Annotated in this window: 50 protein-coding genes and 2 pseudogenes (2 of these 52 cut by a window edge); 10 read left to right on the top strand and 42 right to left on the bottom strand. The window is 49.6% G+C overall.

The genetic code is table 11. From position 1 onward, the window contains the following. From ETC05_RS18290 to ETC05_RS08110, 17 genes and pseudogenes are all read right to left on the bottom strand, one after another. On the bottom strand, positions 1 to 107 hold the 5' portion of the coding sequence (locus ETC05_RS18290) for an O-antigen ligase family protein (protein ID WP_256371113.1). It extends 637 nt beyond the left edge of the window; 107 of the gene's 744 nt are visible here — the first part of the coding sequence; the start codon lies at positions 105 to 107; its stop codon lies off the left edge, out of view. A gap of 598 nt (positions 108 to 705) precedes the next feature. Beyond that, positions 706 to 1662 (bottom strand): glycosyltransferase family 2 protein, encoded by a 957-nt coding sequence (locus ETC05_RS08185; protein ID WP_171660804.1) that lies wholly within the window; start codon positions 1660 to 1662, stop codon positions 706 to 708. Between the two features lie 22 nt (positions 1663 to 1684). Beyond that, on the bottom strand, positions 1685 to 2524 hold the full coding sequence (gene rfbD / locus ETC05_RS08180; protein WP_171660803.1) for a dTDP-4-dehydrorhamnose reductase: 840 nt from the start codon (positions 2522 to 2524) through the stop codon (positions 1685 to 1687). After that, positions 2521 to 3534, bottom strand: a complete 1014-nt coding sequence (rfbB, locus tag ETC05_RS08175) for a dTDP-glucose 4,6-dehydratase (RefSeq protein ID WP_171660802.1) — start codon at positions 3532 to 3534, stop codon at positions 2521 to 2523. The genes rfbD and rfbB overlap by 4 nt, the downstream gene beginning before the upstream one ends. After that, positions 3531 to 4094, bottom strand: coding sequence for a dTDP-4-dehydrorhamnose 3,5-epimerase (gene rfbC / locus ETC05_RS08170; RefSeq protein WP_171660801.1), 564 nt, complete (start codon positions 4092 to 4094; stop codon positions 3531 to 3533). Before rfbC ends, rfbB begins: the two co-directional genes overlap by 4 nt. Before the next feature lie 14 nt (positions 4095 to 4108). After that, the gene (gene rfbA, locus ETC05_RS08165) at positions 4109 to 4996 is read right to left on the bottom strand and encodes a glucose-1-phosphate thymidylyltransferase RfbA (RefSeq protein WP_171660800.1); all 888 of its coding nucleotides are present in this window, start codon (positions 4994 to 4996) and stop codon (positions 4109 to 4111) included. A 373-nt stretch (positions 4997 to 5369) separates the two neighbouring features. Beyond that, positions 5370 to 6248, bottom strand: a pseudogene (locus tag ETC05_RS08160) (IS982 family transposase). A gap of 115 nt (positions 6249 to 6363) precedes the next feature. Further along, positions 6364 to 7644, bottom strand: coding sequence for an oligosaccharide flippase family protein (locus ETC05_RS08155; RefSeq protein ID WP_171660799.1), 1281 nt, complete (start codon positions 7642 to 7644; stop codon positions 6364 to 6366). Continuing rightward, positions 7622 to 8503 carry a glycosyltransferase family 2 protein gene (locus ETC05_RS08150; protein ID WP_171660798.1) on the bottom strand — a complete coding sequence of 294 codons (882 nt, stop codon included), beginning with the start codon at positions 8501 to 8503 and terminating at the stop codon, positions 7622 to 7624. Before ETC05_RS08150 ends, ETC05_RS08155 begins: the two co-directional genes overlap by 23 nt. Before the next feature lie 85 nt (positions 8504 to 8588). After that, complete coding sequence (galU, locus tag ETC05_RS08145; protein ID WP_171660797.1) at positions 8589 to 9470, bottom strand: UTP--glucose-1-phosphate uridylyltransferase GalU; 882 nt, start codon at positions 9468 to 9470, stop codon at positions 8589 to 8591. 865 nt (positions 9471 to 10335) lie between these two features. Further along, on the bottom strand, positions 10336 to 11295 hold the full coding sequence (locus ETC05_RS08140; protein ID WP_162176095.1) for a Wzz/FepE/Etk N-terminal domain-containing protein: 960 nt from the start codon (positions 11293 to 11295) through the stop codon (positions 10336 to 10338). After that, positions 11295 to 12896, bottom strand: a complete 1602-nt coding sequence (locus ETC05_RS08135) for an O-antigen ligase family protein (protein WP_171660796.1) — start codon at positions 12894 to 12896, stop codon at positions 11295 to 11297. The genes ETC05_RS08140 and ETC05_RS08135 overlap by 1 nt, the downstream gene beginning before the upstream one ends. A 14-nt stretch (positions 12897 to 12910) precedes the next feature. Further along, positions 12911 to 13396: a tetratricopeptide repeat protein gene (locus ETC05_RS08130; RefSeq protein ID WP_171660795.1), complete on the bottom strand. Its 486-nt coding sequence runs from the start codon at positions 13394 to 13396 to the stop codon at positions 12911 to 12913. A gap of 380 nt (positions 13397 to 13776) precedes the next feature. Beyond that, positions 13777 to 16482 (bottom strand): S-layer protein, encoded by a 2706-nt coding sequence (locus ETC05_RS08125; protein WP_171660794.1) that lies wholly within the window; start codon positions 16480 to 16482, stop codon positions 13777 to 13779. A gap of 371 nt (positions 16483 to 16853) precedes the next feature. Next, positions 16854 to 17633: a hypothetical protein gene (locus ETC05_RS08120; RefSeq protein WP_171660793.1), complete on the bottom strand. Its 780-nt coding sequence runs from the start codon at positions 17631 to 17633 to the stop codon at positions 16854 to 16856. Between the two features lie 45 nt (positions 17634 to 17678). Further along, the gene (locus tag ETC05_RS08115) at positions 17679 to 19037 is read right to left on the bottom strand and encodes a C40 family peptidase (RefSeq protein WP_171660792.1); all 1359 of its coding nucleotides are present in this window, start codon (positions 19035 to 19037) and stop codon (positions 17679 to 17681) included. 174 nt (positions 19038 to 19211) lie between these two features. Further along, complete coding sequence (locus tag ETC05_RS08110; protein WP_031406888.1) at positions 19212 to 19721, bottom strand: hypothetical protein; 510 nt, start codon at positions 19719 to 19721, stop codon at positions 19212 to 19214. 208 nt (positions 19722 to 19929) lie between these two features. On the opposite strand from ETC05_RS08110, the gene ETC05_RS08105 reads away from it, so the two are divergent. Further along, positions 19930 to 20337, top strand: a complete 408-nt coding sequence (locus ETC05_RS08105) for a helix-turn-helix domain-containing protein (protein WP_031406886.1) — start codon at positions 19930 to 19932, stop codon at positions 20335 to 20337. A 118-nt stretch (positions 20338 to 20455) separates the two neighbouring features. On the opposite strand, the gene ssb is transcribed toward ETC05_RS08105, so the two are convergent. Next, positions 20456 to 20815, bottom strand: a complete 360-nt coding sequence (gene ssb, locus ETC05_RS08100; RefSeq protein ID WP_171660791.1) for a single-stranded DNA-binding protein — start codon at positions 20813 to 20815, stop codon at positions 20456 to 20458. A gap of 242 nt (positions 20816 to 21057) precedes the next feature. On the opposite strand from ssb, the gene ETC05_RS08095 reads away from it, so the two are divergent. Further along, positions 21058 to 21498, top strand: coding sequence for a YwpF-like family protein (locus ETC05_RS08095; RefSeq protein ID WP_031406882.1), 441 nt, complete (start codon positions 21058 to 21060; stop codon positions 21496 to 21498). Between the two features lie 52 nt (positions 21499 to 21550). On the opposite strand, the gene ETC05_RS08090 is transcribed toward ETC05_RS08095, so the two are convergent. The 4 genes from ETC05_RS08090 to ETC05_RS08075 form a co-directional block, all read right to left on the bottom strand. Next, a complete protein-coding gene (locus ETC05_RS08090) occupies positions 21551 to 22180 on the bottom strand; it encodes a class D sortase (RefSeq protein WP_171660790.1) in 630 nt (209 codons plus the stop codon). 6 nt (positions 22181 to 22186) lie between these two features. Next, positions 22187 to 23086: a processed acidic surface protein gene (locus tag ETC05_RS08085; RefSeq protein WP_171660789.1), complete on the bottom strand. Its 900-nt coding sequence runs from the start codon at positions 23084 to 23086 to the stop codon at positions 22187 to 22189. A 688-nt stretch (positions 23087 to 23774) separates the two neighbouring features. After that, the gene (locus ETC05_RS08080; RefSeq protein ID WP_031406875.1) at positions 23775 to 25151 is read right to left on the bottom strand and encodes an aspartate kinase; all 1377 of its coding nucleotides are present in this window, start codon (positions 25149 to 25151) and stop codon (positions 23775 to 23777) included. Between the two features lie 263 nt (positions 25152 to 25414). Continuing rightward, the gene (locus ETC05_RS08075; protein WP_031406873.1) at positions 25415 to 25849 is read right to left on the bottom strand and encodes a DUF1284 domain-containing protein; all 435 of its coding nucleotides are present in this window, start codon (positions 25847 to 25849) and stop codon (positions 25415 to 25417) included. Positions 25850 to 26298: 449 nt separating this feature from the next. Here ETC05_RS08075 and ETC05_RS08070 point away from each other — a divergent pair, with 449 nt between their 5' ends. The 4 genes from ETC05_RS08070 (at position 26299) to ETC05_RS08055 (ending at position 29711) form a co-directional block, all read left to right on the top strand. After that, positions 26299 to 26865, top strand: a complete 567-nt coding sequence (locus ETC05_RS08070) for a hypothetical protein (protein ID WP_171660788.1) — start codon at positions 26299 to 26301, stop codon at positions 26863 to 26865. Positions 26866 to 26944: 79 nt separating this feature from the next. Next, positions 26945 to 27160 carry a hypothetical protein gene (locus tag ETC05_RS08065; RefSeq protein WP_171660787.1) on the top strand — a complete coding sequence of 72 codons (216 nt, stop codon included), beginning with the start codon at positions 26945 to 26947 and terminating at the stop codon, positions 27158 to 27160. Between the two features lie 162 nt (positions 27161 to 27322). After that, complete coding sequence (gene adh / locus ETC05_RS08060; RefSeq protein ID WP_031406865.1) at positions 27323 to 28843, top strand: aldehyde dehydrogenase; 1521 nt, start codon at positions 27323 to 27325, stop codon at positions 28841 to 28843. Between the two features lie 508 nt (positions 28844 to 29351). Next, entirely contained in the window at positions 29352 to 29711 is a 360-nt protein-coding gene (locus ETC05_RS08055; protein ID WP_031406862.1) for a DUF779 domain-containing protein, read from the top strand. A gap of 202 nt (positions 29712 to 29913) precedes the next feature. Here ETC05_RS08055 and ETC05_RS08050 read toward each other — a convergent pair whose 3' ends face one another. The 11 genes from ETC05_RS08050 to ETC05_RS08000 form a co-directional block, all read right to left on the bottom strand. Next, positions 29914 to 31521, bottom strand: coding sequence for an MDR family MFS transporter (locus ETC05_RS08050; protein ID WP_031406860.1), 1608 nt, complete (start codon positions 31519 to 31521; stop codon positions 29914 to 29916). Next, positions 31506 to 32429, bottom strand: a complete 924-nt coding sequence (locus ETC05_RS08045; protein ID WP_171660786.1) for a TetR/AcrR family transcriptional regulator — start codon at positions 32427 to 32429, stop codon at positions 31506 to 31508. Before ETC05_RS08045 ends, ETC05_RS08050 begins: the two co-directional genes overlap by 16 nt. Before the next feature lie 336 nt (positions 32430 to 32765). Next, positions 32766 to 33641 (bottom strand): ROK family protein, encoded by an 876-nt coding sequence (locus ETC05_RS08040; protein WP_031406856.1) that lies wholly within the window; start codon positions 33639 to 33641, stop codon positions 32766 to 32768. Positions 33642 to 34052: 411 nt separating this feature from the next. Next, the gene (locus tag ETC05_RS08035; protein WP_031406840.1) at positions 34053 to 34874 is read right to left on the bottom strand and encodes a carbohydrate ABC transporter permease; all 822 of its coding nucleotides are present in this window, start codon (positions 34872 to 34874) and stop codon (positions 34053 to 34055) included. After that, the gene (locus ETC05_RS08030; protein WP_171660785.1) at positions 34874 to 35845 is read right to left on the bottom strand and encodes a carbohydrate ABC transporter permease; all 972 of its coding nucleotides are present in this window, start codon (positions 35843 to 35845) and stop codon (positions 34874 to 34876) included. The genes ETC05_RS08035 and ETC05_RS08030 overlap by 1 nt, the downstream gene beginning before the upstream one ends. A 61-nt stretch (positions 35846 to 35906) precedes the next feature. Continuing rightward, positions 35907 to 37202 (bottom strand): ABC transporter substrate-binding protein, encoded by a 1296-nt coding sequence (locus ETC05_RS08025; protein ID WP_171660784.1) that lies wholly within the window; start codon positions 37200 to 37202, stop codon positions 35907 to 35909. 332 nt (positions 37203 to 37534) lie between these two features. Then, the gene (locus ETC05_RS08020; protein ID WP_171660783.1) at positions 37535 to 39076 is read right to left on the bottom strand and encodes a helix-turn-helix domain-containing protein; all 1542 of its coding nucleotides are present in this window, start codon (positions 39074 to 39076) and stop codon (positions 37535 to 37537) included. Continuing rightward, positions 39054 to 40523: a sensor histidine kinase gene (locus ETC05_RS08015; RefSeq protein WP_171660782.1), complete on the bottom strand. Its 1470-nt coding sequence runs from the start codon at positions 40521 to 40523 to the stop codon at positions 39054 to 39056. The genes ETC05_RS08020 and ETC05_RS08015 overlap by 23 nt, the downstream gene beginning before the upstream one ends. Before the next feature lie 165 nt (positions 40524 to 40688). Beyond that, positions 40689 to 41702: a sugar-binding protein gene (locus ETC05_RS08010; RefSeq protein ID WP_171660781.1), complete on the bottom strand. Its 1014-nt coding sequence runs from the start codon at positions 41700 to 41702 to the stop codon at positions 40689 to 40691. Between the two features lie 629 nt (positions 41703 to 42331). Further along, complete coding sequence (locus ETC05_RS08005) at positions 42332 to 43222, bottom strand: Rpn family recombination-promoting nuclease/putative transposase (RefSeq protein WP_171660780.1); 891 nt, start codon at positions 43220 to 43222, stop codon at positions 42332 to 42334. Between the two features lie 215 nt (positions 43223 to 43437). Beyond that, positions 43438 to 44781, bottom strand: coding sequence for a 6-phospho-beta-glucosidase (locus tag ETC05_RS08000; RefSeq protein ID WP_171660779.1), 1344 nt, complete (start codon positions 44779 to 44781; stop codon positions 43438 to 43440). A 124-nt stretch (positions 44782 to 44905) separates the two neighbouring features. Between ETC05_RS08000 and ETC05_RS07995 the strand changes: the two genes are divergently transcribed. Next, a complete protein-coding gene (locus ETC05_RS07995) occupies positions 44906 to 45673 on the top strand; it encodes a MurR/RpiR family transcriptional regulator (protein ID WP_031406825.1) in 768 nt (255 codons plus the stop codon). Between the two features lie 329 nt (positions 45674 to 46002). Here ETC05_RS07995 and ETC05_RS07990 read toward each other — a convergent pair whose 3' ends face one another. The 4 genes from ETC05_RS07990 to ETC05_RS07975 form a co-directional block, all read right to left on the bottom strand. Next, complete coding sequence (locus ETC05_RS07990; RefSeq protein ID WP_171660778.1) at positions 46003 to 47370, bottom strand: FAD-binding oxidoreductase; 1368 nt, start codon at positions 47368 to 47370, stop codon at positions 46003 to 46005. A gap of 78 nt (positions 47371 to 47448) precedes the next feature. Beyond that, positions 47449 to 48426: an alpha-ketoacid dehydrogenase subunit beta gene (locus ETC05_RS07985; protein ID WP_171660777.1), complete on the bottom strand. Its 978-nt coding sequence runs from the start codon at positions 48424 to 48426 to the stop codon at positions 47449 to 47451. Next, positions 48427 to 49506 carry a pyruvate dehydrogenase (acetyl-transferring) E1 component subunit alpha gene (gene pdhA, locus ETC05_RS07980; protein WP_171660776.1) on the bottom strand — a complete coding sequence of 360 codons (1080 nt, stop codon included), beginning with the start codon at positions 49504 to 49506 and terminating at the stop codon, positions 48427 to 48429. A 66-nt stretch (positions 49507 to 49572) separates the two neighbouring features. Further along, positions 49573 to 50865, bottom strand: coding sequence for a dihydrolipoamide acetyltransferase family protein (locus ETC05_RS07975; protein ID WP_171660775.1), 1293 nt, complete (start codon positions 50863 to 50865; stop codon positions 49573 to 49575). A gap of 686 nt (positions 50866 to 51551) precedes the next feature. Here ETC05_RS07975 and ETC05_RS07970 point away from each other — a divergent pair. The 3 genes from ETC05_RS07970 (at position 51552) to ETC05_RS07960 (ending at position 54394) form a co-directional block, all read left to right on the top strand. Beyond that, positions 51552 to 52736, top strand: a complete 1185-nt coding sequence (locus ETC05_RS07970; RefSeq protein ID WP_171660774.1) for an RNA-guided endonuclease InsQ/TnpB family protein — start codon at positions 51552 to 51554, stop codon at positions 52734 to 52736. 185 nt (positions 52737 to 52921) lie between these two features. After that, positions 52922 to 53308, top strand: coding sequence for an SMU1112c/YaeR family gloxylase I-like metalloprotein (gene gloA2, locus ETC05_RS07965; protein ID WP_031406816.1), 387 nt, complete (start codon positions 52922 to 52924; stop codon positions 53306 to 53308). A 99-nt stretch (positions 53309 to 53407) separates the two neighbouring features. Beyond that, complete coding sequence (locus tag ETC05_RS07960; RefSeq protein ID WP_171660773.1) at positions 53408 to 54394, top strand: Gfo/Idh/MocA family protein; 987 nt, start codon at positions 53408 to 53410, stop codon at positions 54392 to 54394. Positions 54395 to 54649: 255 nt separating this feature from the next. Here ETC05_RS07960 and arsC read toward each other — a convergent pair whose 3' ends face one another. The 5 genes and pseudogenes from arsC to ETC05_RS07935 form a co-directional block, all read right to left on the bottom strand. Continuing rightward, a complete protein-coding gene (gene arsC, locus ETC05_RS07955; RefSeq protein ID WP_171660772.1) occupies positions 54650 to 55069 on the bottom strand; it encodes an arsenate reductase (thioredoxin) in 420 nt (139 codons plus the stop codon). A 64-nt stretch (positions 55070 to 55133) separates the two neighbouring features. Continuing rightward, positions 55134 to 55440 (bottom strand): annotated as a pseudogene (locus ETC05_RS07950) (ArsR/SmtB family transcription factor). Positions 55441 to 55629: 189 nt separating this feature from the next. After that, complete coding sequence (locus ETC05_RS07945; protein ID WP_031406805.1) at positions 55630 to 56013, bottom strand: DUF1360 domain-containing protein; 384 nt, start codon at positions 56011 to 56013, stop codon at positions 55630 to 55632. A 391-nt stretch (positions 56014 to 56404) separates the two neighbouring features. Continuing rightward, positions 56405 to 57208, bottom strand: coding sequence for an MbnB/TglH/ChrH family RiPP precursor modification enzyme (locus tag ETC05_RS07940; RefSeq protein ID WP_031406803.1), 804 nt, complete (start codon positions 57206 to 57208; stop codon positions 56405 to 56407). Continuing rightward, a protein-coding gene (locus tag ETC05_RS07935; RefSeq protein WP_171660771.1) for a hypothetical protein crosses the window boundary here: on the bottom strand, positions 57205 to 57671 show its end. Its footprint extends 631 nt past the window's final position; the window shows 467 of its 1098 coding nt (coding positions 632-1098); its start codon lies off the right edge, out of view; the stop codon is at positions 57205 to 57207. Before ETC05_RS07935 ends, ETC05_RS07940 begins: the two co-directional genes overlap by 4 nt.

Genomic DNA, 57671 nt, shown 5'->3' with positions numbered 1-57671 from the left:
ATTAGTAAGTAAAAAATTATTGTTATCATTAACACAATATAACCATTCATAGAAAAAGTAAAAATAAATAAAATAACCAATACATAAAAAAATATTTTAGATAACATATAATCTTTTCTGTAGTAATTAAATAATATAATACCAACCAAGATATGAATAGCCGCCCAAGATGGTTCATTAGATAACATTTGAACACGTCCATATGTTCTAGAAACAAACAAGGAGGTCAGTTTATTGACTGAGCCTATACCCAATAAGAGATCTAATATTTGAAGTATGCCAAACATAATAGGAAACAAAAAAGTAAATATGAGTAATAAATTGAATATCTTCTCAGGTTGTTTTGCTTTTTTTAAATAAGGTAGTATCGAGACTATACAGAAGTAGACTATTAGACCAACAAATAGTGATAAAATATGCTCAATACTACTTTTAATATCTCTAATTTGAAGAGCAACCAAAAGTGAATGTAAGATGCTGTAAAAAACAAAGAACAACAAAATTTTTTCTGTGCTATGCCAACACAATCTGGAGCCTCTACTCGTTATCAACAAAAAAAGAGATATCCCCAAAAAAATAGCACTAATAGGCTTGTAATCTGTGTATGTTATATATGGAATACCATCTACAGAAAACATAGAAAATCCAATTATAAAAAATAATAAAGGTGCAGAATCTATTCTAAATCTATCATTTACAATAGTATTATTCACTTAATTTCCCCATCCTCATATTTATAGCGTCTATAAATCCCTTTAATATTAATTCAATTCTAAAAAATTTGTTATCCTCATTTAATAAAAAAATCTTCGCACTTTTCTTCATTACATTCCATAGCATGCTCAAAAAAGCAACAAAGTTTCTAACATAGGAACATCTCTTTTGCATTTTCCTTATCATAGCAAATGGATTTCTTACATGATAATATGCAATGTAAGGAGGCATACTTCTTCTTTCTCCGCCAGATGAATTAGAGACTTTATGATAAATTACAGAACTAGGTTGATAAACTATTTTCCATCCTTTATTATTTATTCTGATATTCCAATCCGTTTCTTCATAATACAAAAAATAATCCTCACACATATACCCTACCGTTTCCAATATCTCTCGCCTAAAACCTAGGCTGCATCCCGTTATATAATCGACTTCCCTCAATTGGTCATACTGTCCCACATCTTCTTCTTTTATTCCTATATGCCTTGTCTTCCCTGTCCAAGTATTGACTTTTCCACCTGCAAACCAAATTTTATTCGTTCCATAGTAGTAAATCTTCGAACCAACAATTCCAACCTGCTTATCGTTTTCTAATGTCTCTACCAATGGGGTCAAAGCATTCGGGTCGACAACCGTATCGTTATTTAATAACCAGAAGTATTGATATCCTTGATTATACGCCTGTTTAATCGCGACATTATTCCCACCGGCAAACCCTAGATTCGCCCCGGTTTGAATAAATGTAATGGGGATGTGAAACTTGCCATCCTTGTAATCTTGTTGTAGTTTGTCAAATGAACCATCTTGTGATGCATTATCTACTAAAAACACATGAAAGTGAGGATATGTTAAATGTTCTAGCGATTTTAAACATTCAAACGTATCGTTATAGGCATTCCAGTTTAAAATGATAATCGCTACGTCCTTATCCATTACTTGTTTCAAGTGTCCATCACTACCTTATAGTTTAATTCGTATGAATAAATTCTTTCAAGGCTTCTCGCCAATTTCTCATTTGATGAAATCCATTCAGCCTGAGCGCCATATGCTCAAACACCGAGTACATCGGCCTTGGCGCTGGTCTTTGGAAGTCTTGTGTTGTACAAGGATTTACCTTCATTTCAATTCCCACTTCTTCAAAAATAGCCTTCGCAAATTCATACCAAGAACAATGTCCTGAATTAGAAACGTGATAAATGCCGTATTTCTCCGTCTGGATCAGGTCAAAAATGCATTGGGCTAAGTCTACTGTATATGTCGGGCAACCGACTTGATCATGGACAACCATTAGCTCATCGCGCTCTTGAGCCAACTTGACCATCGTTTTGACGAAGTTGTTTCCACGCTTCCCATACACCCAAGACGTTCTAACAATAAAAAATTTGGAATGCAAATCACGAACAAATTGCTCCCCAGCCAGCTTACTTTTCCCGTACACGCTAAGCGGATTCGTTGGCGCAAACTCGTTGTAGGGCTCCTTCGCTGTTCCATCAAAGACATAATCGGTACTAATATAAACAAGCTTTGCCCCCACTGTTTCAGAAGCTACTGCCACATTCCTTGTTCCATATGCATTCACTAAAAATGCTTGGTCTCGCTCCGATTCTGCTAAATCAACTTTTGTATAGGCCGCAGCGTGAATCACAACATCAGGTTTAACTTCGCTAATCACCTGTTTTACCTGATCAAAGTTTGTAATATCTAACTCTTCCCGCCCATACCCATACACTTTATATCCTTTATCTTCGAGTAAATGGACTACATCTATCCCAAGCTGACCTCTTGCGCCTGTTACAACTACTTTCATAGCCTTTCACCATACTGCTTTTGATAGTAGTTCATATATTCGCCAGATTTAATATTTTTCCACCATTCTTGATTGTCGATATACCATTGAATCGTTTCAACGATCCCTGTTTCAAATGTATATTGTGGCTTCCAACCAAGCTCGGTCATAATTTTCGTTGGATCAATCGCATAACGGCGATCGTGGCCTGGGCGGTCTGAAACATATTTAATCAGGTCTTTCGAAACACCAAGTTTTTCTACGATAAGATGTACGATTTCATTATTAGTTCGTTCATTATGTCCGCCAATATTGTATACTTCTCCCGGCCTTCCTTCATGAATCACTAAATCAATGGCTGCACAATGATCTTTTACATGAAGCCAGTCACGAATATTTTGGCCGTCGCCGTAAATCGGAAGATCTTTCCCTTCCAACGCATTCGTAATCATTAATGGAATGAGTTTTTCAGGGAAGTGATATGGTCCATAGTTGTTGGAACATCTCGTAATGTTCACATTGAGGCCATACGTTTCATGGTACGCTCTTACAAGTAGGTCTCCGCCAGCCTTACTTGCCGAATAAGGACTATTTGGCGCCAATGGCGTCTCTTCTGTAAAATATCCCGTTTCGCCAAGTGTTCCATACACTTCATCTGTTGAAATTTGCACATATTTCTTGATATTGTTGGCTTTCGCTACATCTAATAACGCTTGCGTGCCCAATACATTTGTTCTTACAAAACTATCAGGATCCGTAATACTTCGGTCGACATGAGACTCGGCCGCAAAGTTCACAATCACATCAATCTCATGAGTTTTAACTAAATAATCAACTAGCTCACGGTTATTAATATCACCTTTCACAAAGAGATAGTTTGGGTGATGTTCAACATCTTTTAAGTTTTCAAGATTACCAGCATAGGTTAATAAATCATAATTGACGACTTTATAAGTTGGATATTTCTCAAGTATATAACGAACAAAGTTGCTGCCAATAAACCCTGCTCCACCTGTCACTAAAAGATTCATGACGTTCTCTCCCACTCAAAGTTGATTTCTGCATCGGACAATAATGGATGTTTCGTATCTTTGTCAGAAAGAACTGGATTTGATATAGGCCAATCAATTCCTAACGTCGGATCGTTCCAAAGAATACCCCGATCGTGTTCTGGAGAATAGTATTCATCTACTTTATATTGTACTTCCGTATTTTCAACTAACGTACAAAAACCATGGGCAAATCCTTTTGGCACAAGTAATTGCCGCTTATTTTCCGCACTTAAAATAAACCCTTGCCATTTACCAAATGTCGGCGAACCCCTGCGAATATCGACAACCACATCATAGATGACTCCTCGAGTAACGCGAACTAACTTCGTTTGCGCCTTTGGGTTTAACTGATAATGAAGCCCACGAATCGTTCCTGCTTGTTGTGACAACGAGTGATTGTCTTGAATAAAGTCGAAATCCACCCCGTATTCCGCAAAAAGCTGTTTATTGTAGCTCTCCATAAAAAAACCGCGATGGTCGCCAAATACGTTCGGCTCAATAAGCAACACACCCGGCAACAATGTTTCCATCACTTTCACCATAAACACCTCAATTATAAGTAGATCGGCCGTTTCTTTTGGTTCGCAATATCGATCAAATACTGACCATACTGATTTTTCTTTAATGGTTCCGCCAACTTTAATAATTGTTCTCGGTCAATGTACCCTTTTAGGTAGGCGATTTCCTCCAAGCAAGCCACTTTTAAACTTTGACGTTTCTCAATTGTTTCGATAAATTGCGATGCCTCTAACAACGATTCATGCGTGCCGGAGTCTAACCATGAAAACCCTCGTCCTAAAATTTCCACATGTAATTCGCCGAGTTCCAAATATGCTTTATTCACATCTGTAATTTCTAATTCTCCGCGTGCAGAAGGCTTGATACTTTTCGCAATCTCTACCACACGATGATCGTAAAAATATAGTCCCGTCACTGCATAATTGGACTTCGGATGTTTTGGCTTTTCTTCAATGGAAATGACCTTTCCGTTCTCATCGAATTCTACAACACCAAAGCGCTCAGGATCATTGACATAATAGCCGAAAATCGTCGCTCCTGTTTTGCGCTCAACAGCTTTTTGCAATAATTTCGTCAACCCATGACCATAGAACAGATTATCCCCTAAAATCAAGGCAACGTTGTCATCACCGATAAACTTTTCTCCAATAATAAACGCCTGCGCAAGACCATCTGGAGAAGGCTGCACGGCGTAAGACAGCGATATTCCTAGTTGCGACCCATCACCTAGCAACTCTGCAAAACGTGGCGTGTCACTAGGAGTAGAAATAATTAAAATATCACGAATCCCAGCCAACATTAAAACAGACAATGGGTAATAGATCATTGGTTTGTCGTAAACAGGCAATAGCTGCTTAGATACTGCCTTGGTTAAAGGATAGAGACGAGTCCCGCTGCCTCCGGCTAAGATAATCCCTTTCATGATATACTCCCCTAATCCTAATATACACTCATCTACCCCAATTTTATATAGACTTCCATGACGAAACATTTTCGTCACCATCGGAAGGATGAAAATGTCCTTATGTTGAATGATGGAACTTTACGCATTTTGGAATTCGGGTATTTTCGATAAAACTAAAGAGTTTATCATCTTTTCAATGAAAAGATGATTTATCCACTTTTCGACTGTCTAAAGCAAGTCTGTGTCTTACTTCTGAGACCTTTTAGTGTGTAGAACGCCCGAGCGTCTACCTCTTTCGAATCAATGCAGGAATCCAGGGGCGCTGTTTGATTTCACGAGTAGGATAAGAGACATGCAAAAATTTTTAAAAACCCGTGGTGCTAGTTGAGCGCTAGCGCTCAACTAGCCCGAGTGTTACAAGTGAATACACCAACAAGATGCCATCGAGTGCCACTTCAAACCCTGAAATCGAATTCGCACGAATGTCTGCCATACGATACTGGTCAATAAGGACGGAGAACACCGTTTCGATCACTTTCCGTTTTTGTTTGAGCCATTTCTCCCATGATTCAGATGGGCGGTGTTTCTGATTTTTGCGAGATGGAGTCCAAAAAGCGATTGGGTACTCTTCATACAACTTTTTTTGCCATTAACTACTGATGAATCCTTTGTCACCCAAGTTATAGGGATGAGGAATTGGAGTCATGACGGTTTCAGCTGCGGTTCGATCGTGACAGGACGCCTCCGTTACCACGTATCCCATAGGTAGCCCTTGGTCTGTCACTTGAAGATGAAACGTAAACCCATCGTACCACTGCTTTTTCGATGCACAAAACCCGATGTCAGCGATGCCTCGAAATCGTTTGACACGGTCCATTCTTGCGGCATGGCACAACTCGATTGGCATGCTATCTACGACCGCATAGGCATGGTGTGGACCACGTTTCGCTCGTTCATGACGAATCCATTTGATCGCAAAGCGCAGCACTCGGCAACGGCGATGGTATCGAGAACGTTCGAGAAACTGTCCATCCGTGAACAAGTTCCCAGTCACAAAGCGATGCCATGCACGTTCGGAAGAGAAGACAAGCAACTTTCCTAACAGATGAATGGCCATGATCACCGCGTCTTCTTGTTTCGCCAAATGACGATTGCGGCGTTGAAGATCGCATGGAATTTGTGACAGCTGGGCAGAAACAAAAAAGAAAATGGCTGCATATTGTTTTTGAATCTTTGCTTGATCTGTAGTAAAATGAAAGTGCTCTTGCATGGGGATTCTCCTTTCGAATGTTGGGTCGCACTTTCATTCTACAGGAGATCCGCAGGCAAGGGCTATTTTTATGCTTACTTGATTTTATCTAGCACCACGGGTTTTAAAATGTATTTTATGATAATACCCCCCCACTTTTTTTATTAGTCGATATTATCGAAATGCTTCCTGCAAATACACTCATCTCGACAAACATCATGCAAACTACCATTCCAATCCCATCAAGGAAATAAGTAATAGGCATAGAAAAAATCAAAAATAATGTTGATATATAAAGATACATTTTCTTCATTTGTGTGTATTTTTTCATCGCCAATATAAATGGGTTAAACAGTACATTACAGATAGTAAACCCAATAGTGATCGAGCCTATCTTCATCATATTAGAGACATAATAATTCTTATTTCCAGCTACCAATTCAATAAAAAATGTTGAGAGTGAGAAGGTAATTATAGTAATTGCAAATGAACAAACGATCGCCCAAAGCATTGTCTTCTTCTTGAACACATTAAAGCTCCTATATTGATTAACATATAATGTACACAAATAAGGATAAATTGCTTGGGCAAAAGGCTGAGATAATCCCACGATAGCACTAGCAATCTTTTGGACAATCGAATAATAACCAGCATGCTTATCTCCTGCAAAAATGCCAGTTATGATAACAGCCCCTTGCCCGTAAACATTTCCTGCCAAAGTTGATATAAAAACATTGCCACTCTCTCTTGTTTCTTGCAACAAACGTCTAAAATTAAAATTTAATTTTAGGTTCATTATATTTACTGAAAACTTGACTTGCAACATCAAAAAGCCTATAAATCCTGCAATCAATATTCCTAATGCTTGTATCACCGAAGCAACTATATAGTCATCTTTCTGTTTAACAAATAAAAAAATAAGAACAACAGATAATATTTTGGCAACAATATTAATCACAGTTACATAATTCATTCTTTCTATCCCTTGATAAAACCAGGTCGGGAACAACGCGTTACCTATAACTGACATAAAAAAAATAAAATATATTTGATAATATCTAGAAAAGTTAGGAATTAAAATAACAATGAATGTCAAGAAGACAAGGGCTATACACAAGAATATTAGCTTAGCTGAATACACATTAGAGATAATCTTATTTAATCTTTCGAAATTATTTCTATGTAGTGCTACGTCACGAGTAGCGGTATAATTAAACCCAAAATCAACGAACACACTCAAATACTGGGCAACAGCAGTTGCTATAGCGATTGTTCCGTATTTTTCACTCCCTAATACTCTTACAAGATAAGGAAATGTAATTAGAGGCAAAATATAATTAGAGCCTTGTAATATTGATAGAAAAATAATGTTTTTTAATACTTGTTTGTTAAGCTTAGGAAGAAATTTTTTTTTCAATTTTTACATCCTCTTCATCCACATACTTTGCAAGTTGATCACTAGCTATTCGGCTATATTCATTTAATATTTTTTGCCTAGTTTGAACAGATGAATATCTTTCAACCAAATAATGCTTTAAGCCTGCACTTAATCTATAAGTCATCATAAGCATCGATAGCGCAAAGCCTTGAAAACCATCTACATACCCCTTTTTCCTAATAAATCGATTAATAAACTCTTTGAACATAATTAAAAGAAGTTTCGCTATACTAAATTTCTCGCCTGCATCAACAGCATTTTTCGCTTCAATCGTTGTATATCTGTTTAACTTCTCCAAAAAATGCTCAACATCAATATAATTAAAATGGATAAATCCCACAGATTTATCTTTTAACTTGTAGACACGCGCCGATGGATCAAGATTTGAGAATTCATGAATCCTAGTTCCATATTTCATATATTTTTTCTTAAAAAAACGAACTTGCATATCTTGCAAAGGACCCCATCCTGTTCCTCTCATTTTATGTCCAAAAAAATAATTAATACGTGGAATTAAAACAGCATCATACTCACCCGACTGAGCAATTTCAATAAGTTTGTTCCTTAATTCGATTGGAACCATTTCGTCTGCATCAACAGCAAGCACCCATTCATTGGAGGCTTTTTCAAGAGCAAATTGTCTTGCAGGTTCAACATATCCCATACGTTCATGCATATAAATTTTATCTGTATACTCGCGTGCAATCTCTACTGTCCTATCATCGCTATACATATCTACAATAATAATCTCATCTGCCCATTTGACAGACTCTAAACAGTTGCGAATATTTTTTTCTTCATTAAAAGTATTAATCAATACAGAAATATTGATGCCCATTAGGTATCTCCCTCTTTGAACCTTCCTTTTCATATTTTTTGATTCTTCTTCAATCAAACATTCTGCTATTTCTGCTCTATTTCTCTTACACCTTCTCTGCTACACTTTCCAACAACCGTTCCATAAACGGAATCAGTTCCTTCCGCAACTCTTCGTTTTGCAGCGCAAACTCGATCGTCGTTTGGATGAATCCGAGTTTCTCACCGACGTCATAGCGTTTGCCTTCGAATTCGTAAGCGAAGACGCGTTGGATTTCGTTCAGCTTTTGGATGGCGTCGGTGAGTTGGATTTCGCCGCCCGCGCCAGTTTCTTGTTTTTCAAGGAAGAGGAAGATTTCCGGTGTGAGGATGTATCTTCCCATGATGGCTAAGTTGGACGGTGCGGTGCCGGGCGCTGGTTTTTCGACGAATTGGCGCACTTGATAGAGGCGGCTGTTTTGTTCGATCGGGTCGATGATGCCGTAGCGGTGTGTTTCACGGTTTGGCACCTGTTTGACGCCGATGACGGAGCTCAACGTTTGTTCGTATTGGTCGATGAGCTGCTTCAAACACGGCGGATCGGCTTGGACGATGTCGTCGCCAAGCAAGACGGCAAACGGTTCGTCACCGATAAAGTTTCTTGCACACCAGACGGCATGTCCCAACCCTTTCGGCTCTTTTTGGCGGATGTAGTGAATGTCGACTTTCGACGGTTCTTTCACTTTCTCCAGCAAGTCGTATTTGCCTTTTTCCATTAAGTTTTGTTCGAGTTCAAAGGCGATGTCAAAATGGTCTTCGATGGCGCGTTTCCCTTTTCCAGTGACGATGATGATGTCTTCGATTCCTGAGGCGATGGCTTCTTCGACGATGTATTGGATCGTCGGCTTATCGACAATCGGCAGCATCTCCTTCGGCATCGCCTTGGTCGCCGGAAGGAAGCGCGTCCCTAAGCCCGCCGCTGGGATGATGGCTTTGCGTACTTTTTTCATGTGTATGCCCCCCCCTATGTATTCGTTGGCCTATGTGCCCCCGCGCATCGGTACAGCAGAGGCGATACCGATGCGCCGATGCGCATAGACATAAAAAGTTTGATCGAAAAAACATCGCCTCAATCGAGCAATGGATTGCTAATTGTGCCTTCCTCAATTCAATAACATATAGTATTCCACCGTTTTCGTCGTTTTTTCTCATAAAAGCTTTATTCAAGGAGCTTGAGGTTATCTATCCTCTTCATCGAGTTAAATTCCATTTACTCCAAAATAATCTCATTAAAACGTATCAGTTGGAAAACCGTTTTCTATTTTGCGTCGAAAAATCATTTTGACAATTTCGCTTTTTTTAACGCCCAAATTTGTTTCATGCGCGTATCGCCTCTCTTTACAAATTACAAATCCTTTATCTTTCTATTTATAAACGATACGCTTCATCTATAATCAACGATTACATAGAAAAGTTCCATGGGCAGCGATCTGCCCTCCACCCGGGCATGAAAATCTCGCGTCAGTCCTGCATTTTCACAGAAAAGTTCCATGGGCAGTGATCTGCCCTCCACCCGGGGATGAAAATCCGCGTCAGTCCTGCATTTTCACGGAAAAGTTCCATGGGCAGCGTGATCTGCCCTCCACCCGGGGATGAAAATCCCGCGCCAGTTCGGCATTTTCACAGAAAAGCAGGCTAAAAACCGGGCATCTAACCCGCCCTCACGCCACACCCTCGACGACGGGCGTCTAAGGTGCCAGGACCGTCATCGTCCCCACCCACGGCATGGCCGAGTGCCTCCATTGATAACGGTAAGGAGACATCACCGTCTCTTCTTTTAGCAGTTGACTACTTAGATGATTTGAAACTTATACATTAGGATTCGAGCATTCTTTCTTGTCCAGTTTCCTTCCAATAACGCCAGAAGAAAACTAGACCTGTTCCTACCATGATGCCCACCACGAAAGCAATGCCCATATTTAATAATGGTTTAGGGCTATCCGGCTCTTGAGGGGCAACCGGTGCAGAAATGATTAATATTTTATTCTCAATGGAAAATGATTGCAAAAAATCACGCAACTGCTGCTCTTTATTAACATATTGACGGTAACGGTCAGCCAACGATTTGATTTGATTACTCAACTCATTTAGAGCAATTAACTCTTTTTCCGAAAGAGATGAAATATTACGTAGACGATCTGAGTCCAAGGTGATGATATACTGGTTGTTATACGAAATGACTGCATCAAGCAAAAGGGACGGCGGCAACTTCAAAGCCACTGCTTCTTGACGATAAAGTTTAATGGTTTGCTGCAGTTGGACTTGCTCTTTTTGTTTCAGTTTCATAAAGTGATGGAGATCTTTCTCAACACCTGTTTGAATATCTTTCCATATCGACTGTTTCACAGCGCTTAAAATCCCGTTCAACAGCTTTTTGGTGTCAGAGGGATTGGCCGCTTTTAGAGTGATACGAACCAAATTGGTATTAGGCACATTTTCAACGCTTAGATTCCCTTTGACTTGCTCTGCCCTATACTTTCCTTGCAAATGCGCTTTTTTGATCCCCTCTTCGATCACAGAAATGGATTGTACACGCTCCATATAGGCCGAAGGCGTAATGATCTCATTGAAATAACTATCGGTTTCATCGAATTGTTTTCCGGGCACGATCCCATTATTCACGGATACCGTAGCGTTTGCTGAATATATTGGTTTGATCCATACAAAGCTAGCCAACACAGAAAAGATTAGTGCTACAATCGTTGTAGCCGCAATGATCCATTTTCCTTTCCATATCGTTTCAATGAGTTCTCGCAAGCTGATTGTTTCATCCATCATCTGTTCCTACCTTTGATTGATTTGTTTGTTGTGCGTAAAAATCCGATGGAAACACCTAATCCTACCCAAAAGAATACAGCAGTTCCAATAATCGAATCGTTAAACATCCCTTGAATCACATAAGCCATGAGCGCCGCGCAAAGCGCTGCAATGTATACATTAAAGCGTACGCGGGTAGAACGTAGCAACTGTATAGCCCCCCCCACCATCACAACTACTAAGGCAGACAGTGCTACAATCCCTGCTCCAAAAGCCATACCGATATACATGTTGTGGGGCTTATCGACAATAACACTATATCCCTCACCTAAATTCGAATTTTTTTCCGGATCATCTTGATTAAAGAAATAAGGAAACGTATCTAATCCATATCCTATAAACGGCTTGTCAGAAATAAGTTCTAATGCTTTTTCCCAAATAAAGGCCCGCCCAGATCCCGGCGCTATCCCCGGTCCTGGTAGCTTTGGCAGTCGGTATTCTTCAGCATCTGCATAAGCGGATGAACCGCTCACCACCCTTTCGGTAATATGCCCGACCACCTGCTCTATATCTTTGAATGCTGTATTCAGTCCTGCTTGTTGATGATCCTGTTGAAATGGATTATATGGGATGAAAAACCCAATTGTCTCGTCCCAAACACGGTGATTTTGTTTCACAAACGGCACATAAACAGCAACAAAAACAACCATCAATACCAGACTTGAAAGAGCCGCGACCTTTCTCTTTTCTGCTTTCACGATCATATAGACGAACAGCGGACTCATCAATACTAGCGTCACAAAACCATTACTAGATAGTGACGAAAGAAGCAGAGCAAAGGCTGCTGAGGCGATCAAACCATTCAAGATTTTCTTCCATATCTTTTTCTCCAAAACAGCCAAGCAGAAGAAAAGAGCAACAAAAAAAGCCGAAACCCCGCTCACATAGTTTCCGTGGTTAATCGTAGCAAGGAAAGATGAACCTTGAGCGATTTTCGCCCCCTCTGGAAGGCTGGAATATAACAGTGTCCGCACCCAGTGAAGCTGTAAAACATCATAACCAAAGAAATTCAATGTTCCTAATATCGTATTTATGATTATGAAAGGGGTCAAAAAGTAAATGAATTGCTGGAATCTCCTTACAGTATACCGTATATTAGACGCGATGAAGAACAACATCAAGTAGCATAAGTACGTCAATGTACCCTCATGGCGATTGTGCAATCCGTACAAAGCAAGCGTTTTATATGGAGCTAAAACAGCCGACAAAGTTAAACAAACAGCGAGTACAGCGAGAGCTATGTCAATTTTTGTTTTCGGAATTTGGTAGTTAAGCACTAACACTTTATATAGAAAAACAAGGCTGAGAAACGCTGTAGAGACAAGGAGCACAACAAATTTATAGTATGTAAACACATCCGCTTTCTTTCCCGTATCCAATACATCGGTTTGAGTAATAGACGGGCTGATAAAATCGCCAATATGCACTCTAACGATCAATGGGATGACCAGTACAATGAATGCCAGACCCCAAAACAATATGGCATCGACCCGCTCCATATCCATTTGGTCCTCATGCTCATCACGTTCAATAGTTAAATACTTATACCAATCAGACATGTTCGCTTCTCACCTTATGATGATTTTTGATGTTGGATTTGAACCAATAGTTCATCGATTCTAGCATGATACATTTCTGATCCAGGCAATTTTTTACTTTGTTCGAGATATGCCTTAGCCTTTGCATATTCCCCTTTATAATACAGGATCTCGCCAAATTGCAGCGTGAAAATCGGGTCCTGCTGCAGGAAAGGCCTTTTTCTAATCGCTTTTTCATAATAAAAAGCAGCCTTATGAAAATCATTTTTCATCGCATACGCTAACCCAAGCGTACGCATGATGTTATAACGGTCCGGATATTTGCTCGACAATGACTGCAAAATTGGCAAAGCCTGCTCTACTTGTCTTTGTTGCATCAACTGAATCGCCTGTTGATACTCAGTATAGTCTTTTAGAAATTGCTCATCCTGTTGTTGGCCTTTCCAGTGCGCATAGCTGATTCCCGATAAAATGAAAACTAGCAAACTAAGAAACACGTATCGATCCCATTTTCCATACATAAGTAAATTCCCCTCATTATGCAAAAATCGACAACCTCCTACTTGTAAATTTTAGTGCACCTTGCACCATAAAGCAATAGGGTGGTAGAAACGTCAACGAGACAGCTTTTTGTTAAAAAGCGGTTCATCACCACAACATATAATTGACAAACAAGACATCTTTTGAATCATCATGCATCGCTATTCATTTATCGATTTTTCCTTGCAGACGAAAGTAAGAGCTATTCCAAAGCAGACAAGCACAACTTTTGATGAAGAACTTTTGCATTCAGCCGCCCCTCAGACACATTATTTGGAAAACAATCTCACAAAAGACCCTCCCATGAAAGTGGTGAACTCACTTTCATGGGAGGGTTGCTACATTGCTATAGACACACCGCTTATTTGGCCACGTTTACAACAGCATCGGAAACGTTGTTGCCAACTTTATTCGTGTCAGTAATCGAACCAACTTGATCCACATCCACAATGCCCGTTGCGGACAGCGTAATCGGTTTAGACAAGTCGGTTACAGGAGCGCTCAGTTTCAGATAAACCGTTTTGTATCCTTTATTACCTACTACTGTAGTAGTACTGTCTTCGTAAACACCAGCGACATTGACAACATTACCATCGACTTTTACGGTAAAGTTGTTAGAAGAAAGTGCACTACTGATCGTTGCATTTGCCACCGGCTCGCTAAAGTCGACACGAATGACGTCTGCGCTAGTTAAAGTCGCTGTAAACGTCGGAGCAACGTTTTCTTTCATAAATTCGTTTACAGTCACGGTATCCATGACGAGCCCAGACGTATTCTTAATGTTGCTGATAGTAATGACATGTGTACCCGTCCATGTATTTGCTCCTGGAGCGAGCGTCACGCGAATGTGCTTGGTGTCTCCATCGAAGACTGCTTTCGTGACAGTCAATCCATTAATATTGAAGTTGGACAAGTTCAATGCCGAAGCATCCAAGTTTTGCGTGAATGCAAATACTAATTCGTTGTTGTTAACTGCTTGAACCCCATTGCCGTCAAAGCTTGCATCAAGAGCCGGCTTCGTCGTCAGGCTGTCAGAGCCGCGAACGAACGTAATCTGCTTACGCTCAGCATATGAGTTGCCAGCCAAATCGCTTACCAAGCCATTCGGCAACGTTACTGTATACGTGCCTTTTGGCAAGGAAGAAATATTCAAAGCAACCGATTTCGATTTTCCGTCTGTCGGCAGATATAATTTGAAATTGTCGCTAGTTGTTGTCAAAGTTGTGTTGACAGATTTAAGTACGTTGTTTTCGTCAATATACTTATCGTTCGCTTGAACGACTGTAATGTTGCTGCCAGTCGTTACCTCTTCGTCAAATGTCAGCACAAGATGCTCAACACCGTCAATTTTCACCACTTGGCTGCTAACGAATTTCGGCGCTGTGTTATCGGCTTTCAATTGAACAACTTTCGTGTATGCATCTCCAGTATTGCCAGCTAAGTCCTGATAACCACTCACCTCAACTGCATACACGCCTTCCGACAAAGCGGAAGCCAACGTTGCCGTGTAGACTAAGCCGGTTGAATCAACCGAAACAGAAGCTGTTTGGCCACCGATTTTGATGGTCGGATTGCCTGACAGTTTTTCGCTGAATGTCACTTTGACGGTTTTCGTGTTGACGGCTTCGATGCTTTGGACGACTGGTTTCGTTGTATCAACCGTCGTCTTCTTGACTGTCAATTCAGCCGGGTTAGGATTGATGACATTGCCGTTGTAATCGACAGCACCGAAGATTTTCAATGTCAGGTCTTTATTCACCGGCACAGATGAAGAGGCGAGATTGATCGTCATTTCATCGTCGCCAGCCGTGAACTTCGGAGAAACCGAAATTTCGGTTGTTCCGTCGTACAATTTTACTGTTCCTACGCTGGCAAGAGGTTCAGAGAACTTCACTTTCAGCGTCAAGCCGTTGTCGGCGTAAGAGGATGACAGAACGCTCGGCCGTACCGAATCCGTTGTGTCAATGGTCGTCGTGTAGGACGGAACATCTTTTCCATCCAACGTTTTGACGTTTTTAATATCAACTACATAACGTTTGGTGAAAAATTGACTGCCATCAGCCACTAACTTCAACGTTTTCTTATCATCGCTTAACCACGCTTTCACAGTGGAAACCGATCCTTGACCATCAATCGCTGTGAGTGTGATAGCAGTCGCTTTCACGACGTCATCGGATGTATCGCTTGTGCCTCTGTTGTCAATGACTGTTGCAGCGTCGATCGCTTTGTTAAATTTGATTTCAATCGTTTTAGCGTTCACAGCCGTTACACTTTCCACTTTTGGAGGCAACGCCGCTTCATACGCCGCATTGGCGTCTTGGGCCGCTTTTTGCAGTTCGGCTTTGAACGCATCGGTTACTTTCGATACGTATTGGTTGACTTGGTCAAGAGCGGCTTTGGCTTTGTCCAAGTTGCCGGCTTTGACGGCGTCTTGCGCTTCACGGGCTTTCATCGAAACCGTGATGTCGTAAACTAAGCTGTCGCGCAGTTCTTGTGCTTCGGCTTTGAATTGCGAGCGAAGCAGTTCGCGCGTCGATTGACCGTAGACGCGGTCAAGGATCACCGTGCGCGTTTTGAGCTCATAGGAGATTTTGTGGTAGAGCTCTTCTGCTTTTTGCAGGTCTTTCGCTTTGATCGCACCATCTAAATCTTGGCGCATTTTGTCGAGCTTGACGGCATAGTTGTAAGCGTCAATGTACGTAGCGACACGCGCTTCGCCCGATTTCGGGTTGGCTTTGAATACATACGTTTCGTATGTAGCTTGCAAGTCAGCCAAATACGCGTCTTTTTTCGCGCCGCCGGCTTTGTTGACGACAGCGACAGCGTCCGCATACGCTTGCTTCGCTTTGTTGTAAGCGGCATAAACGTCGCTGATGTTCGGGAGTTTACCCGTTTCCGTTACCGTGTGGCTGTACGTATAGTACGCTTGCTTCATTTGCGCTTTCGCTTGGCTCACGACCGTCGCAACGTCCGTTGCTGCTTGGGAAGCATGCGGGTTGGCTGCGACGAAAGCGCTCGCTGCAACAGCACTGGCTGTAGCGAGTTTGACTGCTTTCTTTTTGTCCATAAAGCCTAAAATCCCCCTTCGTTTTTATAAAACTCCAGACAATGACTACTAAACGTGGCAGTTTAGTAGATTCATTGTCCAAAAGGTGCTAACATCAACCAATATCATCCTTGATGGCTAGATGCTGGGCTGATTAGAAAACCTAGCATCCATTGCTAGCACTTGAGCAGAATTCCTCAATGCTCCACGTCTCCTATAATAATACATTTTTCTTCTAAATTCTAGCCCTAAATACAAATTTTTTAGAGAATATGCCATTGGAATTATTGCCATCGATGGCGACATTGATATGAATATGCTGGCAATGGAAATTTAGAACGATATTTTTGCTGTTTGATGGTTTTGGTTGGCAAACATTTTGTACAAAAACATCAATCGTTTTTCTTCACCGTGACGTCCATCGGTTGGCCCAGCGTCATTTTGACGACGTCATAGCGGTCATTCAAGTACAGATCGAGAAAGCGGAACTGTCCTGAAAATTGTTCCGGGCTGTTGGTGATGAAAAATTGCAGCTGCATGGCGTAATCCCCGCTGTTGGCAAGCTGTTCGGCAATTTTTTCGATCTCTTCCTTCGGCACGTTGTATGCTTTTAAGTAGGAGATCGAGTCGGCAATCGCTTCGACGTTGTCGTTGAAGAAAATGGAGAGCGTCACCGTCGCACCGTCGATTCGCCCTTCAACGGGCAAGGACATATGTTGGCCGTATAAGTACCAGCCGAACAGGCGGCTGCCTTTTTTCTGCTCAATAACGAACGGAACGGATTCATTCCCTGCCTGAAGAATGTACTGCCCTTTCAATGAGCGGGCAACAAGAGAGAGAAGCTCATCTTTGGTGAACGGCACGTATTGGATGCCGTCCCCTTGTTTGGCATACAGCCCCCCTCCCAGGCTGTAATAGACGGCGCCGCCTGCCCGCTTTTGGCTGTAGACGCGATACTCGCGCCCTTGTTTCGCCGTCATGGCGGACTGCCATGCCATGCCGTTCAAGCGATATAGGGGCGTGTCGCGCAAAATGACGACTTTGCCGATCATGCCTTGTTTCCATTGAACGTGCCCCCATTGGACGGCGGCGTCAACCGTTTGCCCATTTCCCCCGAGGGCGACGGCGGCGGCGAGGCAGATGGCGGCTGCCATTTGGGATGCATGTTTCATCTTCGTTTTCCTCCTCATTTTGGTCATCGTTGTCGTGCCAGTATGCTAAAACAACCGCTTCGCCCCCAAGTACCGCTGTTTCCAATACGATTGGTCGAGGCGGCTGATCGTGACGCCGGTCGAGGCGCCGCTATGGATAAACTGACCGTTTCCGATATAGATGCCGGCGTGCGATGGGCCGTTGGTTGTCGTGGCGAAAAAGACGATGTCGCCGACTTCCGGGGCGGAAACCGATGCGCCTGCATTCCACATCAAAGCGACGGTGCGCGGCAAGGTGACGCCTTGTTGCTGGAAAAGGTAGAAAATGAAGCCGCTGCAGTCAAATCCCTCTTCCGGCGTATCGCCGCCCCAAACGTATGGGGCACCGAGCAACTCAGCTGCATCGGCGACGAGTTCGATGACGTCCAGTTTCGCCGCGGGGGCTTGTCCGATCAGACGCTCGTATGTTTCGCTGTCAACGACGCCGGTCGCGGGGAGTTTGGCCGCTTGTTGGAAACGGCGGACGGCGTCGGCGGTGGCGGCGCCGTAGTATCCCGTAGCCTCGGAATGGAGAAAGTAGCCGAGCTCTTTCAGCTTCGTCTGGATGCGCTTGACGTCTTCACCGAGCGCGCCAATCGAGAGGCGAATCACCGAGCGTTCGCGCTCGATCGGTGCAGGCGGGGTTGTTTTCGCTTTCACCGCGCGCTCGAGGAGGGCGGCGGTTTGATTGTCCACGACCCCCGTTACGGGCAGTCCATTGTCACGTTGAAAGCGGCGGACAGCATCGGCCGTCAGCACCCCGTAGTAGTCCGTGATATTCGAATGAGTAAAGTACCCGAGCTGCTGGAGCTGTTGCTGAAGCTTGCGGACGATGTCGCCGCGGTCACCGATCGTCAGCACGTCAGATGACGCGGCCGGCTGACTTGTTGCTTTTTGCTTCAATCGCTCAAGCGTCGCCCGATCCGCCCGCCCGGTGGCGGGAAGCCCGTTCGCCCGCTGAAACCGCTTCACGGCATCGGCTGTCACTGCGCCATAGTAGCCGGTGATTTGCGGGTAATGAAAATAGCCGAGCCGCTTCAGCCAGCACTGCAAATCACTGACGGCCGCCCCGCGGGAACCGAGAGCGAGCATATCATTTGAGGCAGGCGCGCTTTTGAGCTTCGTGTAGGTGGCGTCATCGACGATGCCGGTGACCGGCAAGTTCATCGCCCGTTGGAACGCTTTGACCGCTTCTTCGGTAATGGAGCCAAAGTAGCCCGTCGTTCGCGGATATGTGAAAAAGCCTTTTTCTTTCAAGCGCTGCTGGAGCTGTTTGATTTCAGGGGAACTCATGCCTTTTTTCCATTCCACCGCCTGGCTGTCATCCGGTGCAAGAAAGAAAGCTGAAGCCATGGCGGCGGCGAAGATGACATGGCTCGGTTTCACGGATGCGCCCTCTCCCTTCGCCGTCTGTTTCGTTTTTCATTGAAGGGCTCATGCGGGATGGTCCTTCAGACCGGTTGACGTCCCGGAGCCAAAATCGTAATGTTTTATATTTTCAGTATAACGGATGAAAACCATGAAAGGAAACGATTTTTTTGATTGGAAGAAGGAAGAAGTTTATGCACCGGAACGGGGCGCGCTTCGCTTCGGCGGCGACGGATGCGCGAACCAGTACGATACGCGTCGATCGTCGACAAGGTAAATCGATTGCAGCACTTCATAAATGAGCTGTTTTTCCATCGCCAGCCATTCATCCGCGCGGATCGGGACGTATTTTTGCCTCAGTTCATTCCACTCATAAAGGGCGACGGTAAACTTTTTTTGGCGAAGATCGAGCTTGACAATAAACATGTAAAGTTGGCTCGTGCATTTAAATACAAAATAGAGTTGAGCTTCCTTGGAGCAGGTGATCGTGCGGAACAGCGCCTCCCCCTCCGATGCAAAACGCATCCGCTCCCCTTCGTTTTTCAGCGAGCGCAATGAATCGGTGAAACTGGCCGGAGCGATCGTTTTCAGCTGCACGGAAAACGGATTTTTCATTTCCTTAATATAAATATGGTACATGGTTTGGGCGTGTTTCTTCTCGTTTCGTTCACAAATGACAAAATCGGCAAGATAGATGTTCACCTTGACCCCCTCTTTTCAGTTCATCTTTACCATTTTTTAACTGATTGTACTATGTCTTTCCTGGACAAAAAAGAGGCCGAACGACAGAATCGTTGATAAATTCGTTCTGATTTGGAAACAAAAAGAGGAATGGGCTAAAAAGGAACAACCATTGACTCCATGCTTTTCTATCTTTAAAGAGTAATGATGAAAAGCGTGGTGACAAACGATGACAAACCTCGGAGAGACGCTCAAACAACTGCGGAAACAACGGCGCTGGACGCAGGAAGAGCTGGCCGAGCAGTTGAACGTATCGCGTTCACAAATCAGCAAATGGGAAAACGGCAGCTTGCTTCCGGATGTGCAGTCGCTTGAGAAGCTGTGCCAGCTGTTTGATGTGAGCGCCGATTTTTTGCTTGGCGGCGAAACGCGCCAACGAGAGCTATTGCGCGAAGTGACGGACATGTACGGAACGGCGGACGTACACGAAACAGCGCTCGCGGCGTTGGATTACTTGCTTCAGAACCGGGAGATGAGCGAAGTCGTGTACGCGCTTGCGAAGCTGCCGGATAAAAAGCGGAAACATGTCGAAACGATGATCATAACGATCGTGAAAGAGTGCTCCGAGCTCATTTAGCTCTCCATACTAAAAAAAGCGCTAACCGCGACGTGCTAGCGCCATCTGTTGGGGGAGTGTTTGGGGACACGTTCTTTCTCTTGGGGATTCGCTTTGAAAGGCATGCATGAGGAAACGACTATACGTGCTCTGGCCATTCGGGTTTCTTTCCAGAGTGAAGAAATTGGACGGACTCCGCGACGACTTCGGTGACATAGACGCGTTGACCGTCTTTTTTTTCGTAGCGGCGCGTTTGGATCCTCCCCATCACCGCTACCATCGATCCTTTTCGGCAATAATTGGCGGTATGTTCCGCCGTTTTCCGCCATAAAACGCATGGAACGAAATCGGCGTCAATCCCCCCTTCCGCGTTGCGGAAATTTCTCGCCACCGCCAGCGTGACAGTCGCGACGGCAGCCCCTTCGGCCGTGTAGCGAAGCTCGGGATCTTTCGTCAACCGGCCGACCAACACGACTTGGTTGATCATGTGTCGGCGCATCCCCCCTTTCCTCCACCGCACCTTTATGATAACGAATCTCGTTTCGGGTCGTAAAATCGCGACTTTTGCATTTTTTTGCGCACTCTTATGGATACAATCCAACGAAAAGGTGAAATCTTCGTCGACAATGGCGGGGCAAAATGGCGTTTTTGCCCTCTGACGGAAAAAATACAGACCATTTTTCTTCCCTCGTCCGCCTGTGCTATAATTTTGGATAAGACCACGGTAATGAGGTGGACGAGATGAAAACGTTCAAGCTTGTCGGGCTCTCGGTCATCGACGACGACATGCACCGCCAAGACATCCCGTTTATTGACGGGTTGATCATCAACAAAGAAGACGGACAAAACCGCTGGCTCGTCGAGGCGTATTTGGATGACGACTATGAGCCAATGTTTGTGAGCTTGCAGCAGCGTTCGGAGTTTCAACTGCAAGTGACGATCACCCACACGAGCAACGATCCGGCCAACATGCTCGTCGCCGTCCGTTCGATCACGAAAATGAACGGCCATATTAGCGTCTTGATGGAAGGGCTGATGATCCCGCGGCGCACCCATTTGGCGGAAGTCGTGCTGGCCGGCCTTGTCAAGAAAGGGCTGCAAGGCGAGGCTTTGCTTCAAGAGTTTCGCCAGCAAATGCATGAACGAATCGACGCCAAGGCACCTCATGAACGGAAAAGATAAAAGGCTGGAGAGCGCACTTTCCAGCCTTTTGGTTTGCCTTCAGGCAAGTGGATCATCCTCCTGAAAACTCGAGGGCATCAACCCGTACCGGGCGAGCCGTGACGATGCAGCGTTTTGGAGCTCGGCCGATCAGGCGAAACGGGTAGCACGTCGTCACCGTCAGCGTCGGACGCGCTTTCTCAACCAAAACGGTTCGGTCGTCATCATCGACGATGCGGATGTTGACGATGCGGTAATGGATGGCAGCGCGATCCGTCCGGATGATCAGCGCATCGCCGATCTCAAGCTCGCCGAAACGGCGAAACACCGTATCGCGGTGCCCGGACAACACGACATGCCCTTTTTGCCCTGGCCAATCGCTCGCTGGATAATGGCCGACGCCTCGGCGCAATTCTTGTTCTCGAACGCCTTCATACACCGGAATCGCCACTCCGAGCTTCGGAATGGCAAGTTCGCCAAGGTAGACGCCAAGCGGGGCGTCTTGTTGCCCCGAACGTTCCGCTGGAAAGCTTGTTGTCGGCGATGGGGAGGGCACAGGGGTGTCTCGCTTGACCGCCATCCGACCGACGGTGTACCAATAGCCATTCCAGCCGGCCGTCGCCCCCCCGATGACGATCGCCGCCAGCGCCGCCCACTGGGCGACCCGGCGCCCCCACAACAACCGGGCAGGCTTGCACTCCACTTTCCTTCACCCTTTCAGCCGCCCAACCCGCCGGTAAAGAAGGAAACCGGCGAAAGCAAGCAACAGGCCGGCCAATGTATAGGTCAAATACGGCGACGCCGTCTCCGGCAATCTGTCCCCATACATCTTTCCTTTCATCTCTACAGCGAGCAGCCCGGCGTCAATGCCTTTCTCCCCCGCTCGGACGATGTAGCCCGATGTCAACAGTTCCCGCGTTAGGGCGATATCGGCGACCTCTTCGCCTTGGCGGTTGTACAATCGAACGTGGATCGGCTCCGCTCCGGCCGCCTTGATGCTCGGCACGTCCGCCTCAAGCTCAAGCAAGCGAAGCCCCTCTTCCCATATCGCCCGCAGTTTGCGGCGCTCTGTTTCCGTCCACAGCCCTTCCGTCTCCACAAACGGGCGTAGCCGCTCACGAAGCGCCAAAAGACGCTCAGTTAACTGCGGGGTGTCAAGGGAAGCAATATGGCGGGTGAGCGCGCGCACTTCTTGTTCCGTCATCCCGAGCGCCCCAAGCAAATCGTTGATTTGCTGCATGGCGGCGTTGTGCTGCGAGTAAAAACGGATGGCCCGATCCAAATCTTCGACAAACGTGTAATCTTGCACCGTTTCGCCAAACTGGCCAAGCAGCGCCTCGAGCTCCTCGACCGTCAGTCCGTGCCGGCGCAACAAGGCGTGAAGCCGCTCATCGGTGATGGGCGTGCCAAGCCAGTGTTTCAGTTCATCCATCGTGCGAAAATCGGCCGCTGTCAAGCCGTATCGATGCAAATAAGCCAACAGGTCGCTCACCGTCCAGCCGACATCCTCGGCGTACTGCTCAAGCTCGCTTCGACTAATGGCCGCCGCCCCAGCCGGAAACGAAGCGAAAACAACGACAAGCACAGCCATTCCTAGCCATTGCCGCATGCGTTCTTCCTCCCTTCCGCTTTCTTTGACATACATTGGTAGTATTTTCCGAACATACCTCTCTTATGTACGCCAACCAGCGAAAAAAGAAGAAAGCTCGGCTGAGAGCGCTTGAACGCTCTCCCACCTACAAGGTTGGTGAAAAACCGCTGTTTGCCTTGATCGATGATTGAAAGCGTGAACATAGAGGCTGATGCAACAAGTTTTTTCTACTTGAGAAACGATTCCGAGAAGCGGTTGCGCGAGTAAATCACCAGCCTCCTACGCAAACGCTTAGAAGGCTGGTGAAAAACAGCGATCGCTCCTAGCTGACGTCGGATAACGTGAAACGAGGAGCCGATGCCGCAAGGTTTCTCGATCTGAGAAACAAGGCGGTGAAGCAACATGTCCTTTAATCACCGGTCTTTTTAGAGATGGGAGAAGCTCGCGAACAGCCAGGCCATCCCCATCTGTCCCCGCAATTGGACTGTTCCAACGAAGTTGAACACCAGAAAGCTGTACGTGCCGATGTACGTAATCCCTGCAATTGGGCTGTTCCAACGAAGTCCTTCTTTCAAGACATTTTGAGCGGCGTTGGAGAACATCCATGATGGAAGACGTTGACTCATTCTCACTCCACTGATCACGTAAAGAGAGAGATTCTCGCCCCATAAGAATAGGCGCCCGAGTTTCGGACGCCTGTTTCGCATTAGGACAGGTGGCCTACCGCTGCCTGTTGGAAGTAGGCGTTGTACAAGGCGCGCACCGCCTCGTTGACGACTTCTTCTTTGACGCCAAACATCATGCTCACTTCGGACGAACCTTGGTTGATCATCTCCAAGTTGATGTTGGCGTTGGCAAGCGCAGCAGTCGCTTTCGCCGCCATCCCGATCGTTTTTTCCATCCCTTCGCCGACGACCATAATGAGCGCCAAGCCGTACTCAATGGTCACCTCATCGACGGCAAGCTCTTCACGGATGCGGGCGAGAATGCGCTCATCTTTTCCATCCGCAAGCTGATCCGCCCGCAAAATGATGGACATGTTGTCGATGCCGGACGGCGTATGCTCGTAGGAGATGCCTTCGTCTTCTAAAATTTGCAGCACACGCCGGCCAAAGCCAATCTCACGGTTCATTAAGTATTTGCTGATGTTGATGCTGCAAAAGCCGGTGTCGCTTGCAATGCCGGCGACTGGTTCGTCGATATGATTGCGCTTGGCGACGATCCACGTTCCTGGGGCGGCCGGGTTGTTTGTGTTTTTTACGCAAACGGGGATGCCGGCGCGATAGACCGGCTCGAGCGCCTCGTCATGAAAGACGGAAAATCCGGAATACGACAGCTCACGCATCTCGCGGTACGTGATTTCTTTCAACTTGCGGGCATCAGCGACGATCGACGGGTTGACGCAATAAATCGAGTCGACGTCGGTAAAGTTTTCGTACACGTCCGCTTTGACGCCCGCGGCGACGATCGAGCCCGTGATATCTGACCCGCCGCGCGGGAACGTGACGATATGGCCCGACCGAGAATAGCCGAAAAATCCCGGGATGACCAAAACGCCCCGCCGTTCGCGCAGCTGTTTCAGTTTGTCATACGACTCCGACAGCACTTGGGCGTTGCCCGGCTCATCGGTAACGATAATGCCGGCTTCAAGCGGGCTGACGTAGCTCGCCTCAAGCCCACGATCGTGCAGATAGAAGGCCATGAGTCTTGCGTTATGGTCTTCGCCGCTCGCTTTAATGGCGTCAAACAACCGTGGCGGCTCGCTTCGATAGGCGCTGATTTTCGACTGCAAGTCATCGACCAGCTCAGCCAAAAAGCCGTCGGCTTCCAGCCCCAGCTCATTGGCAATGTCAGCATACCGTTTCACAATCGCTTCCATCGTTTTCTCATGCGGCTCGCCAGCCACCACTTGTTCGGCCAGCTGGATGAGCATATCCGTTACTTTCACATCGTCTTTGTACCGTTTTCCTGGCGCCGACACAACGACGATGCGGCGTTCGATATCCGAGCTGATGATATCGGCCACTTTGCGGAATTGTGCGGCGCTCGCCACCGAACTTCCACCGAATTTGGCTACTTTCATCGTTCATGACCCTTTCTGTCGAAAGTCTCTATAATTGTTTATCATATCACATTTTTCCGCCCATGGAACTATTCATTTTTTAGAAATTTCCGCGAACGCCCAAAACCCCGCCATCGCCGGCCATGATTCCCAATCAAACAGATGAGACGATGTCGGAAAAACGGCGATGCAACAGACTCCCTCCGCCTTGACAAACGGACGATGGTTCAGCACACCGCTGTTTTTTCATTGGCCTTCCTTCATGTTTTCCGAAAACGGCCGCCTCACGTTTGCGCCACATTGCCGCGTCGGACGTTGGCGATCCCTTCTTTGCAGACGCCGTACGGCAGCCACGAGCAGCCGCGGCATAACTCATCCAAATCATCCGGCTTGACCCGTTCCGCCGTCCGCTGAATCAGTTCGGACTTCCAATACACACTGCCCGGCTCTAAGCCTAAGTGGCGAATGACATTGCCATCGAGCGAACGGACGTGGGCATCAGAATCAGGACCGGCTTCGCATGTCGTTTCCCCATGGTGTGGACAGACGAGGCACGCCTCATCGAGCGCCGCGACGACTTCAATCGGAAAATCGTCGTTTTCATCACGAATGCGGGCGACGATCTCCCACATTTTCTCGACAAACGACGGGCTGTAGCCCATGCCGCGAAATCCATGCACACAAAGCAAATGATGGCCGCGCAAACGCAACGGTTTCATCTTCTCTCCCCTTTCTCCCTCATACAACTCTATGCCGACCGGCCGCCATGATGTTGAATCACTTTTGTTTCCATCATACGCCAAGCTTCTCTCCTCAGCAATGGAAAGATCCGCCGGCTTGAACGCTCTCCCGCCTACGCGTACGCTTAGAGGGGGGAGAGTCTTGGGAACCACCGCCCCACGGCAGGCTGTTCACCAAGCCAGCCCCGTGCGTCCCACGGTTGGGCTGCTTTACTTTCCAAAACAGCAAATGAAGCCCTTCATTCAGGATATGCCGGGCAACGTGATGGTCCCGGTCATGTTCGGCTCCGCAGTTCGGACACACCCACTGACGGATCAGGGGACAACATGCTTGACGGTCATAGCAGCCCTGCTTCATCTATTTATTATGCGAGATGGCATGTTACAATAAAAAAAAGCGAACAACCTTCATCTCCGGAAAGGACGGGATGGCCATGACAAAGGAAGAAATCGCTCACTCGCTTTCCGTCCTGCTTTATGAACTGACGAAATCGTGGCGGAAAGAAAAAGTTCATTCAGATGTGCTTGAAATCATTATGAAGCTGCGCATTCAAACCGATGGCGGCGAACAATACGAGGCCGATCTGCTCAGCAACATCGCATTTGCGAGCGAATCGGCCCATGCGCTCAAGCAAATTTGGGGCTATATGCTGCGCGAGCAAACCTTTCTATCGCCACAGACGATCGAGGCGATGCTCGCTGACGCCCAGCGCAAGATCCAGCGCCGGCTGTCAGAGATGACTGCCCGCTATGAGCGTCCGTTTTTGTCCATCGATGACCCGCTCGAGCGGAAACGCCAGCTTGAGCGCTCCTACAGTGCGCTTCTTTTGTTCAACCGGATCGCCACCGACTTTTTGCTTGAGTTCGTCCGCGAAGAAAACGAAACGGCAGCGAGCGCCTTTTTCACCGCCGATCCAAATGAGGCGCTCGAAGTGTTCCATCATCTTTGCAGCGTCTACGCCAGCCGTTTGCTTGAAGGGCTTGAAGTCGATTAACCGGGCCGCGCCAGAGGATTGGCGAAAGCCAGCCCTTTCCTCAAACACCGGCGGATTCTTAGGCGGCGGGAAGCGCGGCATGGATCGGACCATTTTCAAAGAATGGCTCTGTTTCATCGCCAAGCAAACGGATGGTGAAACGGGGCAATTCATTTCCCGAAACATCGTCCGCCTCCCGCGCCGCAACAACGATCGAATGAAGGCCGTGGAAAAAGGGGGCTTGCTGCTTTGGCTCCCCAACGGATCGTCACGGAACAAGTCCCTTTCTGGGGGAAACTCAGGCCATGAACGATGAAACCGCATCGCCGTCCATGATGCCGCCCTCCACACTCCCGGCTAGGCGACATCTTTCCTGTTTGACAATATTGTCCAGCCATGCTAATCTAATCATCGGAAGGAATTTTTTAAATATTCCTACCATTGAAAGCGTGTACAAAAACAAAGGAGGAGTCGGGGGATGATCTACGCACAACCAGGCCAGCCAGGCGCGCTTGTCACATTTAAGAAGCGCTACGAAAACTTTATTGGCGGCAAATGGGTGCCGCCGGTTGACGGCGAGTATTTTGAAAACATTACGCCGATCACCGGGCAGCCGTATTGCGAAGTGCCGCGTTCAAAAGCGGCGGACATCGAGCTGGCGCTTGACGCCGCCCATGCGGCAAAAGACGCATGGGGACGCACGTCTCCAGCAAAGCGCGCCCGTTTGCTGAACCAAATCGCCGATCGGATGGAAGAAAACTTGGAAATGCTCGCGGTCGCGGAAACGTGGGAAAACGGCAAGCCAATCCGCGAGACGCTCGCGGCTGACATTCCGCTCGCCATCGACCATTTCCGCTATTTCGCCAGCTGCATTCGCGCACAAGAAGGCACGATTTCGGAAATCGATCACGACACGGTCGCCTATCATTTCAAAGAACCGCTCGGCGTCGTCGGACAAATCATCCCGTGGAACTTCCCGATTTTAATGGCGGCCTGGAAACTCGCTCCAGCGCTGGCTGCAGGCAACTGCGTCGTGTTGAAACCGGCGGAGCAAACGCCGACGTCGATCCTCGTTCTCATCGAACTCATCCAAGATTTGCTTCCACCTGGAGTCGTCAACGTTGTGAACGGCTTTGGCTTAGAAGCCGGCAAGCCGCTCGCCTCGAATCCGCGCGTGGCGAAAGTGGCGTTCACCGGCGAAACGACGACCGGACGGCTCATCATGCAGTACGCCTCGCAAAACATCGTGCCGGTCACGCTTGAACTTGGCGGCAAATCCCCGAACATTTTCTTCGCTGATGTGATGGACAAAGATGACGAGTTTCTCGATAAAGCGCTCGAAGGGTTTACGATGTTCGCCCTCAACCAAGGCGAAGTGTGCACATGCCCGTCGCGCGCCCTCATCCACGAGTCCATTTACGATGCCTTTATGGAACGAGCGCTTGAGCGCGTCAAACAAATCAAGCAAGGCAATCCGCTTGATACGGAAACGATGATCGGCGCGCAAGCCTCCTCTGAACAGCTTGAGAAAATTTTGTCGTACATCGACATCGGCAAACAAGAAGGCGCTGAACTTTTGATCGGCGGCGAACGGAACATGCTGGAAGGGGAACTCGCCGGCGGATATTATGTCAAGCCGACGATTTTCAAAGGACATAACAAAATGCGCATTTTCCAAGAAGAAATTTTCGGGCCGGTGTTGGCCGTCACGACGTTCAAAGACAACGATGAAGCGCTCGCCATCGCCAATGAGACGCTGTATGGCCTCGGCGCCGGCGTCTGGACGCGCGACATCAACACGGCGTACCGGTTCGGCCGCGGCATTCAAGCCGGCCGCGTTTGGACGAACTGCTACCACGTCTACCCGGCTCACGCGGCGTTCGGCGGCTACAAAATGTCCGGCATCGGCCGCGAAACGCACAAAATGATGCTCGACCATTATCAACAAACGAAAAACTTGCTCGTCAGCTATTCACCGAAAAAGCTCGGCTTGTTCTAATATTCATCCAGCCGCTCTCCTTCGCCTCTTCGGTTTGGAGGCGAGACGGCCACCTGTTTTGACGAGGTGTCCCGCTCTTCGGGACACCCTCTTTTGCCCTTGACAACATCGTCGTTCGACAAACGGCTAGCACGATCTATATAGACTCCCTTGACGGAAAAATTCGTCACCAACGGGAGGATGAAAATCCCCCTCTATAATTTTGCACATTTTCGAATTCGGGTATTTTCGAGATAGATGCCATTGGAAGTTTTCCCATTTGCAGCTTTTACCGAGGATGGGATCGACTGTCGGGCGACCGAACCACACCGCTTCCAGGCCCATCGATGGGGCTGTGAAGCAGGCAGTGGTTCAGTCTTCCGTCACGCCTTGGCGTGACGGAGGCAAGCCACAGGCTTGCTTTGACAGTCGAAAATGGTCCAATCGCTTTTCCGTCAAGGATCTGTTCAACGTCTTCGTTGCATCTATATAGCCCCAAAATGACCAGACATGCAAAGGAGGGAAACTGATGGCCGAGGAACCGAAAGTCACCGCCACGGAAGCCGCACTGGCATTAATCGAAAAGCTGAAGGCGAAATACGGCCCACTTATGTTCCATCAATCCGGCGGCTGTTGCGATGGGAGCTCGCCGATGTGCTATCCGCTCGGCGAGTTGATCGTCGGCGATTCCGACGTATTGCTTGGCGAAATCGGCGGCTGCCCGTTTTACATCGCCAAAGCGCAATACGAATATTGGAAGCATACACAACTGATTATCGATGTTGTTCCCGGGCGCGGCGGCATGTTTTCGCTTGAAGGCCCGGAAGGTGTTCGCTTTCTCACCCGCTCGCGCGTCTTCGGCCAAAGCGCGGATGCAGGCGCGCCGTAGCCGCCCATTGCGGGACGCTGCTGTGAACCCGCCATGTGCGATGCATGAATCGCTTGGCCAATGAAAAGCACGGAGCCCGCCCGCTCCCACTCGCCCCCGTTCCCAGATGCTTTATCCCCTTCGGAGCGGTTTGTTCGTCGCAGCAAAAAAATGGCGGTCCGCCACCTGACCAAACGAGGCGCGGTCCGCCATTTCCTTTTCTTTACTCAGTCTCTTTTGCCTGCTTCATCGCCTCTGCCCGATCAGACAAGACAATCCGTTTCAAGCCGAACACTAACAGCAAGCCGACCGCGATAAACGCGAGCCCGAACCAAAAGACGGATTGCAGGGAATCGACAAGCGATTGCTTCAGCACCGGCACGAACATGTCGCGCAGCGGCGCTGGAATCTTGGCCATCGCTTCCGGACTGAGCAGAACGGAATACAGCCCTTGCGGATCATCATGGATCATGCCGGCAAAGCGGTCGACAAGCCCTTTCGCTTGCGCCGGCAGCGCTTCGAGCTTTGGCATGAGCCGCTCATCGAGCAAGGAGCTCGAACGATGGTTCATGATGGCACCCAGCACGGTCATCCCAAACGTTCCGCCAATGGAACGGAAAAACTGGCTCGAAGAGGTGACAACGCCAAGTTCCGATTTCGGGAAGCTTTCTTGCAAAGCAAGCGTCAAAATCGGCATGACCAAGCCGGTGCCAAGCCCAATAATCATCATATACAGCGTCGCTGTCCATTTCGACGTGTCAACCCCCATCGTGCCAAGCAGTCCAAACGCGGCGGCCATCACGGCCATGCCTATGATCAACTGCGGTTTGACGCCAATCCGATAGACGAGCCGACCGCCGATGACACTGCTGATGATCATCGTGATCATCATCGGCGTCATAATCGTCCCGGATTGGGTGGCGCTCACACCGACAATGCCTTGCATAAAAAACGGCACAAACATAATCGCGCCAAACATGCCGACGCTCATAAAAAAGCCGATGCCATTGAGGAGCGTAAATGTCCGATTGCGGAACAACCAGAGCGGAATGATCGGCTCCTCCGCCCGCTTTTCCGCCCAAACAAACAAAGCGAAAAAGACAACGGCTGCCGCAAACAGCGAGAGGATTTGCCACGACCCCCATGGATATCGGTCGCCGCCAAACGTCAACCCCAACAGCAGGCTGACGACGCCCGCCGTCAAGGTCGCCATCCCAGCGATGTCGAATTTGACCGGCCCTTCCGCTTTATATTTGCTTAATCCCATCGCAATCAGCACCGTGGCGACAATGCCGACCGGCAAGTTGATGTAAAACACCCAGCGCCAGTTCAAATGGTCGACGATAAAGCCGCCGATTTGCGGGCCCAGCACCGAAGCGAGGCCGTACAGGCCGCCGAACACCCCTTGCCATTTGGCCCGCTCCTTGCCGGTGAACACGTCACCGATGACAATCATCGCCATCGGCATCATAATGCCACCGCCCAACCCTTGAATACCACGGTAAATGATCAGTTGGGTCATATCGTTCGCCATGCCGCAAAGCGCCGAACCGGCCATAAAAATGACCAACCCGCTCACATACACAAGCCGACGGCCCAATAAGTCAGCAAGCTTGCCGGCGATCGGTACGACCGTCGTCGACGTGAGCATGTACGCTGTCGTCAGCCACGTCATAATCCCCAGTCCGTGCAGCTCCCCGACGATGCGCGGCATGGCTGTTCCGACAATCGTCCCGTCCAACGCCGCAAACAGCATGGCAATGATCAGCCCGGTAATGAGCAACGGGCGATGACGAATGGTGCTCGCTGGCACTGTTAACGCTTTTTCCATGGTTCTCTCTCCCATTCATTGAGTCGTTGATACGCTTCAATCTCTTGGCTAAGCGCGTCCAAGGCCGCTGCAAGCGGAGGCGCCTGCTGCTGTCGCAAATACAACAGCAACGCTTCGATCATATACGCCCGCGGCGGTTCACGGCGCCCGAGCACTTCCTCCTCCAGCGCTGCTGTTGCCTCCACCACATCGTTCGCCCGCTTCGGATCGAGCCCGTTTGCGGCCTCCCGCACGGCCGCAAACGCCGAAACCAACCGCTCCCGCTGGCGCTCACGCTCGCGCTCTTCGAGTTCTATCCATGGCACGAGCGCCTCCTCGGTCAACAACGGGCGCTCGCCGGCCGCAAAGCTAGCAACAATCGCATCAATGCGGCGCACGAGAAAACGAGCCGCTGCATCCGCATCAAACGCCTCCTCGCGGAAAAAGAAGTAAAACAAATATTGCCGAATCATGCCGTTCGTCATCATGGCCACATCATACACATATGGCTTCACCACCTCGCCATATACCTCCGTTAGGCGCGTGCAATACCATAAAAACATGCGCCCATGCTGGCGGAACATATATTGCCCTACTTCGGGGTTCACTCTCGGCAATTGTTCCACCATCACCATACGCAAAAATTCCTTATACTCGCGGACATGGGAGAAATGGGCTGCCAACTGGCGGATGAACCGCTCCTTTTCCGGGCCATCCCCGCCAGCCGCCGTGAAATCGGCCACCATTTTTTCACTGTAGTGGCGAAGTACAGCGAGCAGCAATTCTTCCTTCGAAGCGAAATGATGGTAAAACGCCCCTTTGGAAATGCCCCACGCCTCAACCAAATCTTGAATCGAGGTGGCATGATACCCTTTTTCCGCAAATAGTTTCATCGCGGTTTCAATAAATCGAACACGCCGTTCATCCATGACAGCGTCTCCTTCCTTTCCCATTCCTCTCCATCCACTGCAGATAAGACGGCAACAATATGCGCGGTTTCACCAAATCAGCGCGCACGCCGCACCGCCGCAGCCATTCCATCAGCCGCTGAACATCGGCCCTTGTCCTCCCCTCCACATCCTATATGACCAAACAGTCAAAGACATTATAAACTATCGTTACAAACTTATGCAACTAAAAAACGATGTTTTTTTGACCAATAAGTCATTTATTTATTCTCGTCCATTGAACAATTAGTCATTCTGTCTTCCACAAAAAAACAGCTGTCCGCAACTTCACGCAAAAGCTGTGGACAGCCGTTTCCATTATTCGCATGACGCTGCAACCGCCAGCGCCAGGGCACCCGCAACACCGGCGTTGTCGCCAAGCCCTGGAAGAACGATGTACTCATCGATCTTCTCGAGAATCGCTTCGTGCTGAACATACCCATTGAGCAACTCCTGCACATGTCGGCGCACAAGCGGCAACACGTGCGTCTGTTTCATGACGCCCCCGCCCGTGATCACCTTTTTCGGTGATAAAATGAGGATATAGTTGGCGATGGCTTGGGCGAGATAAAACGCCTCGAGCTCCCAGACCTCCTTTCGGTCGGCCAGCTCCGCCCCCTTTTTCCCCCAACGCCGCTCAATCGCGGGGCCGGACGCCATGCCTTCCAAACAGTCGCCATGATACGGGCAGATGCCGGCAAACGCGTCATCCGGATGGCGGCGGACGAACATATGTCCCATTTCTGGATGAAGCATTCCGTGAAGCAGACGCCCTTCCACGACGGCGCCGACACCAATGCCCGTCCCGACCGTCATATACAGGCAACTGTCAAGCCCTTGCGCCGCCCCCCAGCGCTGCTCGCCAAGCGCCGCGGCGTTGACATCCGTGTCAAAACCGATCGGCACCGGGAACGCTTGTTTTAGCGTGCCGACAAAGTTGAAATTCGCCCACGCCTGTTTTGGCGTACTCGTAATGTGCCCGTACGTTGGACTGTCCGGACGCAAATCGACCGGGCCGAACGACCCGATGCCGATCGCCTCAACGTTGTGCGGACGGAAAAAGTCAATGACGTGCGCCATCGTCTCTTCCGGCGTCGTCGTCGGAAACACCGCCCGTTCATGGATGTTCCCCTGTTCATCGCCGATGGCACAGACAAATTTTGTTCCTCCGGCTTCAATGGCTCCTAGAATCATACCGATTTCCCTTTCCTTCTTGTAGTGTTGTGTTCGATTTTGACTGCAGCCAATCTCCTTTTTTCTATGTTCATTCTACCATCTTCGTGCTGAAAACCGTTTCCCCCTCTTTCATGGTCTCACTTGCCGAATGAAGGATCCCCGATGGTGCCTTTCTTTATCGTATCAACGGTTTGCCCGAATTGTAAAGGTGTGCGGTCACGAACCTGGAGGGGCCGTGATTTCGTACAAAATCCTGCGATTCCATCTGTTTCGCAATTAGAAAAGCCTAGTGAAATCAGCTTTCTTTTTTGGTGAAATGCTGCTGATTTGCTCGTGGCAGCCGTTTTGGCCCTCTAGAAGGTTGGTGATTTCATGAGAAAAGCCGCCATGATGGCGGCTTGACGGAGACGTTTTCCGTTTTTCGCCCGTTCACCCCTTCACCGAACCAGCCAACAACCCACGGACAAAATATTTGCCAAGGAAGATGTACACAAGCAAGGTCGGCAGCGCCGCCAACAGGGCTCCCGCCATTTGCACGTTCCATTGCACGATTTGGCTGCCAGATAAGTTTTGCAAGGCGACCATGATCGGCTGTTTGTCCGATGTCGTGATCGTCACGGCGAACAAAAACTCGTTCCAAATGTTTGTAAACTGCCAGATCGCCACAACGACAAATCCAGTGATGGACAAGGGGAGCATAATATAACGAAAAATGCGGACAAACCCAGCGCCGTCGATTTTCGCCGACTCAATCATTTCATCGGGGATCGCCGCGTAGAAATTCCGAAACATCAGCGTGGTGATCGGAATGCCGTAGACGACATGAACGAACACAAGTCCCGGAATCGTGTTATACAGCCCGATTTCGCGCAAAAATTGGATCAGCGGAATGAGAATGCTTTGATACGGAATGAACATTCCGAACAAAATAAGCGTAAAAAGCGTATCCGCTCCTTTAAATTTCCATTTCGAAAGCACGTAGCCGTTGAGCGCCCCCAGCAGCGCGGACAACAACGTCGCCGGCACGACGAGCAGCAGCGAATTCCAAAAGTTTGGGGCGAGTTTGTCAAACGCTGTGGCGTAGCTGCTCCAATCGATGGTCGACGGGAGCTTCCACATATCGGCCAATGTCACTTCATGAAGCGGCTTCAAGCTCGTGGTGACCATGACATACACCGGCATGAGGAAAAACACGCTCATGGCAACGGCCAGCGCATACAAAAACGACCGGGCCCATACGGATCTCGCCATCACGATCCCCCCTTGCGGCTCGAAATGAGGTACGGAACAATAAAGATGGCCACCGATAGCAGCATCACCATGGCGATCGCCGCTCCGTTCGCATAATAGTTGCCGCGGAACGTCGTTTCAAACATGTACACGCCCGGCACATCGGTGACAAAGTTCGCCCCCGGCCCGGTCATGGCGTAAATCAAATCGAAAATTTTGAGCGAAATATGAGCCATAATGATGATGACGCTGACCGTGATCGGTCGGAGGAGCGGCAAGATGATTTTCCAATACAATTGAAACTCGGTCGCCCCGTCCATCCGCGCCGCTTCCCGCACCTCATCCGGAATGGCGCGCAGGCCGGCGAGATACATCGCGACGGCAAAGCCAGTCATTTGCCAAACAGCCGCCACGACCACCGCAATGATGGCGACCGGGATGCCAAATTCAATCTTGCCCCAATGAAATCCGAACAAGATGTTTGTATCCGTATACCATTTTCCATCCAAGCCAAGTGGTTTTAAAAACAAGTTGACGCCCGTTGACGGATTGAACAGCCATTGCCATACGACCCCGGTGACGACAAAGGACAAGGCCATCGGGAAAAAGAAAATGTTGCGAAACAACGACTCGCCGCGCAGCTTTTGGTCAAGCAGAATGGCAAGGAGTTGGCCGAGCACAATGACGGCGGCGATAAACAGCACCGTAAACACAAGCGTATTGCGCAAGTCGGCTTGAAAGCGGAAATCATGAAACAAATACAAATAGTTTTTCAACCCGGCAAACGACCAATCCGGCACAAGGGAGTTCCAGTTGCTTAACGACACATACCCCGTCCAGCCGATAAACCCGTACACAAATAAGAAAATCAATACGACCGACGGCGCCAAAAACGCCGCTGCCAGCCAATGATCGGCCGTCCATTTCCGCTTTTTCCGCACCGAGGGGACAGCCGCTGTCTTCTCGGCTGGCGTGATGTTGACCGTTTCCACTACGATCCCTCCTCATGATGACGAAAAGGGGAAGAGAATGGCTCCCGTCCCCTTTTCCCGATTACTTCTTCAGTTCTGCGGCGGCCGATGCCAACGTGTCGATGAACGTCTTCACATCTTTTTGCGTCACGAAAATGTTGACGGCCTGATTCACCTTCGTGACAAACCCTTCCGGTGCTGCCGAACCGTGCGCTAAGCTCGGCGCCAGCTCCGCTGTCTTGAAGTCTTGCATCGTTTGCTTGCCGTATTCATCGTACTTGGACGGATCGGCGTCAATGCGGGCCGGGATGGAGCCTTTCAGCGGATTAAACGCATCTTGCCCTTCGACCGAACCAAGCACCGCTAAAAACTTCTTCACATCGTCCGGATTTTTCACGCCTTTCGGCAGGCCGAACGTATCGGTGATAACCATAAACTTGCCTTCCGTATTCGGCACCGGCACATAACCGAAGTCTTGATTCACTTTCAATTTCAAATCATTGACAAAGTAGCCCTTCACCCAGTCGCCCATCACGTACATGGCCGCCTTTCCTTCAGCGACGAGCTGGGCGGCGTCTTGCCAGTTGCGCGAACTATGGTCTTTGTTAATATAGCCAAGCATTTTCTTAAACGTCTCAACGGCTTGTTTCACTTGCGGATCGTTAAACGACAATTCTCCCGTCCAAAGTTTCTTGTAGTTTTCCGTTCCGAGCGTGCCAAGCAGCACATTTTCAAACAGGTGCGTCGCTGCCCACGGCTCTTTGTCGCCCAAGGCGAGCGGCGTAATGCCCTTCGCTTTCAGCTTGTCCGCCACTTGGAAAAACTCGTCGAACGTTTTGGGCGGCTGAAGCCCGTTGTCGGCAAAGATTTTCTTGTTGTACCACAGCACGTTGCCGCGGTGAATATTGACCGGCACCGAGTAAATGTTGCCGTCTTTGCTCACCATGTCAATCAACGCTTTCGGGAATTTGTCCATCCAGCCTTCTTTTTCATATAAATCGTTGAGCGGCTCCATTTTGCCGGCGGCCACCCAGCCTTCATTGAGTTCTGCCCCGCCGTGCACTTGGAACGTCGATGGCGGATCGTTTCCTTGCATGCGGCTCGCTAGAACCGCTTTGGCGTTCGTTCCCGCCCCGCCGGCCACCGCGGCGTTTTCGACTTGAATATCCGGATATTTTTCTTGGAACAGTTTGATCAGCGCTTTTAAGCCGTCTTCCTCACCGGCTCCCGTCCACCAGCTGAAAATCTCGAGTTTCTCTCCCGCTTTTTGGCTGCCTTGTTTGGCGTCATCGGACGAAGAAGAGTTCGAGCTGCAGCCGGACAGCGCCACTCCGACGCCAAGCGCCAACGCCAGCCATGCGGATGCTTTCTTTCTCATGTTCCTCCCCCTTTATTCTTTTTTGAAAACCCTTTCAGTGAAGATTGTATCATGCGCGGCTCGCCTGACCACGGCGTCGTTTCTTCACTTTTTTGCGTTTTTCTTCACTTTTTTGTTTTCCGTTCTGCTGTCGAGCAAACGAAAGCTCTCGGATACCGGTTAGCGGCCATTTCGCTTCAATGGCGCGAAAAAAGCCCGTCTCCCCATCAGGGGGCGGGCTTCGGTTCGGACGCCGGAAGAAGGGCGGGGCAGCCCGCTTCGTTTGCGGGACTTGCCCGTTTGCCTTTTGGCTCGTCGCCGCCTTCCTTGTTGTGAAGACAGCACTCCCTTTGTCAGCGCGCCTGTACTTTTTTCCGGTATTCGCTCGGCGATAAGCCGGTCTGCTTTTTAAAGACGCGGCTGAAATAGTTCGGGTCGTTGTAGCCGATCGAAAAACAAATTTCTTTTAGACTGAGGTCCGTGCGAGCGAGCGCTTCTTTCGCCCGTTCGATGCGCACGTTCGTCACGTAATCGATAAACGTGATGCCAAACTGCTCTTTGAACAGTTTGCTGAAGTAGTACGGGCTCATCCCGGCTTGTTCCGCCACTTCTTCGAGCGTGAGCGGCTCGGCATAGTGGCGGTCAATGTACTCTTTCGCCTTCCCCAGTTTGCCGTGGGCATGCTGCTGGCGCCAAACCTCGAGATCAGCGGCGATGCGGTCCAGTTCATCAAGCGCCGCTCGCTTCAATTCTGCCGCCGATCGGCAAGAAGCAAACGAAACGATCCGCCCATAGCGAATCCCGAGTTCAGCCAACAGGCGCCCCATCCATATGAACGTCTCCTCCGCCTTGCGCGCGGCGGACGGCAATGGGTAGGAGGAAGTCAGTTCATCGATATAGGTCCGACACACGAACCGCGCCTGCTCGATGTCGCCAAGACGCAATGCCTCAAACAGCTGCTGATCCCGTTCCGCCGCCCGGCCGACACGCATCGCCTCGGCGGGCGGAAACCCGACTTGCGCTTTTTGCTGTTCCGCGTAATAGCGGGCGGCCGACAGCGCCTCATAGTATGACGAACGAAGTTGATCCAAACGAGAAACCGGGGAGCCGAGTCCGATATAGAGCGCGGCGCCGTACCGGGAGGAAAACCGCCTCGTCAAATCAAGGGCAAAGGCTTGAACGGCCGACTTCCACGCCAACTCCGCATCGTCCGGACTTTGGAAAAACAAGACCGGCAGCCGCCCGCTTGCCATCCGTCCGATCAAATAACGCGCTGGCGCCCGTTCCTGGAGCTGTTCGCTCGCCCATGATTTCCATTCGTCACTTTTCGCTGGATCGGGAAACTGAAGGACGATAAACATGCCGACAGCCAGCGAAAACGGCAGCAGTTCCTTCCACCGCTCCCATTCTTCCGCTGAGACGTCTTCCGTCATGAGGACGGACAGCCATTCATTTTCCACAAATGTCTGAAGCCGGCGAATTTGCTCGTGCAATTGGCGGTTTCGTTCCTCGTGCTGCCGCTTGACGGCGATTTCTTGGCTGACCCGTTCCAACGCGGAAAGGATCTCTTCCTTCCGGCTCGGTTTCAATACATACTCCTTGACGCCAAAGCGCATCGCTTGTTTTGCATAGTCAAACAAATCAAACGCCGACACAATGATGAACTCAATATCGAGACCTTCCCGGCGAATGACCTCGATCGCTTGCAGTCCATCAAGACCGGGCATTTTGATGTCGATGAGCATCACATCTGGACAATATTGCTTGGCAATGTCAATGGCCTCGCGCCCGTTGGCGCCCTCGGCGACCACCTCGACGTCCGGAAGGTGGTCGTTGATCATTTTGCAAAGCGCTCTTCGCTCCAACGCCTCGTCATCGACGATCGCTACTTTCACCGTTCATCCCCCCTTGCCATCTTGGCAGCCATAACCGCACCGTCGTTCCTTTTCTTGGTGCAGATTCGATTTCGGCCACATCCATCACTCCGTAAAACAGCTGCAGCCGGCGAATGACATTGCGCAAGCCGATGCCGGTCGAATGGCCGCGCCCTTGCTCACGGCGCGCCGGCGGTTCTTCGCCGCGGATCAACGCATCAAGCTCCGCTTTCACCTGCTCATCCATGCCAACGCCATTGTCGCGCACTTCCACAACGACCCGCCCGTTTTCGGCGAAAACGGACACGGACAGCTCGGCTCCCTGCTCGTACGTCTCAATGCCATGGATGAACGCATTTTCAATCAGCGGCTGCAACGTGAGCGGCGGAATCGGTTGATCGAGGCAAGATGGTTCCGCCTCTAACGAAAACTTGATCCGATCAAAAAAACGCGTCTGCTGGATGAAGAAATATTCCCGGGCGATGCGCACCTCATCGGCAAGCGTCACCGTCCGCTGCAAATCGCCCAAGTTGTAGCGCAAAATGGCCGCCACCGCTTCAATCAGCCGCGACGTTTGCTGGGCGTCCTCCAAGTACGCCATTTTCGCCACCGTGTTCAGCGTATTGAATAAAAAATGCGGATTGATTTGGCTTTGCAAGCTTTTGAGTTCCAGCTCCTTCACCAGCCGGTCGAGCTCAGCCTTTTGTTTCATCTCCGCTATCAGCTGCTTTAAATTGCGGCGCATGTCATTAAACGTGATCGTCAACAGCCGCAGCTCATCGTTGGTCATCGGCTCAATATCCGGCCCGTCCAGCCGCCCGTCAGCGATGGATCGGGCAGCGCGCGAGAGAAGAATGATCGGCTTCGTTAAGTGGCCGGAAAAGAACACCGCCAGCAAGGCGCCAAGCAACAACGTCGTGACAAACAATCCCATTCCCATATAGCGGAAATAGCGGTTGCGCCGCTCCACTTCATCGTACCGCCGTTGGTAGGCCGTCAGCTCATCGTCAATCAAGTTTAACGTTTCCTCTTGCAAAAAGGACGCAATGTTCATCGTTTCATGCAAGTGAGACGAGTACAAGCCAATATTTCCAGCTTGAAAATGATAGACCGTCAGCGCCGCCTCCTCCAGCAAACTTTCAATCATATGTTCATAGTTTTCCGCCGCCATCCGGTCGGACAGCACCGGCAAGATGGCGCCGAGCTGCCGGCGGCGTTGCTGCAGCCAGCGGAACTCCCGCTCATAAGCGCGTGCATACCGTCCTTCTTTTTCCGAGACGTACGCATTGAGCTGTTCCATCATTCGGTTTGCCCGCTGCGACACCTCATTGAGCAACAACAATCGACGCATCCGTTGATCATAATCGCTCATCATCTCTTCGCTCGTCTGATACAAAAGAAACACCGCTCCGTTCAGCAAAAGCAAAAAAACGGTAAAGCAAAGCAGCATCTTCGTCCGAATGTTCATCTGAATTCCACCCCGCTGTCACCGGCGCTTTGTCGCCTGCATCGTCCTGCCGCTTCAAGCCGAACGTGGTCGAACGTCAAGGCCGGCCATCTCTCATGCTTTGGCGGCGTTCGCCAACCTTTCTCCGCTTTCAGCCTTCTCCCGACGGAGGCTTGGTAGGCACCTTCATGGCGTGTTGACCTCATAATTGCGCGCCGGGCGCAGCGGCAAGTCTTTTTTCCGAATGACTTTCGTCTCCGTATTCGTCACCGCCGGCACGTCTTTCCCGGCGACGATCTCGGCCATCATTTTGACAGCCTTGTATCCCATTTCATACGGCTCCTGCACCACGGTCGCCGCAATCGTTCCTTTTTGCAAATAGCGGATCGTCTCAGGAAGCGTATCAAAACCGATAATATACGTCTTTTGCTCCCGATGAAACTGCTCGACCACCTTGGCAACGCCAATCGCATCGAGCGCGCTCGTGCCGTAAAACGCATTCACATCCGGGTGCTTCTTCAAAATCGTATACGCCTTTTCCGCGGCTTGCACACGCGTAATGTGCGACTCTTCGATGGCAACGATGCGGATGCCTTTTTCCTGTCTCACCGCATCCTCAAATCCGCGCACTCGCAACTGTTGGTGCGCCGCCGTCAAACTGCCGGTAATAATCGCGACCGTCGCCTTACCCTTCGTATCCTCAGCTAACGCTCGTCCCGCAAGAAAACCGGCATAATAATTATCCGTTCCCACATAGGCGACACGTCGGCTCGTCGGGGCATCCGTATCGATCGTCACCACAGGAATATTTTTGTCCGTGATTTCGTTAATCACTGGGACAAATTCCGCTTCCGTCAACCCTTGGGTGATGATCCCATCGACTTTCGCTGCCGCGGCTTTTTTCAAAATGCGCAAATGCTCATCAATATTCGCCTGCCGCGGGCCGATATACTCGAGGTCAACCCCCAGTTCTTTCGCCGCCGCTTTCGCTCCTTTTTCCACGAGCCGCCAGTAATCATTATCGAGTTCCTCCGGCACAAGCACGAAATGATAGGCCTCTTTCGTTGTTTCCGGAACCCGTTCCTTCTCTGATTTCGGATACGCATACACGTTCCAAGCGCAATAGGCGGTGAAGGAAGCGCTTGCAAGCAGCGCGGCGATGCCGCCTCCGTAAAACAGCCGTTTCCACCAATGGCGCATCTTGATCCCTCCTACCGCCATTGTACACGAACGTCGGGGCGCTAGCCTAGAAGGCCCGTGAAAAACCGCTGATTCCCTTCATCAATGGGAGAATGAGTGAAAAAACAAGACCGATACAACAAGGTTTTTCTAATTGAGAAATGACATTGTAAAGCTATATACACGATGAAATCACCAGCCTCCTAGACAAACGAAAATGGATGCCGTGTCTCTCCCTTTTTCCCGCCTGCCGCGGCCCTACATCGCTCTCCTCTGCTTCTCGATGACAAGCAAAAGCGGTATCGATGCAACGAAGAAGGTCGGGATCCTTGAAGGAAAAGCGGTTAGTCCATTTTCAACTGTCGAAAGCCAATCATAGGCTTGCCCGCGTGACGGAAGACCGAACAACCACCTGCTTCACAGACCTTTCTATGGATCTGGCAGCGGCGTTGTTCGGTCGCCTGACAGTCGATAAAAGCGGCAAATGGTCAATCTTCGAATTGCATCTATATGAAATCCAAATAGGGATCAGTCTGGCCGTCATCATTCGCCATGCGGCGATGGCCATGCCCATCATCAAGTGCAGAGCGAGCAAAAAAACGCCGTTCCGAAACAGATTGGCTGCATCGGAACGGCGTCCCCTCCGATTTTTACTCTTTCAACTTTTCCACCGCCTCCACTGGCAGTCCGGTCAACTCACAAATCGTTGGCACGTCATATCCTTTCTCTAGCATCCGTTTCGCAACGTCCATCCTGCCTTTTTCGATTCCTTTTTCCATCCCTTTTTCCATTCCTTTTTCAATCCCCTTTTCCATCCCCCGTTGCTCGTACGACACGATGAGATCCATCACTTTTTTCGCTTCCTTCGTTTCCATTTCGTTCACCTCGTTTCGCAATTCGAGTTCCTCTTGTTCGGACAACCGCAAATACGTCTCAAAAAAGCCAAACAACAGCCGCTGTTTCGCTTCGTCAAGCTCCAAGCGGACGAGCATGCGCAAAAATTCTTTTTTCACAACCACTCTTTCACTTTCATTATACCCCATTTTGCTTAACAGAGCGGCGGCGACCGGGTTGTCGCGGCGAATGTACTCGCGCCATGGCAACTTGCGCAGTTCAACGGTCAGAAAACGGAAATCAACAACGGTTAGGAACGGAAACTGGATGGTGAACGAGGACGGTTCATCGCGGATGGCGTCATAGCTGAAGATGGCAATGGGCAGAATGCGGCGGCGGTATTTTTGAAACAAACGGCTGAGATAAAGGAACATGCGCTCGGGAAACGCCGGCTGCGTATAGCTTTGGTGCTCAATATGGACGATGATCAGCCCGTCTTCCCCCTTCAACTTCGTTTCCACCAATAGATCCACACGGTGCTTTTCGCCGACTGCCACATCCGTAAACACCTCTTCCGACAAAAAGGTGACGTGGCGGAAGTCGACTTGTTCATACACGTGCGGGAAAAACAGAAGCAAAAACTCTTCAAAAAACGTCGACAACAGCTCCTTGAACAGCCGGTCATGGTCGATTCGCGTTTCGGACACAGTCTCCCTCCTTGTGATATTTGAACTTCTTTTATTTTCTTCACCGCGCCTTGGGCAAAATCCTGCCGAAAAGGCTGGTGAAAAGCATTGATTTTGGTCTAAAATAAGGGGAACGTGAATGGGAAGAAAGCCCTTGTGTTGTGCGGCTTTTTCACGATGAAATGACAAAGCCGCCAACGGCGGGCGGCTTTGTCCATCGTTTTCCAAGCGGCCGTTTAGCGCCCGGCCGCTGCTTTGGTCTGTTTGAAAAACTGCGGCAAGTATTCTTTATGCGCTTCAAGCATTTCGTCCAACATTTGTTTGGCGATGGTGTCAGACGGGACAAGCGGGTTGATCGTCATGGCGACCAACGCCGTTTGGTAGTCGCCAGTGACCGCGGCCTCGGCAGCGACGCGCTCGAACGACTTGATTTGCTGGACGAGGCCGCGCACCGCAACCGGCAAGTCGCCGACAGCGATCGGCTTTGGTCCGTCTTTCGTGATGACGCAGTTGACCTCAACGGCCGATTCTGGCGGAATGCTCGCAATGGCGCCGTTGTTTCTCGTGTTGACCGGCTGAATGTCGCGCTTATCGTTGTAAATGGAGCTGATCAAGCTGCAAGCGGCGTCGCTGTAGTACGCCCCGCCCCGTTTCTCGAGCTGCGGCGGCTTGATGGCCAAGTTCGGATCTTTGTACAGCTCGAACAGCTCTTTTTCAAGCTGCTGCACAACCTCGGCGCGCGTCCCTTTCGTTTTCGCCGCCTCGAGCTCTTCAGCCAACATTTTGTCCGTTTGGAAGTAGTAGCGGTGGTACGGGCACGGCAATACGTTTAACCCTTTCAAAAAGTCCGGCTCCCAGCCAAGGTCAACGATGTTTTTCATCGTCACACCAGAGCGGTCTGGATGGGCGACGAGATCAATCACCTTGTCGGTCACCTCGACGCCGTCGAGATAAACATGCAAGCCAAACACCATATGGTTCAGTCCGGCGAAATCGATGTGCACGCGGTCGGCATCAACGCCAAGCAGCTTGGCAACGCCCATGCGCATGCCGATCGGCACGTTGCACAAGCCGACGACTTTTTCCTGCTTCGTGTAGCGCAAGACGGCTTCCGTCACCATCCCAGCCGGGTTTGTGAAGTTGATCAGCCACGCATCGGGGCAAAGCTCTTCCATATCGCGAATGATGTCCAAAATGACCGGAATCGTCCGCAATCCCTTAAACAATCCGCCCGGCCCGTTTGTCTCCTGGCCGATCACCCCGTATTTGAGCGGGATGCGCTCGTCTTTCGCCCGCGCCTCTAGGCCGCCGACGCGAAACTGCGTCGTAACAAAGTCTGCACCTTCCAAAGCCCGGCGACGGTCGAGCGTCAAATGAATCTCGATCGGCACGCCGGCTTTTTCGACCATCCGTTTGGCCAGTGCGCCGACGATTTCGAGTTTTTCTTTGCCTTCCGGAATATCGACAAGCCACAATTCCCCGACTGGCAATTCATGATAACGCTTGATCAACCCTTCGACCAATTCCGGCGTGTAGCTCGACCCGCCGCCAATCGTCGCAATTTTCAATCGTTTATCCATATTCCTCTTCCCCTTTCGCCCTGTTGGGCATGGTATAATCAATGTAGGAATCAACCAATGGGCTTGAAAGCGCCATCCTTTCCCAGCTATCGCACGTTCCGTCCCATGAAAGCGAGGTGTCCCAATGTTCACTCCTGAACAAATCGCCCAGTTCTCCGAGCTCGACTACGCCATTTACGACTATGTGATGAAACATCCGCATGAAGTCGCGTACATGCGCATCCGCGAACTTGCCGAAGCCGTCCATGTCTCGCCGCCGACCGTGCTCCGCTTTTGCAAAAAGGTCGGATGCGAAGGGTTCAGTGAATTTAAAACGAAATGGAAGCTGTATTTGCGCGAGACAAAGCGAACCGCGATCATCAGCAGTCAAGAGGCGCTTAAGGAATTTTTCGAACGGACGCTGACCGCCGATTACGAGCGGACCATTCTGGATGCAGCAGCCGCGATCGCCCGGGCGGATCACGTCATTTTCGTCGGATCGGGCAGCTCCGGCATTTTGGCTGAATACGGCTCGCGCTACTTTTCCGCCTTTCAAAAGTTTTCCGTCTACATCAAGGACCCGTTTTTTCCGATTTACGGCCATTATTTCCACAACTGCGCCGTGATCGCCTTGTCGGTGTCTGGAGAGACGTCATATACGCTCGCCCAAGTGCACCGGTTCAAGGAAAACGGCAGCACGATCATCAGCATCACCAACCGGAAACATTGCACACTCGCGAACATCTCGGACTACAACTTGACATACTACACCACACCGGAGCGGATCGGACAGACGGATGTCACAACCCAGCTCCCGGTCATCTACTTGCTCGAACGGTTAGCGAAAGAAATGTATCGACTGCTAGGGAGAGAGACGGAAACGATCGGAAAGGACAGCAACCCAACCGTTTGAGCCCAACTCTGCTGATTGCGGCAACGCCATCGCCTTGTTGTTTGGCTCCATCTACTATTACTAAACCGCGCCTGAGGGCAAAAGTAAAGGGCATGGCGCCCTGTTGTAACAAAAGGAAAACGAAAAACAACTGTTTCTATGTTGTAACACTATGTTACAAGGACGAAAATGGGCTGTGCATACAAGGTTTAGCGGACAATGCGTTTGTTTTTTCAACTCAGCCTTGACACTGTTGTGTTGTTTGAGGCACACTTAGCGGATTTCTTCTTTGCACCACCCGCCGATCAAAAGAAAAATCCCCGCCAACAGGCAGGGATGCAGAGCGTCCGCTATGGCAAAAAAATTTTCCCCGGATTGAGAATGCCGTTTGGGTCAAACAATTGTTTCAGCCGCTTCATCCATCCTACGGCATCGCCCTTTTCCTCGCGCAAAAACGTCCGTTTGCCGATGCCGATGCCGTGCTCGCCCGTGCACGTGCCGCCGCGCGATAGGGCGTAGCGGACGATATGAGCATGCACTTGCTCGATTCGCGCCATCTCCTCGGCATCGTTCGGATCAAAAGCAAGCACGGTATGGTAGTTGCCATCGCCGACATGGCCGAAAATGGCGGCGGTCATGTTCTGTTCATTCACAAGCCGGCGCGTATCGGCGATCGCCCCCGGCAGCTCGGACAACGGCACGCACACATCGGTCGAGAGCATCGCCTTGCCTGGATAGGCGGCTTGAATGGCGAACGCCGCATGGTGACGCGCTTCCCACAGCTGCGCGCGGGCGAGCGAATCGGTCTCGACCACAAAGGAAACTGCGCCTTCGGACTCGCACAATTCTTTGACGAGTTCCGTCCCATCGTCCACGCTCGCGCGGCTGCCGCTCAATTCGATAAACAGCGTCGGCTTTACCGGATAATCCGTCTTTTTGTATGCGTTGACCGCGGCGATCGTCGCCTCGTCCACGAGCTCAATTTTTCCGGGCTCAACGCCCGCTTTCAACACGGCAAACGCCGCCTGCGCCGCGGCCTCAAGCGTCGGAAAGCACGCTTTGATGGCCGTTGTCGCCTCCGGAATGCCGTGCAGGCGGACGATGAGACGGGTAAAAATCCCTAGCGTCCCTTCCGATCCGACGAACAAGCCGGTAAGATGATAGCCGGCGGACGATTTGACCGCCAAGCTGCCCGTTTGGATGACCGACCCGTCGGCAAGCACCACGTCAAGGCCGAGCACGTGATCGCGCATGACGCCGTATTTGACGCTGTTCGTGCCACTGGCATTCGTTGCCGCCATGCCGCCGATCGTCGCGTCCGCCCCTGGATCGACAGGGAAAAACAGCCCGTATGGCTTGAGCGCCTGGTTGAGCTGCAACCGCGTCACCCCCGGCTCAACGATGGCGAGGAAATCGTCGGGTCGGATGTCAACAATGTGATTCATTTGCGTCATATCGAGGCTGATGCCGCCTTCAACCGGAATGACATGCCCTTCCAAACTCGTGCCGGCGCCAAACGGCGTCACAGGGATGCGGTGCTCGTTGGCAAACGCCAACACCCGACTCACTTCCGACGCCGTTTTTGGAAACACGACGACATCCGGTTGGCGCGGCGCATGGTAGGCGATGCCTTTGCTGTGGTGGGCAAGCACCGTTTCGTTTTGGCTCACCCGCTCTCGGTCGCCGATCAGTTCCAGCAGCGATTCATATACACCCATCGCTCTCCCCCTTTTGTCTATCGAATGGCCCGGCCGCACCAGCCCCCTTCCATCACCGGGCGCTGGGCAGCCCATCCGTCAGTAGCGCAGCAACGTTTCGATTCCTTCCGTAATACGGGCTGGATTCGGCAGCCAATCATCTTCCACCGACGGCACCGGGTATGGCGTGTCATACCCGGCGACGCGCACGATGGGGGCCGAGAGGGCGAATAGCGCCCGCTCGCTGATCAAGGCCGCCACTTCGGCGCCGAATCCGCTCGTTTTCACCGCTTCATGGACGATCATCACCCGCCCCGTTTTTTCGACCGAGGCGAGGATGGCATCGATATCGAGCGGCTGAAGGCAGCGCAGATCGATCACTTCCGCGTCAATCCCTTTCGTCCGCATCTCATCGGCCAGTTTGGCGACAAGCGGCACGGTTGCCCCCCACGTAATGATCGTCAAATCTTCTCCTTCTTTCACAACCCGCGCTTGGCCGAGCGGAATCGTGTACGGTTCTTCCGGCACCTCCATCCGAAACGCCCGATACAGCTTCATCGGCTCCAAAAACAGCACCGGATCATCGTCGCGAATGGCGGAAATGAGCAATCCTTTCGCATCGTACGGATTGGATGGCATCACGACTTTCAAGCCCGGAGAATGGGTAAACAGTGCCTCCAGCGCATCGGAGTGCAGCTCCGGCGTCCGCACCCCGCCGCCGTATGGGCTGCGCACGACGATCGGGCAGGAAAACCGCCCGCCGGAGCGGAAGCGAATGCGCGCCGCCTGCGCAGCGAGCTGGTCCATCGCTTGATACACAAACCCAAGAAATTGGATTTCGGCAATCGGCCGCATGCCATTGATCGCCAACCCGATCGACGTGCCGATGATGCCGGATTCAGCCAGCGGCGTATCAAACACACGGTCAGGACCAAACTGCTCAAGCAACCCATCCGTCGCCCGGAAGACGCCGCCGTTTTCGCCGACATCCTCGCCAAGCACGATGACGCGCGAGTTGCGCTCCATCTCTTGGCGCATCGCTTCATTGATCGCTTCGATCATCGTCAATTCAGCCATTTATTTCACCCCTTTTGCCTGCTTGCGCCGCATCACTTCCGCTTTTTGCTCGGCGAGCAATTTCGGCGCCTCGCTGTACACATGATCGAATACATCGGCAATGGAACCGGATGGGCTGGCAATGGCGGCCTCATACGCCGCTGTCACTTCCGCGTTCACTTCCGCAACGAATGCTTCTTCCTGCGCCTCCGTCCACAACCCGCGCCGCTCCAGCAGCACGCGCAAGCGGTAGAGCGGATCTTTCCGCCGCCACGCTTCGACTTCTTCCGGCCGCCGGTACTTCGTCGGGTCGTCCGCCGTTGTATGCGGCCCAAGCCGATACGTGAGCGCCTCGATCAACATCGGCCCTTCCCCGCGGCGCGCCGCATCGACCGCCTGTTTCATCGTTTCATACACCGCCAACACGTCGTTGCCGTCAACCAGCACTCCTTTCATCCCGTAGGCAAGCGCCTTTTGCGCGATCGTTCGGCTCGCCGTCTGCTTGGCGTACGGAACGCTAATCGCATACTGGTTGTTTTGACAGAAAAAGATGACCGGCACGTTGTATACCGCGGCAAAGTTCATCGCTTCATGAAAATCGCCTTCCGATGTCGCTCCGTCGCCGAAATAAGCCACCGATACGTGCGGCTCGCCTTTCAATTTCGATGCCCACGCGCAGCCGACGGCATGCAGCGTCTGAGCGGCAATGATGATTTGCGTCGGAAAAATGTTCACCCCATCCGGCATCCGCTTTCCCGACAGGCGGCCCTGCACGTAATGGAAAAACTGTTCAAGCGGCATGCCCTGCAGCAAACAGACCGCCACTTCGCGGTAGCTCGGGAAAATCCAGTCGTCGTTTCGGAGCGCAAGAGCGCTGCCGACTTGCGCCGCCTCTTGGCCGCTGAACGGCGCATACGTTCCGATCCGTCCTTGCCGCTGCATGCGCAACAGCCGCTCATCGATGACGCGCGCCCGCCGCATCGCCCGATAAGCATCAAGCAGCCACCCATCAGAAAACGCCGCCAGCTTCTGTTCATCGCCATTCCCATGTTCATCGAGAATTTGCACCATCTCGATGGACAGCTCATTTGGATCGAACATCGAATCCCCTCCCCCATTGTTTCCCCATCACCATCGCGGCCTCTTGATGCCGCTCAACAAATGAGACTACCGAACATCGAGCAGCAGCACTTCCGGATGGCTCAAATAGTGCGCCACCGTCCGCATAAACCGTCCGGCCGGCTCACCGTCAATGACACGGTGATCAAACGTGAGCGAGATCCCCATCATGTCGCGAATGACAATCTCATCGTCGATCACGACCGGTTTCCGCTTGATGGCATGCGCCCCGAAAATCGCCACTTCCGGGTAATTGATGATCGGCGTCGCAAACCATCCCCCGCCCGCGCCGGTGCTCGTGATCGTGAACGTGCTTCCTTGCAGCTCCTCAAGACGAAGCGCCTGGCGGTGCGCTTTCTCGGAAAGTTCGGCGATTTCAACGGCCAACTCGCGAATCGATTTTTGATCGGCGTCGCGGATGACAGGCACCAACAGTCCCGCCTTCGTCGCCGTCGCGATGCCGATGTGATACCGTTTTTTCAACACGATTTCATTCGTCTCTTCATCAAGCGAAGCGTTAAAAATCGGATATTCCTTCAGCGCCCTTGTCACCGCCTTAATGATAAACGGCAAATACGTCAGCTTGATCTGCTCCTTCGCCAGCTCGCTGGCAAGGCTTTTTCGAATCTCGACGAGCTTCGTCACGTCGATCTCGTCCATCCCGGTCGCATGCGGCGCCGTATACACCGATTTCACCATTTTTTCGGCGATTTTTTTGCGCAAACCGCGGAGTGGAATGCGCTCTTCTTCCTCAAACAAGGCATCCAAGCCCGCGATGGATGTCCATGTGGCTATACTCGCCTGCCGTCCTCCAGCCGCGCCGCCGGTCGGCAGGGCATCTTTCTTCGCTTCGTCCCTTGCCGCCACCGTCGCGGCCGCCTCCCGCTCCCTGACATACCGCTCCAAATCGGCGAGCGTCACCCGGCCGCCTTCGCCCGTTCCTTCCACTTCATCGATCGGAACGCCCAACTCCCGCGCCCGCTTGCGCACCGACGGCGCCGCAATCGCCCGTTTGCGGGCTGGACGCAGCGCTTCTCCATGAGCAGCAGGCACAGGCTCCCGAACCGAATCTTCAGTCGGCGCCGCTTCCCCCGCGACCGCCGCCTCGGTTTCCACGACAATCAACGGCTCTCCCACCTTGACCGTCGCCCCTTCCGGCCCAGCAAGCGCCACCACTTTCCCCGCCACCGGCGTCGTCATTTCGACCATGGCCTTATCAGTCTGTATTTCCGCAATCGGCTGATCGGCGTTGACGACATCCCCTTCACGGACGAGCCAGCGAATAATTTCGGCTTCATGCAACCCTTCGCCAATATCAGGCAACTTAAATTCATAGATCATAGCGATATCCCCTTCCTCTTCTTCTCGTGTTGCGATTGGAAACAAACACAATGGTGCAGCATCGATGATGTTGCGATTATGAGGCAGTGCAGCGGTGAAGCGCTTACAAAATTCGTGGTGAGAATCTTTTTCTACGAAAATAGAAAATGAATATTCTAAATTTTTCAACCTACAAGGTTTATGATAGTATATAGATTGTCGACCTGTCAATATAAGGAGGACCGACATTTTTCGCTAGCTTCGACAACTCTCGATGAACGTTGTCATTATCGCAACATAACAACTTCTTGCCTGTGCGCCAAAGTCAAAGCGCATCGTTGAAAAAGCGACGATGATCCCCATCGACCGCTGCCAAAGAAAACAGTCGCATTCGGAAGCCTTTTTAGAGGAATAGGAAAAACCAACCATCCCCTCCTCGCTAGTCATCCAACGCGGTAGGGGACACGGCTTCTCGATGGAAGAATCTTATTGTTGGAGGACATGGCTGTTGACTATTGACCTTCCCGCTCCGTTGACCGAAGGGAAAAGACGTCATACACAAAGGAGGGTATGTGCAGTTAAAATAAGTTTATAAAATTTTATAAAACTCTATATACAATATAATTGTGTATAGAGGTGATGATTATGAAATATTACAGTATAGGGCAATTTGCCAAGCTAATAGGAGATTAAGGAGTTAGTAAAACATGATAAAGACTTATAAAGTCATGCTTTTACCAAACAATAAGCAAAGAACAAAGTTATTTGAGTGTGCAGGCGTATCCCGATGGGCATATAATTGGGCATTGGCTACACAACAAGAAAACTATAAAAATGGTGGAACGTTTTTAAACGATAGTGAATTGAGAAAAATATTGACGCAATTAAAAAAGCAGAAACAATATGATTGGCTTAATCATTATTCAAACAATATAACAAAACAAGCAATTAAAGATGCTTGTCAATCGTACAAAAACTTCTTTGAAGGCAGGACAAAGTTTCCAAAATTTAAGTCAAAAAAGAGAAGCAAACCAAGTTTTTATCAAGATACGGCAAAAATAAAAATCACAAAAACGCATGTAAAATTGGAAAAGTTAACCACATCGAAGAAAAAGAACAAGCAAAAATTTAATTATGTTAAGTTGGCTGAAAAAGGCAGAATACCAACAGGGAGTAATATAAAATATCTCAACCCAAGAATCATATTTGACGGAGTAAATTGGTGGTTTAGTATTGGAGTTGAAGAAGTTGAAAACAAAAACCAAAATTATACTGACGGCATAGGCATCGATTTAGGGGTGAAAGATTTAGCTGTCGTTAGCAACGGGCAGAAGTTTCGCAATATAAACAAATCAAAAAAAGTGAAGAAGTTGGAGAAAAGGCTGAAACGGTTGCAACGTAAACGATCAAGGAAATATGAGAAAAATAAAATAAAAACAGAAGGAGGTGAATACCGTTACAGAAAAACAAACAATATAAAAAAGTTGGAATTCCTTGTTCGAAAGACCTACCGAAGGCTGAAACACATCAGGCACAATTATATTCATCAAATCACTGCATCTTTGGTGAAAACCAAGCCAGAGTATGTAGTCATGGAGAGCTTAAATACTCATGGAATGCTAAAGAACAGAAAGCTATCGAAAGCCATCCAAGAGCAAACATTCCACGAGTTTAAAAGGCAAATGGAATATAAGTGTGTTTGGAATGGGGTCAAGTTGATACTTGCCGATCGATTCTTTCCTTCGTCTAAAACTTGTAGCCATTGTGGGGCTGTAAAAGATAAACTTTCTTTATCAGAAAGAACGTTTGTATGTGATGAATGTGGAAATAAAATAGACAGGGATGTGAACGCAAGTAGAAACTTAAAAAAATATGGTAAGTCAATAGCCTAGCACGAAAAGCGGTTATTGACATGTACCCATTCGTTAGTGGGGAGTTTAAGCCTTCGGAGCACCACATCAAACGAGAGTAGCTTTGGCGAAATCGGGTGCGATGAACAAGGAAAGAAACATAAACTTTTATAAAGTTTGATAAAGGCTTTATAAAAGTTTTATAAGTTTTCTGTAACGGAGTGGACATGCGCCTTGCGACCATTCATCATATCGCTGTCATTTGCTCCGACTATGAGCGGTCCAAACGGTTTTACACCGACATTCTTGGCTTTCGGCCCCTCCGTGAGCAATATCGCGCCGCCCGTCGCTCATACAAACTTGATTTAGAAGCGGACGGCGGCATTCAACTTGAGCTGTTCTCATTTGCAAACCCGCCCAAACGCCCAAGCTACCCGGAAGCGTGCGGCTTGCGCCATCTCGCGTTGGCCGTCGATGACATTGATGAAGCCATTGCCTACTTGCGCCGCCATGGCATCAATCCCGAACCAGTTCGCATCGATGAAGCGACCGGCAAACGGTTCACCTTCTTCCAAGATCCGGACGGGCTGCCGATTGAGCTGTATGAAAACTAGAGAGAAAAGCGCACCTGCTCAATGACGATGACAAAACGAAGCCTCTCCATTGGTTTATGGTACAATGGGGATCGATACAAATGAAGGAGGCCAAACAACATGGTTCGATTCGCAACAATCGGCACAAACTGGATCACCGAAGCGTTTATTGGCGCCGCGCGGCTCGTCGATTCCTTTGAACTCGCCGCCGTCTGCTCGCGGACGGACGAGACAGCGAAGCGGTTTGCCGAGAAGGTTAGCGCACCGCGCACATTCACCGATTTACACGAACTGGCGAGCAGCCCTGACATTGATGCCGTCTACATCGCGAGCCCCAATGCGTTCCACGCTGAACAAGCGATTTTGTTGATGAACCACGGCAAACACGTCCTATGCGAAAAACCGCTCGCCTCGAATGCGAAAGAAGTCGGGGCGATGATCACAGCGGCCGAACGAAACAGCGTTGTTCTGATGGAAGCGATGAAGTCAACGCTCATGCCCAACTTCGCAGCCATCCGCGAGCACCTGCCGAAACTCGGCCGCATCCGCCGCTATGTGGCGAACTACTGCCAATATTCATCGCGCTATGACGCCTACAAACAAGGGACGGTGCTGAACGCCTTCAACCCCGCTTTCTCGAGCGGGGCGCTCATGGACCTTGGCGTCTACTGCCTGTACCCGATGGTCGTTTTGTTCGGCAAGCCCCGCAGCGTGAAGGCGCAAAGCGTGAAGCTCGCATCCGGCGTTGACGGCGAGGGGGCGATCGTGTTGGATTACGGGGACATGGATGCAGTCGTCTTTTATTCCAAAATCACAAACTCGCACTTGCCTTCAGAAATCCAAGGCGAAGACGGAAACATGATCATCGACGCCATCCATACGCCAGCGAAAATCGACATTCGCTACCGCGACGGGCGCGTCGAGGACATCACCGTCCCGCAAGACAAACCGCCGATGTATTACGAGGCGGAAGAGTTTATCCGCCTCATCGAAAGCGGGGAACGGGAGTCTGCCATCAACTCGCACCGCCATTCGCTTTGGACGATGGAAATCATGGACGAAGCGCGAAGACAAACCGGCATCGTCTTTCCCGCCGACCAGCGATAAACAAAAAGTTCCAACCGAGTCTGTATAAGGACCGGTTGGAACTCTTTTTTCAGGCGGTTCTTCTGCCTCATCGGATTCCGTTGATAAGCAAAACGAGTAGCGTGTATGTGCACCCAACCAAGGAGCTGAGGACCGAGCTCCTGACTGGAAACCACGGTGTCACCTTCTCCTAAAATACGGGCCAAGCCATCGGTTTTTGTGAGCAGCTGCCGCGCACCCTATGCGCGACAGTTTCTGCGCCTTGCCGCCCCGTTCCTATTCACCCGTCTCGGCAAAACGGCGGAGGCGCGCGCCAATTTCATCGCGCACGCGGCGGAACACCGCGAGTTTCTCCTCTTCTGTCCCTTCCGCTTTCGCCGGATCGTCAAAGCCCCAATGGACGCGCTTCACGTGCGGCGGAGTGACCGGACAATGGTCGGCCGCATGGCCGCACAGCGTCACGACCAAATCGGCGCGATTCAGCAAGTCCGGGTCGATGACATCAGACGTTTGCTTCGCAATATCAATTCCGACTTCCTTCATCACCTTGACGGCATTCGGATTGAGCCCATGCGCTTCAATCCCGGCGCTGTACACGTCCCATTCATCGCCTAACAGTTGCTTTGCCCAACCTTCCGCCATTTGGCTGCGGCATGAGTTTCCCGTGCATAAGAAATAAATGATTTTTTTCTTCATCGTTTCATTCCACCTTTCGTTTCGGTTCACAACCATCCACCATCATTCACCTCGCTGCCAAAGATCAGCACCCGCAGCGGGCCGCGGGATTCGCTGTCTCGATTTTGTGAATGGTTTCGCCTTGGTCCGGAACGTACGACAACACCGCTTGCAACAGCGAGTAGTATTCGCTTTGCGGGCGGAGCGAATACTACACCCATTGCCCTCTCCGCTCCGCTTGGATCAGCCAACTTACGCAAATGCTGGCTGGTCGAAAACACCACCAGCCGCTCGCACACACAACACTCCCGCTTATGCAAAATCGCCAAAATCGTCAGCCGTGTCGGATCGCCGAGCAGCTTCAATACCCGGGCTGTCGCTTCCATCTCCATCGCGAGTTGCGATGTATAAACGATTGACTTATTGAAAAACGAACACACCTCATTGAAACGGTCACGCCAACCAACGATTGCTTCTGTCAATGAACATATAATTACGTGCTTATATAAGTCAATAGCGATATACCGACAAAAGCAAGAAAAGCGAGCGTGCCGCATGTTTCCGCCGCACGCCCGCCAATGTCAGTCCATCCGCTTTTTCGCCGCCGACAACAGATCGACCGCCTTCGTCCCGACTCCGACAAACGTCTCGAGAATCGCCTGCGCCCCGGCGATCGAAAAGATAAAAATCAACGGCATGGCGATCTTTGGGATGAATAAATACCCAAGCGCGAGAAAAACCGCGCTCCACACTCCCGCACACCAGTAACAGTTCAACAAATAGCCGAATTTCGATTTCGGCACCTTCTTGATTTCCGTACTCCCGTCTTCGTGTTGGATTGTCTCTTTTTTCATAAACGGATTGCGAATAAACTCCGTGATCTTATCAAAGACGATCAAGTGGGTGAACCGATAGCTGGCCAAAATGATCATGATGTACGTCATCCAGTCGAGTTCACGAAGCATGGCGAGTCCCTTTCTTTTGCGAGCTTTTCCTTTAGTATGAACCAAGAAGCGCTTCGTTATGAACCTATATATAGATGCAACGAAGAAGTCTAACACATCCTTGACGGAAAAGCGGTTTGTCCATTTTCGACTGTCGAAGGCAAGCCACAGGCTTGCCTCCGTCACACCAAGGCGTGACGGAAGACCGAACAACCGCCTGTTTCACAGACCTATATATGGGTCTGGAAGCGGCGTTGTTCGGTCGCCCGACAGTCGATCAAATACTCGGTAAAAGCTGCAAATGGTAAAGCTTCAAATTGCATCTATATAGCACCATGGGTTCTAAAAATAAAAAATCTTTTTTTTGACCCTGTTAAGGTGCGAAATGTGAAGTATAATATTGACAGGATGCTCATCGAACGATGCATCTAATTTTACAAATGTCCTCTAGCACATCATCAATTGATTGAATATTAAAATCTCTTTCTATAAGTATGTACTTTGGATTCGTGCGTTGCAATATCCATTCTGTTGATGTCAAAATCTCGTTATTGATAGAATTAGAATGTGTATCTCTTAGCACTCCTCCACGATCCCTCTCAAATCCAGAAACATGAATACATTCAATTCTTTCAAAAGGATATTCTGATGTATATTCTTCAAAAGAATAGTTATTATTTAAAGCTGTTACATACGCATTTGTTACATCAAACAAAATTTTTATACGAGGATTCACATCCTTCAGTAATTCTTTAAAGAACCTTCCTTCACTTAAGACATTCTTATTAGACAACTTATTTTGTGTAATATTCTCTATTAAGATCGGATTAGAAAAAAAGCTTGATGTAATTTCCAGATTCCTTCTCATTATCTGTACATTTTCCACAGTATACTCTATCGGAAAAACCTTCGATAAATAAATGCCATGTATATGGGAATAGGCGACATGATCTGAATAATATTTTGCATTTACATAATCACTGTAGAAAGCATACTGTTCAATTGCCGGTCTGTATATTCCTTCTTTTGAACCCAAGGAGGATCGTAAACAATGTATACCTATATCAACATTATTTTCCTTACATAGTTTCAATAACCTTTTAGTCTCCTTATATCCAGTTATATCGGGCATGAGTTCGAGAAAATCTACGTATTTAATTAATTCATCAATAAATTCCTCGTGAATAGAATCTCTGTAACATAATCCTATTTTCATTCATCTTCTCCCCTTATTCGCGCAAAAAATACAAAAATAAACAAACTTAACGTAGCGTTTATTAATAACATCAGATGAACAGTAAGGGAAATGTACATGGCGAAAAAACTAAATAATAAAGTAGAGACGGATGTAACAACATTAATTAATTGCATTAGCTCCCTCTTGTCCCTTGTTTTATTTTTCTGAAGAAAAATCGTATTTATATAAACATTTATGCTCACACCTAGAGTGATAATAGTACTCAGTACTATAACTTGAAAAATAAGGGAGACATCAACATAATATATCACCATGAAAAACACAGTTAATATAAAGTAAAAGAGAGGAATATGCTTACTCCAAATCCTATCCTTCAGATATCTCAGAAATAAAATGTTCATTGTTCCCGGTAATACAAATGGAATAAAAGATAACTTGATCATGCCTGCCTCATTAAATCTTTCTACTAAAGATGGTATCC

The sequence above is a fragment of the Geobacillus sp. BMUD genome (genome assembly GCF_013096845.1).
GTDB classification, from domain to species: Bacteria; Bacillota; Bacilli; order Bacillales; family Anoxybacillaceae; genus Geobacillus; species Geobacillus vulcani.
This window is presented reverse-complemented; position numbering and strand designations above follow the sequence as displayed.

What these genes read in the sequence shown, in the direction of transcription:
- rfbD (WP_171660803.1), bottom strand. Translation starts at nt 2,524, where the DNA reads ATGAAAGTAGTTGTAACAGGCGCAAGAGGTCAGCTTGGGATAGATGTA.
- rfbB (WP_171660802.1), bottom strand. Translation starts at nt 3,534, where the DNA reads ATGAATCTTTTAGTGACAGGTGGAGCAGGGTTTATTGGCAGCAACTTT.
- rfbA (WP_171660800.1), bottom strand. Translation starts at nt 4,996, where the DNA reads ATGAAAGGGATTATCTTAGCCGGAGGCAGCGGGACTCGTCTCTATCCT.
- ETC05_RS08150 (WP_171660798.1), bottom strand. Translation starts at nt 8,503, where the DNA reads ATGGGCATCAATATTTCTGTATTGATTAATACTTTTAATGAAGAAAAA.
- galU (WP_171660797.1), bottom strand. Translation starts at nt 9,470, where the DNA reads ATGAAAAAAGTACGCAAAGCCATCATCCCAGCGGCGGGCTTAGGGACG.
- ETC05_RS08140 (WP_162176095.1), bottom strand. Translation starts at nt 11,295, where the DNA reads ATGGATGAAACAATCAGCTTGCGAGAACTCATTGAAACGATATGGAAA.
- ETC05_RS08135 (WP_171660796.1), bottom strand. Translation starts at nt 12,896, where the DNA reads ATGTCTGATTGGTATAAGTATTTAACTATTGAACGTGATGAGCATGAG.
- ETC05_RS08130 (WP_171660795.1), bottom strand. Translation starts at nt 13,396, where the DNA reads ATGTATGGAAAATGGGATCGATACGTGTTTCTTAGTTTGCTAGTTTTC.
- ETC05_RS08125 (WP_171660794.1), bottom strand. Translation starts at nt 16,482, where the DNA reads ATGGACAAAAAGAAAGCAGTCAAACTCGCTACAGCCAGTGCTGTTGCA.
- ETC05_RS08120 (WP_171660793.1), bottom strand. Translation starts at nt 17,633, where the DNA reads ATGAAACATGCATCCCAAATGGCAGCCGCCATCTGCCTCGCCGCCGCC.
- ETC05_RS08105 (WP_031406886.1), top strand. Translation starts at nt 19,930, where the DNA reads ATGACAAACCTCGGAGAGACGCTCAAACAACTGCGGAAACAACGGCGC.
- ssb (WP_171660791.1), bottom strand. Translation starts at nt 20,815, where the DNA reads ATGCGCCGACACATGATCAACCAAGTCGTGTTGGTCGGCCGGTTGACG.
- ETC05_RS08095 (WP_031406882.1), top strand. Translation starts at nt 21,058, where the DNA reads ATGAAAACGTTCAAGCTTGTCGGGCTCTCGGTCATCGACGACGACATG.
- ETC05_RS08085 (WP_171660789.1), bottom strand. Translation starts at nt 23,086, where the DNA reads ATGCGGCAATGGCTAGGAATGGCTGTGCTTGTCGTTGTTTTCGCTTCG.
- ETC05_RS08080 (WP_031406875.1), bottom strand. Translation starts at nt 25,151, where the DNA reads ATGAAAGTAGCCAAATTCGGTGGAAGTTCGGTGGCGAGCGCCGCACAA.
- ETC05_RS08075 (WP_031406873.1), bottom strand. Translation starts at nt 25,849, where the DNA reads ATGAAACCGTTGCGTTTGCGCGGCCATCATTTGCTTTGTGTGCATGGA.
- ETC05_RS08070 (WP_171660788.1), top strand. Translation starts at nt 26,299, where the DNA reads ATGGCCATGACAAAGGAAGAAATCGCTCACTCGCTTTCCGTCCTGCTT.
- ETC05_RS08065 (WP_171660787.1), top strand. Translation starts at nt 26,945, where the DNA reads ATGGATCGGACCATTTTCAAAGAATGGCTCTGTTTCATCGCCAAGCAA.
- adh (WP_031406865.1), top strand. Translation starts at nt 27,323, where the DNA reads ATGATCTACGCACAACCAGGCCAGCCAGGCGCGCTTGTCACATTTAAG.
- ETC05_RS08055 (WP_031406862.1), top strand. Translation starts at nt 29,352, where the DNA reads ATGGCCGAGGAACCGAAAGTCACCGCCACGGAAGCCGCACTGGCATTA.
- ETC05_RS08050 (WP_031406860.1), bottom strand. Translation starts at nt 31,521, where the DNA reads ATGGAAAAAGCGTTAACAGTGCCAGCGAGCACCATTCGTCATCGCCCG.
- ETC05_RS08045 (WP_171660786.1), bottom strand. Translation starts at nt 32,429, where the DNA reads ATGGATGAACGGCGTGTTCGATTTATTGAAACCGCGATGAAACTATTT.
- ETC05_RS08040 (WP_031406856.1), bottom strand. Translation starts at nt 33,641, where the DNA reads ATGATTCTAGGAGCCATTGAAGCCGGAGGAACAAAATTTGTCTGTGCC.
- ETC05_RS08035 (WP_031406840.1), bottom strand. Translation starts at nt 34,874, where the DNA reads ATGGCGAGATCCGTATGGGCCCGGTCGTTTTTGTATGCGCTGGCCGTT.
- ETC05_RS08025 (WP_171660784.1), bottom strand. Translation starts at nt 37,202, where the DNA reads ATGAGAAAGAAAGCATCCGCATGGCTGGCGTTGGCGCTTGGCGTCGGA.
- ETC05_RS08015 (WP_171660782.1), bottom strand. Translation starts at nt 40,523, where the DNA reads ATGAACATTCGGACGAAGATGCTGCTTTGCTTTACCGTTTTTTTGCTT.
- ETC05_RS08010 (WP_171660781.1), bottom strand. Translation starts at nt 41,702, where the DNA reads ATGCGCCATTGGTGGAAACGGCTGTTTTACGGAGGCGGCATCGCCGCG.
- ETC05_RS08000 (WP_171660779.1), bottom strand. Translation starts at nt 44,781, where the DNA reads ATGGATAAACGATTGAAAATTGCGACGATTGGCGGCGGGTCGAGCTAC.
- ETC05_RS07995 (WP_031406825.1), top strand. Translation starts at nt 44,906, where the DNA reads ATGTTCACTCCTGAACAAATCGCCCAGTTCTCCGAGCTCGACTACGCC.
- ETC05_RS07990 (WP_171660778.1), bottom strand. Translation starts at nt 47,370, where the DNA reads ATGGGTGTATATGAATCGCTGCTGGAACTGATCGGCGACCGAGAGCGG.
- ETC05_RS07985 (WP_171660777.1), bottom strand. Translation starts at nt 48,426, where the DNA reads ATGGCTGAATTGACGATGATCGAAGCGATCAATGAAGCGATGCGCCAA.
- pdhA (WP_171660776.1), bottom strand. Translation starts at nt 49,506, where the DNA reads ATGTTCGATCCAAATGAGCTGTCCATCGAGATGGTGCAAATTCTCGAT.
- ETC05_RS07975 (WP_171660775.1), bottom strand. Translation starts at nt 50,865, where the DNA reads ATGATCTATGAATTTAAGTTGCCTGATATTGGCGAAGGGTTGCATGAA.
- ETC05_RS07970 (WP_171660774.1), top strand. Translation starts at nt 51,552, where the DNA reads ATGATAAAGACTTATAAAGTCATGCTTTTACCAAACAATAAGCAAAGA.
- gloA2 (WP_031406816.1), top strand. Translation starts at nt 52,922, where the DNA reads ATGCGCCTTGCGACCATTCATCATATCGCTGTCATTTGCTCCGACTAT.
- ETC05_RS07960 (WP_171660773.1), top strand. Translation starts at nt 53,408, where the DNA reads ATGGTTCGATTCGCAACAATCGGCACAAACTGGATCACCGAAGCGTTT.
- arsC (WP_171660772.1), bottom strand. Translation starts at nt 55,069, where the DNA reads ATGAAGAAAAAAATCATTTATTTCTTATGCACGGGAAACTCATGCCGC.
- ETC05_RS07945 (WP_031406805.1), bottom strand. Translation starts at nt 56,013, where the DNA reads ATGCTTCGTGAACTCGACTGGATGACGTACATCATGATCATTTTGGCC.
- ETC05_RS07940 (WP_031406803.1), bottom strand. Translation starts at nt 57,208, where the DNA reads ATGAAAATAGGATTATGTTACAGAGATTCTATTCACGAGGAATTTATT.